Consider the following 43273-nt stretch of genomic DNA (forward strand, 5'->3'; position numbering starts at 1 on the left):
TTGCGTGGCGGGGTGTAGCCCCGCCCGCTATTTGTGCCAGTTGCGTAAGTCCTGACAAATTTAACCAATGTTGAAAATTTTAATTAAATAAAAACTTTTCAATACTTAACAAATCTTAAATATTAAATTATGTATTTTATCAATGATTTTTTGTAACCAAATAGTGCATAGGTGTAGACATCGCACAGTAGCAATAAACTTAATGATGAAGTTGTGTATCCGCCAAATTTTTGATTTAGATGGCTACGGAGTATTCCATCGAAACAAAAACTGCTATAAATTGTGAAGATTCAGCATAAGAGTCACAAATGTAGTAGAATTGCTGACCGCTGATATCAAATATATTACTGCCATGACCTGGTTTTCCTTGTCCGTGAAACGGTGGGGTCGGATTACACAATTCCTATCTTTGTTCTGTTTATGTTTATTTTTGGTTGTTAGTTGCGCTCCTCGTCCGCAGTCACCTACGCCGCCATCTGGTTCTGTAAATACCCCTACAGGTGATGGTCGTATTACTATCGGTACAACAGCGAAGCCGAGAACCCTCGATCCGGCTGATGCTTATGAGTTAGCATCTTTAGGTTTGGTGTTTAATATGAGCGATCGCCTCTATAACTACGAACCAGGAAGCACCGAAATTAAACCCCAACTAGCTACAGCATTACCCAAAGTCAGTCAAGACGGCTTAACTTATACCATCCCCTTACGTCAGGGAGTAGTTTTTCACGATGGAACTCCCTTCAACGCTGAAGCAATGGCCTTTAGCATCCAGCGCTTTATTGAAAATAAAGGAAAACCCTCATTCTTACTAGCTGATATAGTAGATTCGATAAAACCGACAAGCGAGTATGAGTTGACAATCAAGTTGAAAAAGTCCTTTGCAGCTTTTCCTTCACTGTTGGCTTTTCCTGGAATTTGTGCAGTTTCGCCAAAAGCTTACGAAGTCGGCGCTGGTAAATTCAAGCCGAATATTTTTGTGGGAACTGGCCCTTACAAATTAGGACAGTATGGTACTGATTCCATCCGATTTGATGTGTTTGATAAATATTGGGGAGAAAAACCAGCTAACAAAGGTGTTAATCTCCAAATTCAAACTAGTCCGGTTAATTTGTTTAATGCTTTTCGTACAGGTGCAGTGGATGTAGCTTATCTGTCACTACAACCAGATCAAAATCGGAGTTTAGAAGAAGGTGGTAAAAAAGGGGATTGGCAAGCGATCGCAGCTGAAGGTAGTGTAGTAAGTTATCTGGTATTAAACCGGAATCAAAAGCCTTTAGATAAATTAGAGGTAAGACAAGCGATCGCATCCATAATTGACCGTCCACTTTTAAACGAGCGAGTGTTACTTGGTCAAGCAGATCCGCTTTATAGCATGATTCCCACAACGTTTAAAGTTTCTGTGCCATTATTCAAAGATAAATATGGTGATGCTAACTTCGATCAAGCTAAAAAATTATTAACTACTGCTGGCTTCTCCAAAGAAAATCCTGCAAAAGTGCAAGTTTGGTATCCTTCTAGTTCACCTACTCGTAGTTTGGCAGCACAGACACTCAAATCTCTTGTGGATGTCAAAATGGATGGAATACTCCAATTTGAAGTTACCCAAGCGGAAGGGCCTGCCTTCTTTAAAGACATTGCCAAGGGTTTGTATCCAGCAGCTTTACTTGATTGGTATCCAGACTTTTTAGATCCAGATAATTACGTCCAGCCATTTTTGTCTTGTGACAAAGGTTCCGCGGCGAAAGGATGCGAAGATGGAGGCAGTCAAACTCAGGGTTCGTTCTACTATAACGAAGCCATAAATAAACTGATTGATGGGCAACGCAAAGAACAAAACCCCGAAGCGCGTCAGAAAATTTTTACCGAAATTCAAACGCAAGTAACTACTGATGTACCTTACGTTCCCTTATGGCAAAACAAAGACTATGTATTTGCCCGAAATGGTGTTAATGGCGTGAAACTTAACCCTACCCAAATTTTGCTTTACCAGACACTTAAAAAATAATTCGTAGTTGATAATTCGTAATTCGTAATTTAGTTTTTTGAGATCCAAATTCCAACAGCTAAAAGCCACAAATTTGAAATTTGGTGTAGTGAAAAGCCCAAAAATTACGAATTACGAATCAAAAATTACGAATTACGAATTACGAATTACGAATTACTTATGTCTCGTTCTAAAGCTTTACAGTATTACATTGTTTCTAGGTTGCTTCTTGCGCCACTTCAGCTATTAACTATCATCACCATTGTATTTCTTTTACTAAGAGCAACACCAGGAGATCCAGCAGATGCAATTCTGGGTGGACGTGCGCCAGAAGCAGCTAAAGAAGAATTGCGAAAACAACTCGGTTTAAACCTGCCGCTGTGGCTACAGTACCTAAACTATGTGGGAAACATACTACGCTTTGACTTGGGAACCTCATTAATGAGTCGCGGACAAAATGTCTGGGACATAATTGGGCAATATTTCCCGGCGACAGTGGAGTTAGCAGTATGTAGTATGGCGGTTGCACTTATCGTCGGAATTGCGGTTGGGACTCTTTCGGCTTCCCGTCCTGGGACATATTTTGATGTCGGCGGGCGCTTGTTTGGTATCATCACCTACGCACTTCCGATGTTTTGGGCGGGAATGCTTTTGCAGTTGATTTTCTCAGTCCAATTGGGTTGGTTTCCTAATTCCAACCGCTTTCCGCCCAATTTGCCGGCTCCGGCTACTGTCACTGGATTGTATACAATTGATAGCTTACTCGGTGGAAATTTCACCCAGTTTTTCACTTCTTTGCACCATCTGGCGCTACCGAGTCTCACTTTAGGAATTTTGCTTAGTGGGATTTTTGAGCGAATTGTGCGAGTGAATTTAAAGCAAACCTTGCAAGCCGATTATGTAGAAGCCGCTAGAGCTAGAGGTATTGGTGAAAATAAGATTTTAGCCTCCCACGCTTTAAAGAATGCTTTGATTCCAGTAATTACAGTCTTGGGATTAACATTTGCATCTCTGTTGGGTGGGGCGATTTTGACAGAGGTAACATTTTCTTGGCCTGGTTTGGCTAATCGATTGTATCAAGCGATCGCCGATCGCGATTATCCCACAGTCCAGGGAGTACTAGTATTTTTTGGTGCGATCGTTGTGAGTGCCAGCATTTTAATTGATATTTTAAATGCTTATGTAGATCCGCGAATTCGGTATTAGCAAAAGTTTATTAACCATTTGTAATCAGTACACAAATCATTGAGGACAGCATAGAAAATCTATGTAGCATAGACTTGCATTTGTACGCCATTGGTGTCACCTACCCACAGACGTTTGCATAATTTCAAACTTCCAGTCTGAAGAGTAATCAGGCAACTCATAACCAACACTTTTAACATGAGCCAACATCACCTCATCTCGTTGATGCCAAACAGCAAATATTTTTTCTCTGCCATCATATAGTGTTTCTAAATCAATTTGATAAACCTCATTAACTCGTTTCAGCTTCAAACCCAACAAATTTAACAGTCGACCAAGTATTTTTATTGCTGAAACTTGCTCTTTTTCGCCGATTAAATTAATACCAAGCGCTCTTTTAATATGTTTACTATGTTGAAAAGCAATATTTTTCAGCAAGATTAAATCTGTATCGTTCTCAGTAAATTCGCGTTTGTCTTCGATAAACTGAAGCATTCCTAAAGCTCTCATAGCTTCAACTTTGAGCGTATAAGTTTTTAAATCTGGGAGAAAAACTTTCCCTTCACCCCAAGATAATTGCTGATGCCATTCTTGCTCATCTCTAACGTGAAAATACTCGCTTTCGTGAGTTAAATAATAGTGGATTAACAGTTGACGATAATATCCTTGTTCATCCTGTAATTTCAGCCAAGGAGTAATTTCTACACCATACCTTTGTCTAAGAACATATTTGTTAATTTGGTTGCGTTCTCCATCCGTTAGGGAATGCTTAACTAACATCTGCTCATATTCCACATAATCGATATCTTTAGCATTGGCAACAGCAGATGCTACTGATAGTTGATTTTGCTGCTTAATATCTTTAATTTTACGTTTAATTTCTTTAGCCTTTTGACGACTTTGTGCCCAATCTTTTTGAACTTTAACAATTTCTAAAATTAATCTTTTGCGGGTAGCTAAATCATCGGCATCGGTTGCCAAAAAGGCCAGACGTAAATCTCGAATAATATTATTGTGAACTGCATTACTCCGCACCTGAATTTGATGGCCATCAGCAATTAAACCATCTTGCATCGATTGTCGGTAAAGGCGAATAGAAGCATTTACTCTTGCAGATAACTTCGCCCAAGTTCGCAAATGAATCGGGTCATAAACTAAGGGTAAATCTACATCTATTTTATGTAGGGGACTCAGCAAAGCTAAGTTTTCTTTTTGATTTTCTTGATACCAATCAGACAACAAGCGATAATTTGTACTTCCACTACCAATTAGACCAATACCTCGTTTAGCACACCAGACAACACGCGGTACATCATCCCTGACTCTTGCTAACGCTTGTCTTGCTTCCGAATCAGGAATTACCCCTTGAAAAATGCCATAAACTCGATCGAAATGTTGAACATCAATACTAATTCCTGTACCAAGACTAGGAGTAACAAAAACCCCGTCATATTCAGATATTTTTTGATTAATCGCAGCTATAAAATCAACTGCTGCGTGACCAGGTGTATTTGTTGTGTGACTACTAACCACCAGCATTTGAGGAAATTGTCGCCGTAATTTTTGTAGCCGTTCTTTCAAATAACGTTCAATTGTTTCACAACTATAACGCCCAGCCCGACTATCGGTAGTAACATAACATTTACGTCCAGCAAGTAAATCCAATTCTAGTTGGTGAATTAACGGTGTTGGGTTTGGTGAATCATAAAAAGTCACATCCCAACCTTGTTGAGGCTTCCACTGATTGAGAACTACCCAAGGTGTTAATTTAATTCCTGCCAATCCTTGTAAATATTCTAGTGAAACATCAGATAAATCAGCATCTTGAGCAATTACTAACCCGCCACTTGTTAAAACTGTCGCAATGAGTTGCTGGAATAACTTTAATATTTTTACCCGCTTATGCTTACAAGTATTACTATTTAACAGATGCCATAAAGATTGCTCTACTTCATCTAAAATTACTATTGCTCCCCGCCAATGTTCTGGGTTAAGTTTCCAAATCGAATCAACGCACAAGCCGAGGGATTGCTGAGAAAAGAGAGAGCGCAGTATGGGAGGAGCGGGGGTAAGCGTTTTATTAATCCTTTTCTCCCCATCGTCTTTATGTGTTCCCCATTGAATACCAATTTTTTCACACAAGAATCGTCCAAGTAGAATTCTGTGAGTAATTAATAAAACTGGTTGTTTTCGACTTTTTGCTTGTTGAACAACGCCTTGTAGTGCTGTAGTTTTCCCCGTTCCTTTTGCTGATTTGACTCCTACTAAGCCAGAGGTGGGGAAAGGTATTTCACCTATATAAGGACGGTTGAAGATAAGTGCCGCAGGAATACTTAACTCGGTATGGGGTTTGGTTTGAGCAAGATAAATTTCTAAATCAACACTTTGGCGATAAACTTTATCGAAATTACTTGCACCCTTAGCAACAATAAACTCATCAACCCCTTTTTCTATTCCTGGAAGTTCGATGACTTTTACAGGACAATTTTTTTGCTGAAATAAACAACCAAGCTGAGAAATAGCATTATTTACAGCAGCAATTGTCTTGGGTTGAGTTTCAAAATCAAAGCAAATGTAAAAGCTGCGCTTTGTAATCGCAAACGCGGCTAAATCAGGAATTAGCTGACGACGGGTAACTTTACCAAATTCATCTTTCACAACCCGATAACCACTGGTAATTCCAGGAATGGCAATGGCTATATATCCTTGCGTCAACAACGTGGCTGCTTTCTTTACACCCTCGCAGATGATGAGGGGAATGTTCTGTTGCATCACCCATTGCCAAAAGCCTCCAGCTTCGCCATCAGGAGTAATGGTGATATTTTCAGGCATGACCAGATTGTAACGCCCAGCGACTTGCTGCCACACTTGCAACGTTACCCGCAAACAAAACACTCGCGTTGGCGTGCTGGGGGGATGCTCGTACTTGATTGACTTGCCATTGTGATTTTGTCGGGGTTGGTTTGGCTTAAAGCATCCCCATTCCATCATTTGCCAATTATTCAGAGGGTCTAGTCCCGAACACCACCAACCGCCTTCAGTGATGTGAGCGTAACGCTGTAACCATCCGGCTTTCACCATTCCAGTATTGGTGCGGGGAAGTAGCTCAGAAATCAACAGGTACTCATAAGCTGTTACACCTTGGAGCGACCTAAAATTGAGATGCACTAAGTGTAAGTCTATACCACTACTCTTGACTAATTCTTCAAGGTGTTGGGGGTGTAAATAGTGCAGATGCATAGGGAAAGGCGCGAAGGGAAGACAATGAGATTAAAACAGTAACATGCATCTGCTTTTTTTTAATACGCGAGATTGCGAGGCTTTTGTGATGCTTTTTTTACTTCGTTGCCGGAGACACATCGGTTATAACTGTAGTGGGTTATTCTGCCTATTAGATCCCCGAAGTAATAATTTTGTATTGTGATATTTGTTAGCTTTTAATTTTTATTTATCAGTAAATTTCTGCGTTAAGGAATGCGATCGCTATATGACATCGCTATGAGATAATATCTTCCTATACTTCAGCAAAGGCTTTACACTGAGTATCCACTCCATACCACGCTTGTAACCTCTCTGAATGAATAAAGACAAAAACCCTCACTCTACATAACCCTTGAACTCCGCTCCAAAGGTTTGAGATAGTCTTGAGTATTAATTTTTCTTTGCGATCGCAGCTAATACAGATAACTTGACGTAAAACTTTTACCCTAGTAGCACGGTAACTTCTCAAGCTGATTGGAGGTAAAATAAACAACAACTTTTAAAATAAGTTCAATCTGCTTTATAAACCCTTTGCTTTTAGTTGCGAATGTAGGAAATATGGCTTTGTACTTTTTCATTTTTCCGTGTGTTTGTTTCATCATTGGCTATTTTTTATTCAAAAATAGAAATAATGAAATCTCACATTTAGTGACTGTATTTGCAGCTATCAGCCTGATTTTGGGTTTAATGTTAGCTCCTTGGCAGATTTTAGTTCTATTATTAATTCTTATTCTTATCAGTACAAGCTACGAGTATTATACAAGCAAAGTAGTCAGCAGGGAAACACAATATACACAACAGTCGATTCCCAAATCGGAACCAGATTATCACTTAATCTACCGTGGGGCTTGCTATCGTCATGACCTCAATAGCAAATTAGATGGGGAAACCACACCATTAGTAACCCATAAGTTGAGCTTTCGGGGATGTACTTATTTTGTTGGCGCCGATCCTAATACCCAATCGACTGGAATCATTACACCACAAGCAACTCATAAGTTGAGCTTTCGGGGAAGCACCTATTCTATAAATAGAACTACACACAGAGATATTAAAGAGCAAGGTAGTTAGAAACTTGGTACAAGTCTCTGAAAGTTTACATTTTATTGGCTCATACGCTCCAAATCCAAGAGGCGATGTCTACAATGGGCTATGACGATCGCTAACACTACACTACTGATGAGGTAGTAGTACTATTTATGCCAAATTATGCTATAGCACTTACAATTTAATGTCATTTATAGACCTTATGCCCAGCAATATGCGATACCAGTGGAAAGCCTAGCAGCGATCGCACATCCTCGACTATTTCCTACTGAACTCAATGCTGTTTGATTATGCGATCGCTATAAATCATAACCATTTTAAGAAATATCTAATACATATACTTTGAGAAATGGTATTAATATATGGCTTTGTCAAGATTCCTAGACGGACAAATAATGTTAAAAAATAAGAAAATATTCTGGAAACTACTGTTGACAAAGTTTATTTTTTATATAAGTGGAGTGGAACTTCCTTGCTAAAAGAGATATCTAGTTAGTTTGATTCTTAACTATTCACTCCTTGGGGAGGCGGTTAGTCTCCAAAAATAGACAACATATTTTTAAGCTGTAAAATTATGTGGAAATCAAAGTTAATATTTAGACTTATACTGTCGGCTGCGGCGATCGCCACTAGCGTGCAGCTAAATTCAGCGAGTGACTATGCTATTGCTCAAAGTGCATCTTCCAATCCGACTGTTGAATCTGGGCAACAAAATCAAGCTTTAGAAGATGGCAAGGTTGCTATGGCAGGGGTTGGCATAGGAGCCATTGCAGGCTTACTAATTTCTGGTTTATGGTATCAGAAACGTCGTTACCACAAAATCCAGTCACGTGCCAAAATAAACCGCTTTCGCGAAGAGTTTCTCTGTGGTTCTTTAGCAGATTATTACTTATCTAATTCTAAAGCAAATTCTTCACCTACAAATTCTCGGAAAACTTTACCAACACCTACTAAAGAAGAATCCCCTACTTCTGAGGAAACTTTAGTAACACCAACTAAAGAAGAAATATCCGATCCCTCTACTTCTGAAATAAATAATCTAGCAGCAGAACCTACGCCAGCCGCACTATCTGATTCCTTATCTGACTGCTACCACAAGTTAATCGAGGAAATTGTTAATACAGCCCTCAACGGTCAAATCAGTTCTAAAGAGTATATATATTGCCAATTAGTAGAAAATGTGAGCAGTGGTAATGGTGAAATCTTTGAACGCTGTTTGAGCGATCGCTTTCATTCCACCCAATCTGAACTACATAAAGTAATAAATTCTCCGAGTTTATTCCAAAAAGAGACTCCTGAGTTAAAGAAAGCCCGTTTAAATCGCACCTTGAAGGCATTACAAAGTATTCAAGAGGAATGGGAACAAATACAAAAACAAAAGCGAGATTAAGCCGTAGGTTGGAGGCGCGATCGCTCTTTGAGCAATGTAATAAAAATAACTAAAATTATCTGTTAAGTCATACCTAATTCAAAGCTGACAAAAAAGCCTATTCTGAAAAGTAGGGGCTATTGAGTTACAATGTTCAGTCTAACTAAAGTACTTAGAATAATGTTATTCCTGCTGCAATCAGATTTATAAGTGCTGTGACAAACTCAACAGCACCAGCACTCTTACTCAATAAGTTTTTAGCGTTTTCTATTGCCTTCAAAACTAAATTTTTATTAGGTGTAGCTTTTTTAGCCTCCTGTATTGCAGTAGCTATTTCGTAATCTGCATCAGTAACTATTTCAGCATCAATGATTTGAGCCTTTCCAGCTTTCGATAGTTCACTTTTTACTTTTTGTAGTTCACTAATAAAATCATTAGTATTTTGAATAGTCCTGATATTGATATCACCTTTGATATTAATATCGCGTGCTGCATTATTTTGGTTTTGTACTTGCTGTTCACGTTGGTCAAAAGTTGCCACGTTTCCTCCTTGTGCGTTGTTATAAATTGTTAATGATACAAGCCGTTCAATTTGGTCGCTTAATAATGATGAATCCTTTGGCATTTTCCAAGGAAGATCACTAAGTTCGAGGACAAAATCTTGCAAACGACTGCGAACTGTTAATAGTATTTGAGCAAAGACGCTATAAGATACTGGTCTTTTTACTTCATAGCATTGATGTCCACTAGATCCAGATGGATTATAGTAGTTCCAAACGGCTATTTGTTCCGCATTCCAGGCAAAGGTAATACTATTCTGACTTATAGCATACTCTTCAACAGTTTTAATACCGGGACAGAAATGGATTTTATTAGCTGTTTCCTGAAACCAATCAGGCGTTTTATTCAGAGGAATGGGTATGTTCTTGTACCCATTATAACCATTAAATATATATCCAAGTAATGGTGTGTAAATAATACGATACTCGGGTACTTTCTCCAGATGCGGATAACCATCTAACTCATAGTTAACCCATCGTTTCAAACGGTGATTTTTAAGTTGATGAGCCAAGACCTTTGCTTTAAGTAGAATCGTGTTCAGTCCTACTTCTGGACGAAGAATATCTTCTTGGATACTTTTTACAATGTCATCCATATATCTATTAGCAATTATGCAGAGTTCTGATAATAAAGACAGACGCTACATAGTTATTTTTAAATACGTTTGTGCAATTATAGCTCAGGCAAAAGTATATTTGTACTATAACGAATAAAGGAAAGTAAAGAATTAAGGTAGTAATAACCGTACTTTGGCTTAGAAAAGATATAGAATTATATATTCAGCTAGCCTTGAATCTAAATAAAGTCTCAAAACAAGGTGCGTCTAAGTATAAAATGTAGCAAAAACTGAAGAGTGAGTAGTGAAGAGTAAACTTACTTCTCACTACCCACTCTTCTGAAATAATTGCTAAACTAAGCGCCTACAGCTTCCTTAGCGGCGTACAATACCTCAGCGTTGATTTCTTTGAAACCGCGATCGCGGACAGGTTTCTTGGTGCTGTAATAGTTTTATATTCTGTTAACTGAATAGCACATAAAACTTATAATTCACATTTTACAAATAGTTGCGATTATTTCCAAGCTAGACAAAGACTTTCTTCTACTTGCTATACCTGCATATAATGGGATTATTGAGCATCCGTAACTGGTGAATAAAATGGCTAAAACATTAACAATACAGTTGTCAGATGAATTAGAAAGTAAATTAACTGCTCAGGCGCAAAAACTAAATCTATCTTTAGAAGATTTAATTCTGCAATCATTATCTCAATCATCTAAACAGGAAAACATCTCCGAATTCGATCCAATTTTACCTTTACTAGGAACATTGAAATTTGATAATTCTGATTTAGGAGAAAACCACGATCGATATCTCCAGCAAAGTTTGCAGCAGGAGTGAAAAATTGGCGAATACAGTCTTTATAGATACATCGGGGTGGGCTAATTTATTTATTGCAACTGAGTCTTACCATGAACAAGCAAAGCAGTGGTTTCAACATAAACGTCAGCAAAATCAAGCAATGGTAACAACTAATTATGTTGTTCTTGAACTGGTGGCTTTGCTGAATAGTCCTTTACGTGTACCTCGTCCGCAGTTATTTAAATACGTAGAAGCTGTCAGAACTGCTCCTTATATCAACTTGATTTATATTGAACCAACAATAGATTCAGCAGCTTGGGAACTACTCAAAACTAGAGACGATAAAGCTTGGTCTTTGGTGGATAGCACTTCTTTTATAGTCATGCAACAGCTTGGCATTAAAGAGGCATTAACCACAGATCGCCACTTTGAACAAGCTGGCTTTATTCGTCTGCTGAAGTCAGAATAAATAATAAAAGGCATATCTTAAGATATGCCCTTTATTATTAAAAATCTCTAACCCGTTAACCTACGCCCCGACAGCTTCTTTCGCAGCGTACAACACCTCAGCGTTGATTTCTTTGAAACCGCGATCGCGCGCAAATTTTTCAGTATTACGCTTCACTTTGCCGCGAACAAATCCCGGAATCTTATTCAATTCTGCTTGACCATCTTTTGTCCAATTCAAATCAGAATCAGCAGAAATTCCTCTAGTAATAACTTCTTTGGTATCATGACCACCGAAGATTTCTAATAGGTGATCTTCCATTCCCAAAGTGAAGGAATTGTAGATCAAATCTGTAATCTGATTAGTGCCTTCGTAACCCATAAATGGTTTGTAACCAATGGGGAAGTTTTGGACGTGGATTGGTGCAGCAATTACGCCGCAGGGAATATCCAAGCGCTTACCAACGTGGCGTTCCATTTGCGTGCCGAAAATCGCAGAGGGTTCGACACGAGCGATCGCATCCCCAATTTCACCATGATCTTCGGAAATTAGCACTTCATCGCAATACTCGCTAACCTGTTCGCGGAACCAATCTGCATCATATTTACAGTAGGTTCCAGCCCAAACAACATGAATCCCCATTTCTCGCGCCAGAATCTTGGTAATGGCGGCGGCGTGGGTGTTGTCACCAAAGACCACAGCTTTTTTGCCAGTCAAGTTTTGACAGTCAATTGAACGGGAGAACCAAGCAGCCTGAGATACATGGAGGGTTTGCTCATTGATGAAGTTTTCGTAGTCAACTTCTGCACCTTGAGCGTTAATTACCTGCTGAATCTTGCGAATACAACGGGCAGTTTCCACTACACCCATTGGAGTAATGTCTATATAAGGTGTGCCAAATTGTTGTTCCAGGTAACGAGCTGTAGTCAAACCAAGTTCGCGGTAAGGTATCAGGTTAAACCAGGCTTGGGACATCTTTTTCAAGTCATTCACCGAAGCACCTTCAGGAATTAAGGTATTTACCTCAATTCCCAAATCAGCCATCAGCCGTTTGAGTTCGGTGCAGTCGTGATTGTTGTGGAAACCGAGGGTGGTAGTACCGATGATGTTAACTGAGGGTTTTGCTGTTTTGCCCTCAGCCAATTCGCCCCGTTTCCGCGCTTTTTCAATGTAGTATTGGACGATTTGATCCAAAGTGCGATCGGCGGCTTGCAGTTCGTTGTAGCGGTAGTGGTTTACATCCGCCAACATTACGTCTCCTTTTGCTTCCAACTGCGCCCGTTCGACAAAGTTGTGTAGATCCTCTTGCAAGATGCTGGAGGTGCAGGTGGGAGTTAACACAATCAAATCTGGGTGTTCCTCGGCATCCTTGCGGACGATGTTATCTACCACCTTCTCTTGGGAGCCGCGTGCCAAAACGTTGCGATCGACGACACTGGTTGTCACCGGAGTAAAATCCCTCTCCCGCGATAGCATGGAGCGCATGACGTTAAAGTAGTCATCGCCAATGGGAGCGTGCATAATCGCATGAACATTTTTAAAAGAACTAGCGATTCGCAGAGTTCCGATGTGGGCTGGGCCAGCATACATCCAGTAAGCCAATTTCATGTTTGTGTCTCCCTTTTAAACTCAAAATAACTAAGTAAGTGGGCGTAAAAAATATAAGATAGAGCTTACCACCAACCCCTTCAGTGCGTAGTTTACCGCTGTAGGCATTGCCCAGCGTGTCCTTGGTAGAGAAGGGAAAAGGTTTGGAGAGAGGTATTATCTTTAATTCAGCCCATTTACTTATAAGTGCTTAATTTATTAAATCGTTTCTGATCTTCTCAAACCTGCTGGCTGAAAAAAAATAAGGTTTGTTGCGGGTTTTCTGGGAGGCGATATGGCTGAAATCTATTTACTGCCTGGGATACAGCTATCAATTTCAACAACATTACTGGTGATTTTGTAAAAAAATCTTAATGTTCAAACAGAATTCAGGAGTCAGGAGTCAGAATTCAGAATGAATCCTGTACTCTCCCCGCTATCAGTGGCGAGTCTGAATCCCCACAAAGAGTGATTCTGATTCCTGAATTCTGACTTCTGAATTCTTCTTCAAGAATCTCTCATTCCGTGGTCGGTTGCGTTTTTACCTAATTCGCTAAGATGTACACAAGCTCATTTTCACAACAATTATGGTGAAAACACCCTCCCAGCTTTGGACAATTCCTCCTTTGGAAAATGGCGACAAACTCACCCGCTACGAATTTGAGCGTCGCTACAATGCCACCCCTAACCTGAAAAAAGCTGAATTAACCGAAGGAATTGTCTATATTATGCCTGCTGTGCGTTTCCGAAGTCACGGTCAACCGCATGGCTGGATTTTGACATGGCTTGGTACTTACGAAGCTGCGACTTCTGGTGTAGCATTGGGAGTTGAACCTACCGTCCGCTTAGACTTAGATAACGAACCTCAACCCGATGCTGTTCTGTTAATTGTACCGGAAGCAGGTGGTCAAACGCGGCTGAGTGAGGATGATTATATTGAAGGTGCGCCAGAGTTAGTTGTAGAAATTGCTGCTAGTAGTGCGGCTATCGATCTTCATGGCAAAAAACAGGCTTATCGTCGCAACGGTGTCAAGGAATATATTGTTTGGCAAGTTTTAGACCAAAAATTGACTTGGTTTTCTCTGGAACAGGGTGAATATCTGGAATTAGTACCTGACAATGAAGGCATTTTGCGAAGTCGGGTATTTCCAGGGTTGTGGTTAGCGGCGACGGAGTTATTAGCAGGTAATATGCAGGGTGTGTTGAAGGTTTTACAAGCAGGTTTGCAGTCGCCTGAACATGGGGATTTTATCCAGAAATTGGGTAGTGATTAACCCTTTTTAAATACGGAAAATATCTTAACCAATTATGTTTGCACACCAAATTTTTCTACTTTAGTATGTATAGTTAATTCAGCAGATATTTTAGGATTTTTGGCAGCCGTCATAATAATTAATGGCTTTCGTTGTTACATCATAGTGTGATAGGAAGACTTAATTCCTGATTTTGTTTGCGTAGCATCTCGTTAGAGAGGACTAAAGTCCTCACTACAAACCATGAAGATTTTGATGGTAATTATATTATTTGAATCATCCACTTTTTCAAGAGAAAAAATGCTGCTTCACCACATCTAAGCGTGAACAGTTCCAATAATCGATATGGGAAATAATCAAACCATCAGAGTTCAGACCTAATTCACTCCAACCAGGAATAGAGATCCGTGGCTTCCAGGGAAGAGGAGTATTCCAACTGAGTGTCCACTCAGTTTTGATTGTGTCTCCTAAACGTTGAATATTATGTAAGTCCATTTTGGGATTTAAAAACCAAGTTTCGATAAAATTAATCATTTGTTTGTAGCGTTTAACACCACGAAACTTATTCATCGGGTCTTGAAAATAAACCTCTGGGGCATAAATGCTGTAAGTTTGATTGACTGGGAATCTTTGATAGTCTTCTTTGAGGATTTCAACGAGATCCATGATAGATAAATATATCTGTAAATTGGTTGAAAATGAAAACTGAAAAACTGAAATTAACCCTCATTCCATAAACGTTCTAACTGACGCCGCCAAGCAGTTAAAACTTCTTCTCGCCCTTGTGAAGTTTGATTGATTTCGCCCATCATTCCTTCGGCGTAAAAACGTTCTAAGCTTTGCATCGTAGCTTGCAGAGATTGTCCTTGCTGTTTTGCTGCCTGAATAATTTGCCGGATGCGGCTTTCAATTAGTCGATTAAAGACATTATCTAATCTAGCCTGATGGAGAGATAAAAGTCGGTTGATTGCATTGGATAAATCTGCACTCACTAAAGTTTCACTATTATGTTGAAATACCCCCCAAATTACTCTTTCATATAAAGCGTAACGTACTTCTTGAGTGTCATCAAAGTTGGCTTCTAGGAACTGTTCTAAAAATGGTTGGGCTTCTTGGATGGGCAGAATAGGCAGTAAAACTCGCAGCCAAGTATTATCTTCGGAAAGCAGCACCAACAGCCGAAAATTAGGAGTGTCTACTTGCCACGATCCAAGAGCAGTCGTAGCAACAGCAGATGTGTCAAATAATTCTGTGAGCGTACCCGCAATTTCTTCAGGTGTCATAACTTTTTATTTATATATAGCTTCTAGATTAGCGCAGAGGTGCATCAACTTATTCACTAGAACGCTTGCCCAGTCTGAAAACGCAGTGGGGGCGCACAGCTAGGTGTACGCCCCCACGAATGAATGTATTCCACTGAATTGAAATATCTGATTTAAATAAGCGAATTGCTCAAAAACACGATACCGATCGCACACAAAGCGAAACCAGCAAGGCTGATTTTCCAGGGTAAAGTTCGGTTTATTTCTCCCATACCCATCCCAACACCAATTTCTCTAGCACTCATGGCAACGGCAAACAGAGTTAAGGCAATACCTAGTATATAGGCAACTATTGATATTGTTCCTGCACTAACAATAGATTCAGCATTAGCGTAACCCTGAAATAAACCAGCACTGATGCCCACTAAAGCAAGCACCAGAAAGTTTAGTTGATTTGGCATCATCAGCATAGTACCAAAAACGATGGTAGAAATGGCAATGGCTATTTCTGTGCCTGGTAAATCTAACTGAAATATATGAATTACAATGCCTAAAACTGTTGCCAAGACAAAACATCCAGCGATCGCAGCGCCACGAACAAACACAGATGAGAGTAAGCCAATCGCAACAATACCAACTAAACAATTCAAGCTAATTACTGGATCTGCTAATCCCCAGACAAAGGCTTCCCAGGCGTTAGAGATGGTATGGTCAAATGGTGTTCCACTCAATGAACTCAGTAAGCTAATTAAAATTAAAGCTGCGATCGCCCCAATATGGCGATCCATGAACTTTGAGGGATTAAGTTCCCCCGCAGTACGGGATTCTGATAATTGAGTCTTGAACATCGCTATATACCAAATTAGTTTTTAGGTAATTTATACTACCCACCTACCCCAAAAAACTAACGTGGTAATTACGCTAGATCGTACTAGCTTCAGAAAGTTATGTAAAGCCGCAGTAGTAGAAAAAGTTCTCTCATAAGCAAGTAGGATCGGGCTATTGATATTGAGATTGAAGATGCGATCGCTAATCAAGCAATAAAGAAGTTGGCAAGTGGAATCTAACCTTGCTAGATTTTGGAGCGATGCTTTGCAAGGCAAAAAATCCTCTTTGTAATGATTGCCCTCTTTCAGCAAAGTGCAATTATGCCCAAACACAACGTAACTTAGAGAGTCTTAATAAAACATAGCATCGAGTTTATCAGAACCTAAAATTATCAAGGCTTTTTTGTTTTTTTCTGTCGCTCAACCCAACCTACTATTCTAAATTTATTTATATGTAGCAATGTTTTTGCTTTTTAATTTTTGTTAATTGATTCTGACTCCTGAATACTGACTTCTGAATTCTGAATTCTTTTTCACGATATACTCAACTAATTGTTGAATCATTTCGGCATCTGTTTCACTTAAACTTTCCAACTCAATTCTGTTGTTTTCTTGTGGCGTACTATCATTACTACTATATATACGACGACTCAAGCCTACAGGACTATTACCGTAAAGTGTTGTATAGAATACACACGCTGCTACATACGATCCAATCGGACTAGGGTGGCTTTTATCGGAACTGTAAAGGTTTAATTTCAGATTCGCTTCTTGAATTTTTTGCCAAGCTATTCCCACAGGTGCAACTTTAGCTTTCAGTTCTTGAGCAATGTTCATATAAGCATCAGTCAATATCTGTTGCGTTTCTGGTTGATTTTGCTTTGCCCAAGTCAAGTAAAACACTGTTTGGGAATTCACTCGCTTAATCTCAGCATCAAACAGAGTAGCGTACTTGTACATTTCCTGGAGATTGGTAATTGGTAAAGTACTTTGCTCTTGCAGTACTACATAATCCCAGCGTTTTGCTTTCAAAAGTCTGAGTGCTTTACCACGTTTCCAGTGGTTTTGAAGTGTCGCTCCACCAATCACAACCATTTCAGTTTCTAACTTTTTAGGTTCTTTTGCCGAGGCAGCTAACTGTTGTGTCAACCAAGGAAGATCGTTGAAATATGTATAGCTGTTGCCAATAAATAAAACTCTGATTGCTTGCTGTTCGGCTACTGGGAAAGAATTTGCCTGAATATGCCTTTTTAGCATTTGAAACAAGGCAATCATCATCAAGAGGAATAAACATACATATACGATTTTGGTGTTGCTCATCATCCCTGAAATTTTTGCAGTATAACTTATTCTTAGACAATATTTTTTTGGAAATAGTTCTGGCTATTGATTAGTGTACGAAAGTTTTTCCCAAGAGATTGCAAATTTTACCCAACCTAAAACTTTTCTTAACTGAACTGTATTAAGAAGATGCTACAGTATTAAGCCGACAGGAAACCCAGGATACAAAGTTTCTTACAAAAAAAGGGTGTAGAAAAGAAGAAATAAAAAACCTATTGTTGCTGAGTTCAAAGCTCAGTTTAAAAAAGAATTGTATCGAGACGCGTAGCGCAACTTGCATTGCGTCCAAGTTTTCAATCTCACGTTTTTAAACGTGGGTTCCCTACACCCTCTGAAATCACTTCTCTGATGCCATTCCCACAATTAGCATTACATCAAATACAAGAGGGAAGATGGTTAAAGGCTCCCACTTTCACGACTTTTCAGTATATTGGCGCAGCCAAAGACGAGATGAGTTCACCTACAGATGAGCAAATAGCACTGATTCGACTAACGCTCGAAGATAGGAAAATGAGTTACCCCGATAGATTTGAACAGGAAAAGCTGTTGAATTTGCACAAAGCTAAGATGCTTGTTGAGCCAGTAAACAGCCCCGATCGCAATTTTTAGGTAATTAAACTGTAGTGTAGGGTAGCACAGTTATGCTGCCCTACGGGAGATTGAAACAAAATCCCTCAATACTTTAGAGTTAATAATAAACTCAACTCCAAAGCGCGATCGCAATGACTGATAAAGAACTCAAACATCTAATTGAGAGTAATGCTAAAACAGTCCAAGCTATGTTAGATGAAATGGCGGAAGCACGTCAGGAACGCCAAGAACTCCGAGAAGGAATGCTCCAAATCCAGAGTGCAGTCGCACAATTAACGAATATACAAGAGAGAATAACCAATTTACTAATTTCTATTGATGGCGATCGCCCCACAATTCTTAAAAAACTCTCAGCACTGGAAACTAAGCTGGATCGGTTATTGCAACAAAACCCAACAGATGAGTTAGGGTAAACACTCATAATAATGCCTAGACGTGTTGAAACAACATTTATTTTCCTTAAACAGTCGATAATGTAAATAAATGTAAAAAAATCTCAGGCAGGATAAAAGCATCTATGCGTGTAATTTTAATGACTGGTAAAGGCGGCGTGGGCAAAACTTCCGTCGCAGCTGCAACTGGACTGCGTTGTGCGGAACTAGGCTATCAGACGTTGGTTTTAAGTACAGATCCCGCCCACTCCCTTGCAGACAGTTTTGATATGGAACTGGGACACGCACCCCAAAAAATTCGTCCAAATCTCTGGGGTGCTGAACTGGATGCGCTGCAAGAACTAGAGGGAAACTGGGGTGCTGTGAAACGTTATATTACCCAAGTTTTACAGGCAAGGGGTTTAGACGGCATACAGGCGGAGGAATTGGCAATTTTACCAGGCATGGATGAGATTTTTGGCTTGGTAAGGATGAAACGCCATTACGATGAAGGTGAGTTTGATGTGTTAATTATCGACTCAGCCCCCACTGGTACAGCACTGCGCTTGCTGAGTTTACCTGAAGTCGGTGGCTGGTATATGCGCCGTTTCTACAAACCATTTCAAAACATCTCGGTGGCACTTCGACCTCTGGTTGAACCTTTGTTTAGACCAATTGCTGGTTTTTCGCTACCTGATAAAGAAGTAATGGATGCACCTTTTGAGTTTTACGAACAAATTGAAGCTCTGGAAAAAGTATTAACAGATAATACTCAAACCTCAGTGCGTCTAGTAACAAATCCCGAAAAAATGGTGATTAAAGAGTCTCTCCGTGCTCATGCTTATCTAAGTTTATATAACGTTGCAACAGATTTAGTCGTGGCGAATCGGATTATACCAAGCGAAGTCCAAGACCCATTTTTCCAACGTTGGAAGGAAAGTCAGGAGCAATATCGTCGAGAAATTCATGATGATTTTCACCCTCTACCTGTGAAAGAAGTTCCCCTATTTTCTGAGGAAATGTGTGGATTGGCTTCATTAGAACGCCTGAAAGAAACTCTTTATAAAGATGAAGATCCTACTCAGGTTTATTACAAAGAAACAACTCTTAGAGTAGTGCAAGAGGAAAACCAATACAGCTTAGAACTTTACTTACCGGGTATTCCCAAAGACCAAGTTCAACTCAGTAAAACCGGAGACGAATTAAACATTACTATTGGCAACCATCGTCGTAACTTAGTTTTGCCACAAGCCTTAGCAGCACTACAACCAGCCGGAGCAAAGATGGAAAATGACTATCTAAAAATCCGCTTTGCTGACAGCACAAAAGTTTAATTTTGTTGAACGTTACTCTGTCAACAAAAAGTTAAAACTGAAAAGCAAGAATTTCCTCTTGTAGCTAGTACAGACGCAATCTTTTTAGCGTCTGTTTTTATGATGTTTTGGTGAATTTTAATAAAAGCCAAAAAAATATTTTTATTAATGATTTGACCGTAGTTTTACTGAAGACAAAATGATCGAATAAATTTCACAATGTCTTTAGATTTAATTATGCCAGTTTTCAAATATTAATTTATTTTGCTATAAACAATGACCTCTAATCCCGAACAAGATTTGCCTTTATGTAGCGATGAAGAAAGTTTATTGCGCCGTATTACAAACCGTATCCGACGCAGCTTAGAGTTAGAAGAAATTATCACAGTGACAACAGCAGAAGTGCGATCGCTATTAAAAACAGATCGAGTGATGATTTACAAATTTCATCCTGATGGTAGTGGTCAAGTGATTGCTGAATCGATTAATAAAAATTGTTTGCCGTCGCTACTAGGGTTAAATTTTCCCTCCGATGACATCCCATGCTATGCCCGCGAACTATTTATCAAATCGCGGGTGCGTTCTGTTGTGAATGTTGAGACTAAAGAGATTGGTCAAATTCACCTACGTGACTTGGATAATGGAGATATCTCACAGGAGATCCGTTACCGCCCTGTAGACCCCTGCCATATTGAATATTTGACGGCAATGGGGGTAAAATCCTCTGTAGTAGCGCCTATTCTCTATCAAGATCAACTTTGGGGGCTGCTGGTTTCTCATAATACTGAAGCGCGTTCGATTTCAGAATATGAGCTAGAAGCAATACAAATGGTAGTCGAGCAGCTGTCAATGGCGATCGCTCAAAGTACCCTTCACACTCAAGTTCGCAAAACAGCCGAACGAGAAGCGATCGTTAATCGCATTGCTACCCTATTACATTCACTGCCGACAATTGTCTTACAGCCAGCCCTAGAAGCGGCTGTTGCTGCCTTTAATGGCGTTGGTGGCAGGCTTTGCATTAGAAATGAAGCTTTTGATTTCCACAATGGCAACGTGACCAGCTTAACAGAATGCTTAATACCAGGAAATACTTGTATCAAGCTTTATATCTGTGGAGAGCAACCTGTAATGCCAGAACAAACTATATATCCACTAATCGAGCAGTATAGTATCTGGCAGGAACACTACAAATTTACTAACTACGACGTTTGGGCGATTTCAGATATATATAACACTCCTGGCTTGCGAAGTTTGCAACTTGCTTTTCAACCAACTAAAATTCGCAGCGTGTTGATGATCCCACTCCAGTATCGTCAGCATTTGTTGGGCTACTTAAGTATTTTCCGCAATGAAATAGACACAGAAACTTTATGGGCGGGGCAGCATGAGGGCGATCGCAGACAACTCTACCCCCGACGATCCTTTGAGGCTTGGCGCGAATCTAAAACAGCACAAGCTCAAAAATGGACAATTGAAGAGATTGAACTGGCTAGAAACCTCAGTAAACACTTTGCTTCCGCAGTTCAGCAGTATGAACTACACCAACAAGTACAAGTCTTCAATGAAAATTTAGAAAAACAAGTTAGAAGACGCACCGTTGAGTTACAACGCACAGCTGAACAAGAACAGGCTGTGTTTAAAGTTATTGCAGAGATTCGAGAATCTTTGGACACAAATACGATTTTTCAAACCACAACTAAAGAAGTTTGTCAATTAATCAAAGCCGATCGCGTTTCTGTTTATCGTTTCGATGCTAACTGGGGTGGTGAATTTGTCGGAGATTTCGAGGCTGCTAGTCCATACTGGTCGAATGAGTCGGAACTAGGTATTAATACAATTTGGAATGATACCTATTTACAAGATACAGAGGGAGGACGTTACCGCCACAATGAAACATTTGCAGTCGATGACATCTACAAGATGGGGTTTACTCAGTGTCATATCGACAATCTAGAGCAGTTTCAAATTTACGCTTTTGTGCTTGCGCCGATTTTTGTTGGACAAAAACTTTGGGGTTTGTTGGCAACTTATCAACATACCGGCCCTCGGCAATGGAAAACTTCTGAAGTTAACTTTCTCAGTCAGATTGCCGCCCAAATGGGCGTAGCACTCCAGCAAGCTGACTTACTATCTCAGACACAACAGCAGACATTAGATTTGCAACAAGCAGCAGAACAACAACGGGTATTGTTTGAAGTTGTGGCGAAAGTTAGAGAATCTCTCGATCTAAATGCGATTTTTCAGACAACGACTCAAGAAATTTGTAAATCACTACAAGCGGATCGAGTTGCAGTCTACCGCTTCGAGCCTGATTGGAGTGGTGAATATATCGCCGAGTTTGTGGGTGATAACTGGTTAAAGTTAGTAGGTTCAGATACTAAGACAGTTTGGCAAGATAGCTATTTACAGGAAACCCAAGGTGGGCGATATCGTCACAATGAAAGCTTTGCAGTTGATGATATCTATGAAGTTGGCCACTCTCAATGCCACATTGCAGTTCTAGAGCAAATTCAGGCAAGAGCTTATGCGATCGCACCTATATTTATCGGGCAACAGCTATGGGGCTTGTTAGCAGCTTACCAGAATTCTGCACCCCGCCATTGGGAAGCCTCGGAAATTAAATTTATTACTCAAATTGCCAATCAGCTTGGGGTTGCACTCCAACAAGCGCAATTACATAATCAAACCAAAGAGCAGACTCAAAAGCTGGCTCAAGCTTTGCATGATTTACAACAAACTCAAACCCAACTGATCCAAACTGAGAAAATGTCTTCACTAGGGCAACTGGTAGCTGGTGTTGCTCACGAAATTAATAACCCTGTGAACTTCATTTATGGCAACATCAATCATGTCAACGACTACACTCAAGATTTACTCAGTATCCTAGAACTTTATTTACAAAATACCCCCAACCCTAGCTCTGAGATTAGCGATCGCGCACTCGATATCGACTTAGAATTTATCATTGAGGATTTGCCCAAAACTCTATCTTCCATGAAAATTGGGGTCGATCGCATTCGGCAGATTGTCTTGGGTTTACGGAATTTCTCTCGCCTTGACGAAGCAGAAAAAAAACCAGTTGATATTCATGAAGGCATTGATAGCACCTTGCTAATTTTGCAGCATCGCTTGAAAGCAAAACCAGAAAGTCCAGCGATTCAATTAGTCAAAGAATATACTAATCTTCCTTTAGTGGAGTGCTATGCCGGGCCGCTAAATCAGGTATTTATGAATGTTTTAAGCAATGCGATCGATGCTTTGGAAGATTACACGCAATCTCAATCAAATTCCTATAGCAGTCAAATTACTATCCGTACTGCTTTTGGAGAACTTGAAGGCAATATCAAGAGTGTAGTAGTTCGCATTGCAGACAATGGGCCAGGAATACCCGAAGCTATGAAGGCAAGAATTTGCGATCCATTTTTCACAACTAAGCCAGTAGGAAAAGGCACTGGCTTAGGTTTATCAATTAGTTACCAGATTATTGTAGATAAACATGGTGGTGTGTTGAAATGTGATTCTCAGCCAGGGTTAGGTACAGAATTCTGGATTGAAATTCCGATTAAACAAATTAGCAAATAGCACCATCAACTCCCGTAGTTTGGGTTGAACAAAGCCAAACTCAACAAATTCAGGCTTTTGCAAGTCCCTTATTGAGGATTACTATATGTTAAGGAATAAGATGCGTTCTCCCTGATTCTTAATCCCTTCGTTGATCGTGGCAATTATAATCATTGCTTACACCCATTTGTTAAGCCGATACAAATTTTTTATCACAGGAAACGATCAGAATTTATTGTACTATGTCGTACTACTGTATAGATGGTACAGCGTTGTCACGCTGGCCGATTATTATTGCGGCGTAACCTATTTACGGAGGAATCACATGACACGATTTAGCAAGTTTGCGAGTTTAACCATTCGGGCTGTTCTGTGCTTGGCTTTGAGTCTGACCCTGGCTTTGAGTCTGGCACCCGCAGTGGTGCTAGCTGGGAGCGGCCCGTCCTACTGTTGGGACGAGGCCAACAACCCTGGCGGATCGAACAGGTGCTCCAACAACCAGCAGTGCGACGGGGCGCGGACTTGCAGCAGCTCCGGTTTTTGCCAGGGAACGGCGCGGGAGCCCAATCCTGGTCCCAAGGGACCGACCTACTGCTGGAACGAGGCCAACAACCCCGGCGGATCGAACAGATGCTCCAACGACAACCAGTGCGACGGGGCACGAACCTGTAGCAGCTCGGGTTTTTGCCAGGGCGAAGCCGGTCATGCTCCTAACTAGCGCTCTTTTAGGACTCTCTGAGGATTCTTAGAGAATCTAAACTCTAGCTCTCTTATAGAGTATGCATTCAATCGATCGCGTGCCTAACAGAGACTACAATGATACCAATTTAGTATGAAGTTGCATAGGATAGGAGCCATAAAATGCACCACTTAGACACCCCTCTATCCTATGTAACTTCACATAAAATTGACATTGCACCGAGATGCCTGTATAAACCTGCAAGATGCTCTCAAAAGGCTTGATTTTGCGTTGTAAATAACGACTTTTTGACTCTAAATATAGCATTTTTACAACCTAGACAGGATAGGGTTTTCAAACCATCTTGTAGGAAAAAACACATATTTATTTCGGCTGAATGCCGGACTGTTGCTTAACTTTAGATATCAGATCGGTGCTCGAAAAATTCAGAAATTGACCACTGATATTGTCTTTTACAGCGATTTTGAGGGAAATGAACCACATTGTTTTTATCGAACAGAATTCAGGAGTCAGGAGTCAGAATTCATTCTGAATTCTGTACGACACTTCGACAAGCTCAGTGCATCGCTGGCGGATGAATAATCGGCATTTTTGCACCCTCACTAAATTGAAAATTTATTGGTTAACAAGAAAGTCGCGGGTCTGAATCCCCGACTGATTGATTCTGACTCCCGAATTCTGACTTCTGAATTCTTCTTCAACTCACGCAAAGGGGCAAAGGATGAAACAAGATTGTGGTTTAAATACATGAAAATTGCTGTAAATCACCTAAATTAAACTCTTAAGTGGTTACACAAAATATTTATACATTTTAATATTATCAGAAAAATAAGATGCCGATAAAAGGGTGCTGATATGCGTTTTATTAAAAGCTTAAGCAAAGATACCATCAAGATGCTAGAAAGAATTTATAAACATAGTAAATATCATCAAGTAAGACAAAGAGCGCAAGCTGTGGAATATATATTTAATAATTTTGGAGAAGAATATATAATTAATTTTGCGTAACTACTTACCACTATTCAGTGTTCAGAATTGATGATAGATTGAACTGTTACCATTATTCAGTGTTCAGAATTGATGAATATGATAAATATGCAGTGCGAGTTAAGGAACTTCCAAATAAAAAAATACCCAAATTATTTGTTGTGGGCTTCCAGCCCACAACATAAAATTGGAGAATTTTTTTGCAAGTCCCTAAGTCGTTGCTTGAGGCGCTCAGTCCGGTTAGCAGGAGTTTTATTCATTTGCGTTACATTGGTTATTTGGTCAACGCCTGTGCAAGCCGATACCATTGTCAATCAAACAGACAATAATAATCTGATTAATCCAAAGTTAGAAACTGAAGTTTTGCAGATTATTCGCAGTCATCCAGAAGTAGTTAGGGAAGCTTTACAAGCTGAATATCTGCAAAAACAACAGCAGCAGCAACAAGCTCAACACGACATCAAGCAGCAAATTAGAGAAAATCCCAGCAGTGTAATTGGTGAATCTCCTGTGACTGGTGCAACAGAGCAAAAGATTGTGTTGATCGAGTTCTCAGATTTTCAATGTCCTTACTGTGCCAATGCTCATCAAACATTGAAGCAGTTCATGGCTCGTCATCAAGATGAAGTTACATTAGTGTACAAGCATTATCCCTTAACCTCAATTCATCCTGAAGCTATACCTGCTGCCAAAGCTGCTTGGGCTGCTAATAAACAAGGAAAGTTTTGGCAATATCAAGATGCTTTATTTGCCCAGCAAGACAAATTGGGTGAGAAACTATATGTTGCACTTGCTAAAAAACTCAAACTAGATTTGTTAGAGTTTAATCAACAACGTAATTCAGAGGAAGTAAGTGCTGTGATTGAAAAAGATCAACAGATAGCTGAAAAGTTGGGAATTAAAGGTACTCCTTTCTTTTTCATCAATGGTGAGACTTTTGCTGGTGCTGTGCCGTTATCAGAAATGGAAAGTGTACTGTCTCGTGTCAAAGCCTATTATAAAACAGTGTTAGGCAATCCGAACGACACAAATTAATCGATATCATGACGATTGCCGTCTGTGCTGTGATTTGTGGAGCTGATGGTTGCTAACGCTGCGCTATCCGTTGGGGCAGCCCAACCCAGGAATACAAACTTCGGTGACTTAGCACTCAGCACCCCTGAACGACTTCAAGCATTGCTGAATTCTGAATTCTGAATTCTGACTTCTCTTTTAACTTCTAAGTTGCACAGGCATAGCTAAATAGGTCATTTTTAAACCACCCAATGGTGTAAAAATTACTGGAGTTAGGCTTTGATTCAGATGCATTTGAATTTCGGAAGATGGTAACTCTTTCAAGCCTTCCATCAAATATTTAATGTTAAAGGCAATCTCGATGTTTTCACCAGAAATTTGTGCTGGCATCGACTCTCTACCACTGCCCACATCTTGAGCTTCACAAGATAAGGTAATTTCTTGGGCTTCGCTATCAATACTGAGCTTGACAATATTATTTTTTTGATCGGCTAACACAGCAATCCGTTCCAAAGTGCTGACAAATTGTCGCCGTTCAATTGTCACTTGTCGCTCAAATTGGCGCGGAATTAATTGTCGATAAGCAGGATATTGTCCTTCTAATGTGCGACTAGTCAAGCGTTGATTTTGCCATGCAAACACAACTTGACCTTGATCGAAATATAAAGCTACGGGTTCATCTGATGAAGCACTATGAGCTAGCATTCTTTGGAGTTCGCGTAATGCTCTCGCTGGTACTGTCACTTCTAGTTGACTAGTTCCGCCTAGAGGACGCTCGTTGCTAGTTTCTACGACTGCTAGGCGATGTCCATCGGTAGCTGCAAATTCTAGGGTGTCTTGTTTAACTGTTAAATGCACACCCGTAAGTACTTGCTTGGTTTCATCAGCACTGGTAGCAAACAATGAACCGCGTAATCCCTCAATTAATGCGGTGGTGGTGAGATGGATTACTTCGGTATTTTCAATTACAGGTAGTTCGGGAAATTCTTCTGGCCCCATTGCTCGGACTTGATAATGTCCACTCTTGGGTGTGAGTGTGACTATTAACCCTTCTCCACCGGATGTTGCACCTGTCAGGGCTGATTCATCGTCTAGAGTGATTTCGCCTTCTGGAAGACGAGAGGTGATATCTACAAGTAACTTAGCAGGAAGTGCGATCGCACCACTTTGCCATACCTCTGCGTTAAAACTGGTGCGGATTCCCAAACTGAGATCGAAGGCCGTTAAGCTTACTTGGTTAGTTTCAGCATCCGCTTGTAACAGCACATTGGCAAGTACCGGATGAGTTGGCCGTGAAGGGACTGCACGACTAACGAGTGAGAGGTTTGTACTGAGATCGCTTTGGGAGCAAACTAATTTCATAAGTCAGATGCAGCTAGTGAAAGATATCCTAACATCCTTATGTTTATAGGCGATCGTCTAACACTTCTTCCACTAGAGAATCTGAGACTTGCTCAATTTCCTGAATAAGTAGTTGGTCTCTGGCTGTCATAAATCATCTGCCTTAATACCAACAGGACTTCATCGATCGCGTTAACAGGGTTCAAGGGAAGATTCTATTGTTAGACAACAAAGAAATAGCAACCGATTTCGTTCAGCCTTCTTTTGTCAATGGATCTATGAATGGGGTGTCGGGTGCGATCGTTAGTTAGCTAAAATCCAATAGGGAACGGTACTAAGTTAAGCTGAACCGACATAAAATAACTAGTTGCTGGCGGCAGAGCCGCAATTGAAGTGCATTTCCAGCCCAGAGGCTGGAAACGAGATTTGAAAAGGCTTTCAGCTTAAGTTGACACCAATGAACATATTGTGCCCCTACCTGTGTACTTCATTTACCTGAAATACGCTGTATATAGCAAGAAAGCGGTTGTGAATAGAAGCTCTACCAATTGCGCCATCCACCTTTGGGTGCAACTTCATTATTAGTAGACTTCAGTCCGTGACTTTGCAACAGAGTTTGATATTCTATGCTGCTTGCCCAACGGTCAATTTCTCGCGCCCGTAGCACTGGCACTGGATGGGTTAATTGGGCTGTACGGGCAGCTTTGACCATTTCACCCAGTTCTGTCTTGCTAATATCATCGTAAGCGCGGGCTTGGGCAACAAAGGCATCGAGATTCAGTTGGGGCGCTAAGGTGGGAGAACCACCAGCCAACTTCATCAACACGGACATGACCACTTTCGGGTCTTGGGTTGCTAGTAATGCGGCGCGATCGCAGGTAAACTCAGCACAACGTACCCATTCCAAAAGTTGCGCCTGTATGGCTTGGGCAACGAAAGTACCGACATTGGGTACAATCGCCGCAGCTAATATTAGTAAATTTACAGGAGTCAAGTAAACGCTATGGTCACACTTGAGATGCCCTAACTCATGGGCGATTACTGCCTGTATTTCTTCTGCTGTGAGAATATCAATCAGGGAAGTATGTAGCACCACAAAAGGCTGCTTACCCCGTACAGCAAAAGTATAGGCGTTGGGAGCCGGATGTTGTCGGACGTACAACTGGGGAGGATCTATATCCAGGATTTTACAGGCATCTAACAACAGCTTGTATAAATCGGGTAGTTGCTTTTCACCCACCAGAATGCTAGAGGCAATATTTTCCACATAGAAAACCTGCTCTGCCATTGGCCCGAGCCAATTTCGCACCAACATATCTATGCCTGGTATCTGCTTGAGCGCTCTAGTAGCTTCCAGGTCTAATGGATGACGAAATGAGTCAGCTTTTAAACCAATCAGCGGGGTTTTGAAGAAGGACATAGTGTAACAAGCTATAAAAAAATACAACTATGGAATCTGGCTGGATAGATAAACAGCCTCCCACAGTTAGTATAACGATTTCAATTGGGGGTTTCCTTTCTTGCATACTCGTAACTTTCGGTATCGCTGCTCATTTCACTCCTTTGCTGCATACGCCACCGGACAAACCCTGTGCTTTAGTGTTTGTTGCAGTTAATCTTGATTGGACACACTAATTCACACTCGGAGAATTGAATGCGCTTTGGTTTTTTTACTTTATGTGTTCTCGCACTAGCAACAACAAGTGGGCACGCCGCTCAGTCTCCCAAGATTCCAGCACTGGTGATGACCAGCCCGGATTCAGCTGATGCCAACTACGAAGATAAATGCAGCAACGGCAACAACCTTGACAAGGTAAATCGCGATAAGTTTCTTAAACTTATGCTTGCTAATAAAAAATCAAAGCTATCTCAACTGAAAGTAGCTCTCCTCAATGAAATTAAACAAAGTGGTGATGAGCCACGAGGTGAGGGTGTCCATATTGGTGAATGGAATCAAACCTTTCATGACCGGAGTGGTTGTGGCACAAACACTAACAGTTACTCAGCATTTGTTGTCACCGTGACTGGTGGAAATGCAAACCATACGGTAGTGAAATACCTGGTAACAATTGATGACGACGATAACGCAGGTAAAAGAACCCTCAAGCTCCGCGACATCCGTCCAATCAACCTACGAAATGATAACTGACCAAGCCACTTCTCCTCGCTTCCTAGTTCACCTGCATTTTCAAACTGTGTACCGTATCCGCGAACAGTAAAAAAAGGGGTGAAATGAGCAGATGTGCAGAAAGTTACGCGCTTTGACTTGATGAGCCATTTTGGCCGCCTTGTTAATGCGTCAGCTTGCATTGTGTGCAGTGCCCGCCTTGTTAATAGGTTCAGCTTGCATTAAAAACGCTACGCTTTTACGCAAAACTGTACTAAGCATGAAGCTAGAATTAGTGACACGATCAAAGGAGATCGTTTTTTCTGTTGTCACTATGAAGATATTAGTACTGAATGCCGGATCGAGTAGCCAAAAGAGTTGTCTGTATGAAATTGTAGATGAAACTCTTCCTACCCAAGCACCCCAACCCCTTTGGGAAGGGAAAATCAACTGGACTCAAGATCGGAGTGTGGCAGAAATTGAGGTGAAAACTGCTACGGGTGAAACGCTGCAAAAATCAATCTCTGGTGATTCCCCACAGGCGCACCTCATTTATATGCTCAATACACTCGATCGTGATGCTACCAAGGTAATCGATCGCTTGTCAGAAATCGATGTGGTGGGGCATCGAATAGTACATGGTGGAGAGGATTATCGAGATAGTGTGGTAATTACGGAGGATGTCAAAAAGGCGATCGCCGATCTGTCTAACCTGGCTCCAGGGCATAATCCAGTGGGTTTGGAAGGCATAAAAGCAATTGAACAAATTTTAGGAGATGTCACCCAAGTTGCAGCCTTTGATACTGGATTTCATGCCACTTTACCCGATGCAGCAGCAATCTATCCCGGCCCATATCAGTGGGTAGAGCAAGGTATTCGCCGCTATGGGTTTCATGGCATCAGTCATCAATACTGTTCTCAACGTGCTGTCCAAATTCTCGGTCGAGATGTTGCATCTGAGCGGTTAATTATCTGCCATCTGGGCAATGGTTGCTCTTTAGCGGCAATTAAAAACGGTCGCAGTATTGATACTACTATGGGATTCACGCCCGTAGAAGGATTGATGATGGGTAGTCGTTCTGGTTCAGTCGATCCGGGGATTCTAATTTACCTGTTGCGGCACTGCAATTACTCTGTAGAAAAGTTGGATGAGTTATTAAATAAAGCTTCTGGGTTAAAGGGAATTTCTGGTGTATCTAGTGATATGCGTGAAGTGAGAGAAGCGATGTCTACGACGGGCTACGCCTACGCTCAAGGTAATTCCCGCGCTCAACTGGCATGGGATATCTACGTGCATCGCTTGCGTTCTGGTATCGGCGCGATGCTTGCTAGTTTGGGCGGATTAGATACTTTAGTGTTTACAGCAGGTGTGGGCGAACACTCTCCAGAAATTCGCCAAGCCGCCTGTGAAGCCTTTGGATTTATCGGACTAAAACTTGACCTTGAGAAAAATCAACAGCAACCTGTGGATGAGGATATTGCTACATCTGATTCAGCAGTACGGGTATTAGTTATTCATACTCAAGAAGATTGGGCGATCGCCGGGCAGTGTTGGCAGTTGCTAAAACATAATTAGAAAGTTTGATTTAATTTGAGTAACATTGTTTGAATATTTCAGCTAACCTAATCTTTTTCTTAAAACAGTCTTTCACGAAAAAATATCTTTTGCAATGCCTCACACCCAATTTTCAAGGTAGTAACCAACGCATAAAGACTTTACCAATTTGCCCTACTATAAAACTAAAAATCCCTTGTAATAACGGCCCAATTAGTGACAAAAGTAGCAAAATTAAGAAATTAGTGGGAGTAAAAATAAAAATACTAGAAGTGACACAACTTAGTCCCCATGCCAGCCAATTTCGATATTGAGAACTAATATAAGTCAACCTTGGAAGCTGATTAACCAGCCAATAGCGAATAGTAGCAAATACAACAGATGTTACTAACCCAGCAAGTATTGATAATGAAAATGCTAAGTTTAATCTCCATACAAAAAAAGTAGCAGGGAATAACGAAGCTAATTCCCAAGAGAATAAATTTAATTTAGTCCGAAGACAGCTTAGTATTTGTTCAATAAGCCAATAATGCAAATAAACAATATTTAAGCATTCAGGATTTTTGATAAAATCACTCTTGATTTTGTGAATTATGTCACCATAAAATAAAACATTACTTTGTAAAACAATATCTTGTTCTTTCCAGAGATATAAATCTGATGTATCTTCTTTATAATAAGAATTAAAAGTAAGTCCATACTGTAACATTGACTGTTTTTGTAAGAATTGACTCCAGAATAATTTGATAAGACTTACTATAAAAGGATCGTTAAATATTTTAAAGTTTTTTTTAGTAATTACTAATTTATTGTCTGGTCTAGCCTTCTTGTTAAAACAAATATTATCGCTAAAACAGTTGTAGTACCAAATATAAGCTAGTAATTTTGGCGGAATGTATAAAGAGCAGCCTATTTCTCGCGCTTCCTCAATTTGTTTTAAAAGAGTCTTATTTAGATAAAAGGTATACTGTCCTGACTCAACCTTAATTTGAAGCTCAATAGGAGTACCTTGAGGTATTTGCACAAAGAAAGAGAGTTGAACATCAGCTTCACAATCTGTGTGTGTTTTATCAGCTTTCATTGTCGGGATAATTTTGCGATATTTTGTACAATACCAATCAGAAAATTTAGTGTTCCACGCCACTGTTTCTCTCCAGCAATTACCCCTTCATTATGTATTTTGAGGATTAAATCTCTATCTACTTCAGATAATTGAAATAGCTTTTTATGATAACGGCTGATAATATCTCCATCTAACTGCATAACAGTTTGAGCATAAATAATATCGATATCTACGCTGGTAATATTACCGCTATTAAGTGCAGCTTTAAGCTCAGACATTTTCCGCAGTGTACGAATAAATTTGTCATTATTCAAAAGTTCTTCAATCTCTTTCCATCTTTGCTGCAAACTTTTTATACTATTTTCTTCTCGATCTGCAATAGGAGTTGGAGCCGGCAATATTGGTCGAGCTAACTTTATGTATATCTCATCAGTTGGAACAATATTTGCTTTATGTTCCACCTGATATTTAAGACGCTCTTGATAGTGTATTATTCTGGAGTCTGGCTCACTAGTCTCATTACTTTGTTCAAGGAGAATGTAAAAATATTCTCTTTCAAGTTGTGAAAAAAGACTCGTATAACGCTTACGTAGCTCTTGAGCTTGAGTTTTTTCTGGTTCTGATAAATCGTCTGGATTTGGAATTCCTTTGCTATCAAAGTAGTCTTTATCATTTATTGAATAAATCTCTTCATATGCTTGCCAAGCATTAAACTTTGCGCCAGTAATTTGATCCACAACCATTGTATTGACTTCTAAAGCTGTAATATCATCAACTAATTCATGTACAGATGAGACTACTTTTTCTAGTAAATCTTTGGCTTGTTCTTGAATTTTATTAGGCATAGTCATCATTTCCTTGATTTCTCTAAATCAAAAATACCTACAAGTTTGAATAAGCTCATATCCTGTAGGTATTTTTGGGTTAATATCAATTCATAAATATCAATTACTGGGGACGGGATAGCGATTGTTGCGAAGTTTTACGAGATTTCATAATTTCTATAAAAAATCCATACAACTTCTGCAAACTTTCTATATTTTTTTGCATAATCTCCCGACTTTCTTTGATTTGAGTTAGATGAAATTCGCGAAGTTCTGTATATGGCCCGCCACCAACAAATTGACTACCAACTTCATTAGTGATATCACCATCAATTAAATTGATTATGGTGTGCATTCTATTACCTGTTTGAGCAACTTGCTGCCCTTGTGATTGTTCTAACTGAGTAGATGAGTCTGGAACCCAAGTAGTAATTTCTAGCTCTACAACTTCCATTATCGCTGTTTGAATAGCATCAATAATCTCATCAATATTCAATCCTTCTCCCTGACTATTCAGCTTCTTAACTTTTCTTTTAAATTCACTACTTGGTTTGCTAAATTGACTATTATTTTCCATGTTTTCGATGGCTTGACTATGAATTTTTGTGTTTTCGTTAAGAGTATCATTCACCATGAAATTTAGAGGTTGCAGATAGATTTCAATATAAACAAAATACAATTTTATGTTATGTCAAATTTGGGAAGGCTTTTACTACAAAAAAGTAACTAAAGTCAAAACAACTTAATATTTTAAGAAATTTTTACTAAAAAAATTATGATTTCCAAGAGTCAAATTTATCTTAGAAAAAGAATAATACCATTTTAGATATTTGAGGTACTGCATTGCAGTGAATCCATCACTGCGGTAAGGGTTCCCGTTGTCCTAAGTGGCGTGATTCTGAAAGAATTATCTAATTAGCTTTTGGGTGTTTCGTTCCAGTCGCTATAAATTAGAGAGTATTTTGTATAAAAAAGCACTAAAAATACTCAAGCAATAAAAGAGGACTAAAGTATAAATAGGCATTAAGTAATCGAATTAGTTTATTTGAGTCAACTTTTTTATCTTACCTAGCAAAGCATAGACTCACAAATAGGGCTGACTTTTCTTATACCACTATGTATACAATGATATGACTATAATAATAAAGCCAAAGAAAATATGTTGTTATCTCGTCAAGCTTTTGCTACACCTTTTGTAATTTCTATGTGTATTTTAGGAGTTGGCTTGATTCAATTCCCCCAATTGCAAAAACTAATAAATAGAAAACAATCTGCCTCTTTAGAAACTTTAAAAAAAGAAATAAAAACTGAAAATATCCGTCTGAATTTTCTCGAAAAAACGCCTAGCTTTGGTTATGATAACTTGGTTGCAGATTTGGTGTATCTCAATTTTCTCCAATATTTTGGAGATGATGAAATTCGGGATAAAACAGGTTACAGTTTAAGTCCAGAATATTTTGAAGTTATTCTAGAACGCGATCCGCGATTTTTAGCAGCGTATCGCAGTCTTTCGATAAGTACTTCATTATATGCTGGTATGCCTGAACGTGCGATCGCAATATCAGAGAAAGGCTTAAAATCACTATCTCCCTCAGTTCCCGAAAAGTCTTATTATATATGGCGTTTTAAAGGAGTTGATGAGTTATTATTTTTAGGCAACGCTAAAGCTGCCCAACAATCTTTTGCAACAGCGGCAAACTGGGCGAGTAAATTTTCAGATGCAGAAAGTCAGCTTGTAGCTAATACTTCTCAAAGAACTGCGGAATTTTTGAGTCGAAATCCTAACAGTAAATATGCTCAAATTTCTACATGGTCAATGGTTTTAAATAATCATGCTGATGAGAGAACCCAGAAACGCGCAATTAAGGAAATCGAAGCTTTGGGCGGAAAAATAGTTACAACTCCTGAAGGTACTCATAAAATTATATTTCCTCCAAAGGATTAAAATAATTCGTAATTCGTAATTCGTAATTCGTAATTCGTAATTTTTATGAGCAATACTAGTGTCAATACAATTAGCAGAATCTGACTTTCAAATATTAGGATGTTTTCCTGTTATTTCCCAGTTGCGCCCTCACCTTGAGCAGGATAATTTTGTAGAACAAGTTCGATATCAAATGAAAGAAGGTTATCAACTTGCATTCTTAGAGGTAGAAAAGCAAGCTGTAGCCATCGCTGGATTTCGCATTTCTAATTGTTTAGCATCGGGGAAGTTTTTATACATTGATGATTTAGTTGTTGATGAGTTGAAACGGTCACACAGCTACGGTCAACAATTATTTCAGTGGCTAATTGAATATGCCAGAAATCATGAGTGTAAACACCTGAGTCTGGATTCTGGTGTTCAACGATTTGCAGCCCATAGATTTTATCTCATGCAGCGTATGAGCATTACAAGTCATCACTTTTCAATGGAGTTGTAGCGATAAGCAATTTGGTTGTGACAAATAATATTTTTTGGTATGACGGCAAATTAATTCACTCCCAAACTCTAGAATTAAACATTAACGATCCGGGTTTACTTTATGGAGCAACTGTTTTTACAACATTGCGGATTTATCATAACTCCCTAGATAGTAATTTAACTAATTGGCAAGCACACTGCGATCGCTTACTTTTCTCAATCCAAACTTTTGGCTGGCAGCAACCCGATTGGAACCGTTTGCGTCAAGGCGCTCAAATTCTTCTCCCACACTTCCCCGTTCTCAGAGTTACCCTTTTTTCTGATGGACGAGAGTGGATAACTGGCAGATTATTACCCCTAGATTTGACAGAAAAACAAAAAAATGGTATTTCATGCGCTGTTGCCAGTTCAGAATTTTCTCGCTCTCTCCCCTCTCATAAAACTGGAAATTATTTGAGTGCTTGGTTGGCAAAAACTAGCTCAGATGCTCAAGAAGCAATATTAGTCGATGCTCAAGGAAATTGGCTAGAAACCAGTACAGGCAACCTTTGGGGATGGTGCGATCGCAGTTGGTACACGCCACCAATAAAGGCCGGAATTTTGCCGGGAATAGTGCGATCGCAACTTGTAAACTGGTTGCAAAACCACCACCAGCCAGCGCGAGAAGAAACTTGGAGCGTCGAGTTAGTCCAGAGATTTGAAGCGATCGCCTACACTAATAGTGTGGTAGAAGTTATTCCCATTCATACCGTTCATCAGCCTTCAGGGTCGCTACAATATAATCCCTACCATCACAGTTTTCAGCTAATAAGGGAGCTTTTTTTAGCATGACAACCACGCCAAATTTGTTATATCTTAAGATAAGTTAACATAATTCTTAATAATCACCTTTCCGAGCAGAGAAGCTAGGCGATTGCGCGAAAAATACCGGAGGATAGACCTTAGTGAATAAAAGATGGAGAAATGCAGGGCTGTACGCGCTGCTGTTTATTGTCGTAATTGCGCTGGGAACAGCATTTTTTGACAAACAACCCCAAAGCAGAGAGACATGGCGATACAGTCGCTTTATTCAAGAAGTTCAGCAAGGCAGAGTAGAAAAAGTCAGTTTGAGTGCAGACCGCTCTACAGCACTGGTTACACCCAAATATGACCCAGCTAAACGGATTGTTACCTTAGTCAACGATCCAGACTTGATCAACACTCTGACTTCTAAAGGCGTTGATATTTCTGTATTGCCCCAAACCGACGAAGGATTTTGGTTTAAGGCACTGAGCAGCTTATTTTTCCCTGTATTGCTTTTGGTTGGCTTATTCTTCTTGCTACGTCGCGCTCAAAGTGGCCCGGGCAGCCAAGCGATGAACTTTGGCAAATCCAAAGCCAGAGTGCAAATGGAACCACAAACTCAGGTGACATTTGGCGATGTCGCTGGTATTGACCAAGCCAAGTTGGAATTAAACGAAGTTGTAGACTTCCTGAAAAACGCCGATCGTTTTACTGCCGTTGGTGCAAAAATTCCTAAAGGTGTACTGTTAGTTGGGCCTCCTGGTACAGGTAAAACCCTCCTAGCTCGTGCCGTAGCTGGTGAAGCAGGTGTACCCTTCTTCTCAATCTCCGGTTCAGAATTTGTAGAAATGTTCGTCGGTGTGGGTGCATCCCGCGTCCGTGATTTATTTGAACAAGCTAAGACCAATGCTCCTTGTATCGTCTTCATCGATGAAATTGACGCCGTAGGTCGTCAGCGGGGCGCAGGTTTAGGTGGTGGTAACGATGAGCGGGAACAAACCCTCAACCAGTTGCTCACCGAAATGGATGGTTTTGAAGGTAACACTGGCATCATCATTATTGCTGCTACCAACCGTCCTGATGTCCTAGATGCAGCCTTGTTGCGTCCTGGTCGCTTTGACCGTCAAGTTGTGGTAGACCGTCCCGATTATGCCGGACGCAGCGAAATCCTCAAGGTACACGCCCGTGGCAAGACCTTGGCGAAAGATGTGGACTTGGATAAAATCGCTCGTCGTACCCCTGGATTTACTGGCGCAGATTTATCCAACCTGTTGAATGAAGCCGCAATTTTGGCAGCACGCCGGAATTTGACTGAGATTTCGATGGATGAAATCAACGATGCGATCGATCGTGTATTAGCTGGGCCAGAGAAGAAAGACCGAGTAATGAGCGAAAAGCGTAAAACCTTGGTAGCTTATCACGAAGCTGGTCACGCTTTAGTTGGTGCTTTGATGCCAGATTATGACCCAGTACAAAAGATTAGCATCATTCCTCGCGGTCGCGCAGGTGGTTTAACTTGGTTTACCCCCAGCGAAGACCGGATGGACACTGGTTTATACAGCCGCGCTTATCTGGAAAATCAGATGGCTGTAGCTTTGGGTGGTCGGATTGCTGAAGAATTAATCTTTGGTGAAGAAGAAGTTACCACTGGTGCTTCCAACGACTTACAACAAGTAGCCCGTGTTGCGCGTCAGATGATTACTCGATTTGGGATGAGCGATCGCTTAGGCCCTGTTGCTCTTGGTCGTCAACAAGGTAACATGTTCCTCGGACGCGATATCATGTCAGAGCGTGATTTCTCTGAAGAAACCGCTGCTGCCATTGATGAAGAAGTCCGTAAACTTGTAGATGTAGCCTACACACGCGCTAAAGAAGTATTGGTGCGTAACCGCCACATTCTAGATGAGATAGCGCAAATGCTGGTTGATAAAGAAACAGTAGACGCTGAAGAGTTGCAAGAAATTCTATCGAATAACGATGTCACAACCGCTGCGTTTGCCTAATTTAATGAGTAGTTAGGAGTTAGGAGTTAGAAGTTAGAAGTTAGGAGTTAGGAGTTAGGAGTTAGGAGTTAAGAACAATCCGTAACTTTTAAAATTTGGGGTAATTCTGGTATTTTCCAGAGTTACCCCAATTCTTTTATTTCTTGGCAAAAGCCCGGCCATGAAGACCGGGCTTTTAATCCGTAATGGGGTTATATTCCCCGGAGGTTCGTTATAGAGTTTCAGTATAAATCGCTAATCTGATGATAATGACTACCACATGAGCATAATCAGTTCCGGAAAATTAGAAAAATTTTTTTAGATACACCAAAATCAAATTACTAACGCCGCCAGAACTTGCCCAAATGCTGGCACAGTGGTTGCGCGAACTTGGTATATATGCTGATTCTCTTTCGTAAGAACTCGAAATCAGGGTAACTCGAAGATTTTACGAATTACCTTGATTGCGATCGATACAAAATAATTTATGCATTCTGTCGCACACCCCTTATGGCATCAAATAGATAACTTTCTAAATCTCAATCGGACTAGTGCCAAAAGTGACTGGATACTAATCAGTTGGTTAACTTACACTCTGGATGTCGGTTTCAAAAATAGCCACGCTACAAAGAATGTAGCCGCCGTAAATAGTTGCGTCAAATCCAAAGCAGATAGATAACCATCTGCAAATGAAGCAATACTGCGATCGGTAATGCCAAATACCCAGGATGACAGGCCAAATAGCCAAATCCCATTCTTGAGATTTCCGACGAATTCTTTAGAGTCGGATCGTTTTTGATCTTTCATAATCTTCTGTTCCGTTGGTGAACAATCTGGTGATTGATGCTCAATACCTGCCATTAGGAATTTTTTCGGATTCCTGACGCTGAATTTACATTTACTATCTATTAACAATATTAATAAATATTTCACCTACTTGACATCCCTGCCTAAAGGTACATCTCCTAATGATGACATTCCTCTTTTGGTTCTGTTACCTCCGATAGACGGCAATACATTGAGTTCTCAGGTTTACAGCGTCAGGTTTGAATACTGAAATCACATGATTTTTAAATAACTATATAAATATTTATTTATGCTTTGTATAAAATACCTCATAGGATAGATGCGTTTCCAAGATATCTTTATATTTCAATTGCGTAGAGACTTCGTAGGGGCGCACAGCTAGCTATACGCCCCTACAAGGAAATGAAATACTTATTTTGGAGTAGATTAATCCCTTCACCCTACTCTTCATCTCACCAACTGCGCGGCGGAATTAAAAAATTGACGACACAACCCCTTTGTGACTAAAACTGTTGTCAACAAGTTAGCAAAAGCAACCATAAACATAATCAAAATTTCGTAGGATACAGCATCCAGAGGTTTGACACCAGCTAATAACTGTCCGGTGGTAATTCCTGGTATTGCGACCATACCTATGAGTATCATTTGATTGAGAGTAGGAATTAATCCGGCTTTGATGGCGTCTTTGCGATACTGGCTAACAGCTTGCTCTGGAGTTGCACCTAAGCTTAAATGGGTTTCTATTTCGAGATGGCTGGAATTAATGGTGCTGACAAGGCGATCGCCTGCGATCGCAGCTGCATTGGTAGCGTTACCTAAGACTATCCCTGCAAGGGGAATTATATACTGTGGTTCGTACCATCTCTCTGGTTGAACGATCAAGAAGTTGATGTAAAACACTGTCACGGCGGTACTAATTAAAATTGCACCCCACACCAAAGGCAACACATGAGGAATTTTTTGGCTGATGCGATTTCGTGCGACAATCGCCGTAATTGTCAGCATTATTGCTAATAGCGCCAAAACTGCCCAAGCATTGTCTAAAGCCAAGATGAAATCTAAAATGTATCCCAATACAAGAAGTTGTAAGATGGTTCTCCCAGTAGCAAGGGCTAAGTTCAACTCTAATCCTAATTTTTCCCAGGCAGATAAACCAATGGCGATCGCCATCAATCCCACACCAATAGCTAAATCCACAAAATCCAGCTCGATCAGATCCTGCATGGGTTCTCTATCTCCTGGTATTTTCCTCTCAAAGCAGCACACACTCCTGGAACTTTGACCAGATGTGTTGGATCTTGGTTGATATATATCACTTTCATCAATTCAAAATGGTACGACCTTAACATGGCAAACACCTAGTATGCCTACTATCTGTAAATTAAATGTGCAGTGGTTTCCCGCACCACAATTTAAGTAAAAACCCTAATAGATGCGTATCTTGGGCGATAGTCTTTTAGTAGCTCCTCTTTGATTCACAATTCAATCAGCAAAAATTGACTGTCGAAGTGCATCCTTTGTATCTCCCGATAAAATGAGAACTCATGATCCAAAGTGTAAATCCCATCCCTGTCTTTGATATCAAGCAGCAATACACCACCATTGAAGCAGAAGTAAGTGCAGCCGTCTTAGAGGTTTTAGCTTCCGGCCGCTATATTGGCGGCCCCTTAGTCGAAGGCTTTGAACAACAATTTGCCGCTTATAATACCGTTACTGAATGTGTGGCTTGTAATTCTGGTACTGATGCGCTCTACTTAGCGTTACGAGTCTTGGACATTGGTGCAGGCGATGAAGTGATTACAACGCCTTTTACCTTTATTGCGACATCTGAAGTAATTAGCGCCGTCGGTGCAAAGCCTGTTTTCGTTGATATTGACGCGACTACGTTTAATTTAGACGTGGAGAAAGTCGCGGCGGCGATTACACCCAGAACTAAAGCGATTATCCCGGTTCACCTCTTTGGACAACCTGTGGATATGACATCATTAATGGCGATCGCTAAGTCTCACAATTTGTCAATAATTGAAGATTGCGCTCAGTCTACAGGCGCGATTTGGGCGGGTGAAAAAGTCGGAAGTATTGGACATATTGGTTGCTTTAGTTTCTACCCCACCAAAAATCTTGGTGGTTGCGGCGATGGTGGAGCAATAACGACTAACGATCCAGCGATCGCTACTAAACTGCGAATACTACGAGATCATGGTAGTAAGATTCGATATTTACACGAGGAAATCGGTGTAAATAGCCGCTTGGATGCTCTACAAGCAGCCATTTTGCAGATTAAGCTACGTTATTTAGATATTTGGAACGATCGCCGCCGAGATATTGCCAACTATTACTATCAGTCCCTTAGTCAAGTTCCGGGGATTGTCCCGCCCCAAGAATTACCTGGGGGTATCGGGGTATGGAATCAATACACTATTCGCATATCCGGCGAAGGACGCAATGGTTCTAGCGCCAAATATCGAGATTGGGTGCGTAGTCAATTGCAAGAACAGGGCGTGAGTTCAATGATTTACTACCCCCACCCTTTACATTTGCAGCCAGTTTATCAAAGTCTGGGCTATGAAATTGGAGACTTACCAATAGCAGAGCAAGCTTGCCATGAGGTTATATCCTTGCCTATGTTCCCAGAACTGACACAACAGCAGCAAGATCAGGTGATTTATGCGTTGAAAGAAGTTATGAGTTAGAAGTTAAAAGTTAGGAGTTGGAAGTTAGAAGTTAGGAGTTGGAAGTTAAAAGTTTTGAATAAATAAGTTTCTTCAACTCATAACTCATCACTCTTAACTCCTAACTCATCACTCTTAACTCATTACTACATTTGCAGTCGCTAAGGCTTCAACTAAGCCACGCACGGCGGCAATCATTGCAACTTCGCTATTGAGTTGGTTGATGGCAGAACCAACACCAACGCCAGCAGCACCAGCAGCGATCGCTAATGGTGCGGTAACGTTAGAAATGCCGGAAGCACACAATACTGGCACTGAAACTACACGGGAAATCTCAAAAGTTGCTGCCAAGGTGGGAGCAGCTTTTTCAATTAATCCTAGAGTTCCGGGGTGAACTGGGTTACTGCTAGTACCGCCTTCGGTTTGGATAATATCGGCTCCAGCTTTCACCAATTCTTCTGCTAGCTGTACTTGTCGATCTAGTTCCAAGATGTGGGGAACGGTGACAGATAGGGTGATTTCCGGGAGGAGAGCGCGGGTTTGCTTAGTCAGCGCTAGCACTTCTAGAGCTTCAAAACGGCGTCCTTGAGCATAGAAGGAATCGAAATTCCCGATTTCAATTAAATCAGCACCAGCTGCTACAGCTTGCACGAATTTCTCTGGCTCTACTGCTGAAACACAAATAGGTAAATTTGTCAAACTTTTAGCTAGTTGAACTAAAGCTGGATCGGCGGCAATATCGACAAAAGTAGCACCGCCAAATTCAGCAGCTTTGACTGTAGCAGCGACGCTAGCGGCGTCGAAGTTATTTAAACCGCTGATCACTTTTAAAACGCGGCGGTTAGTAAATGCACGTTGGAGTGTGGAATGCATCGTCATAGTTTGGCTTTTGAAGCTACGAAAATTAGGTATATTCTACCGTCCCTCAGTTGATCGGGGACTAAATCACTATGCTAGTTGCCAAATATTGATAATTTTATCCTTACTACCGATCAAAGTTTTGCCATCTGTACTGAAAGCGATCGCACAAACTTCTAATCCGATCTATCTACGTCTGTAGGGTTTTTACCAATATTCTTGGAGACAACAGACCTCTCTAGGTGCGATCGCCCCATAAATTCCCCTGACTTTTCACGGTATGTGAAAAAGGCAGATTGGTTTTGCTAAGTGAATTTTCCTAATTATTTTCCGCGTTTACGATCAAACTTTATTTCCTACGACTATGACTTTAAATACCAAAACCATTTTTGATACTCTGGCTGAAGGGTCTGCCATCGACTGGAACCGACTGCTTACCGAAATCCTGGTCGCTTTCGACTGCTCTACAGGTAGCATCCATACCCTAGATAAAGACAGCCAGTTATTGCACGTAAAGGCTTACCAGGGCATTCCAGAATTACTTTTGCCTAAAATGACGATAATTCCTATTGGTAAAGGAATGGCTGGTGTCGCCGCCGAACGCAAGCGACCCGTACAGATTTGCAACCTGCAAACCGACGAATCAGGAGTGGCTAGACCCTCAGCAAAAGAAACGAAGGTAGAAGGTTCCATCGCAGTACCGCTGATGCTGAATGGCCGATTGCATGGTACTTTGGGCATTGCCAAGCCAGTTCCCTACGAATTTACTGCCGAAGAAGAAGAGACATTGATGGAGATTGGAGACTGGAGTTTAGACTAAGCCATACAAAATGACCCAGCAGGGCTGAGTTAATC

At 40.5% G+C, this 43273-nt stretch carries 36 protein-coding genes; 21 read left to right on the forward strand and 15 right to left on the reverse strand.

What is annotated here, in order from left to right:
- Window positions 1-352: 352 nt before the first annotated feature.
- The gene (locus ACM0OX_RS22970; protein WP_414517302.1) at window positions 353-2005 is read left to right on the forward strand and encodes an ABC transporter substrate-binding protein; all 1653 of its coding nucleotides are present in this window, start codon (window positions 353-355) and stop codon (window positions 2003-2005) included.
- A 159-nt stretch (window positions 2006-2164) separates the two neighbouring features.
- Complete coding sequence (locus ACM0OX_RS22975; RefSeq protein ID WP_414517304.1) at window positions 2165-3190, forward strand: ABC transporter permease; 1026 nt, start codon at window positions 2165-2167, stop codon at window positions 3188-3190.
- A 96-nt stretch (window positions 3191-3286) separates the two neighbouring features.
- Here ACM0OX_RS22975 and ACM0OX_RS22980 read toward each other — a convergent pair whose 3' ends face one another.
- The gene (locus ACM0OX_RS22980) at window positions 3287-6409 is read right to left on the reverse strand and encodes a plasmid replication protein, CyRepA1 family (RefSeq protein ID WP_414517305.1); all 3123 of its coding nucleotides are present in this window, start codon (window positions 6407-6409) and stop codon (window positions 3287-3289) included.
- Window positions 6410-7078: 669 nt separating this feature from the next.
- Here ACM0OX_RS22980 and ACM0OX_RS22985 point away from each other — a divergent pair.
- Window positions 7079-7501, forward strand: coding sequence for a hypothetical protein (locus ACM0OX_RS22985; RefSeq protein ID WP_414517306.1), 423 nt, complete (start codon window positions 7079-7081; stop codon window positions 7499-7501).
- Between the two features lie 550 nt (window positions 7502-8051).
- Window positions 8052-8867, forward strand: coding sequence for a hypothetical protein (locus ACM0OX_RS22990; RefSeq protein ID WP_414517307.1), 816 nt, complete (start codon window positions 8052-8054; stop codon window positions 8865-8867).
- 151 nt (window positions 8868-9018) lie between these two features.
- Here ACM0OX_RS22990 and ACM0OX_RS22995 read toward each other — a convergent pair whose 3' ends face one another.
- The gene (locus ACM0OX_RS22995; protein WP_414517308.1) at window positions 9019-10002 is read right to left on the reverse strand and encodes a hypothetical protein; all 984 of its coding nucleotides are present in this window, start codon (window positions 10000-10002) and stop codon (window positions 9019-9021) included.
- Between the two features lie 561 nt (window positions 10003-10563).
- On the opposite strand from ACM0OX_RS22995, the gene ACM0OX_RS23000 reads away from it, so the two are divergent.
- Both ACM0OX_RS23000 and ACM0OX_RS23005 read left to right on the forward strand, forming a co-directional pair.
- A complete protein-coding gene (locus tag ACM0OX_RS23000) occupies window positions 10564-10806 on the forward strand; it encodes a hypothetical protein (RefSeq protein ID WP_414517309.1) in 243 nt (80 codons plus the stop codon).
- A 4-nt stretch (window positions 10807-10810) separates the two neighbouring features.
- Window positions 10811-11236, forward strand: coding sequence for a type II toxin-antitoxin system VapC family toxin (locus ACM0OX_RS23005; protein WP_414517310.1), 426 nt, complete (start codon window positions 10811-10813; stop codon window positions 11234-11236).
- 60 nt (window positions 11237-11296) lie between these two features.
- On the opposite strand, the gene bchB is transcribed toward ACM0OX_RS23005, so the two are convergent.
- A complete protein-coding gene (gene bchB, locus ACM0OX_RS23010) occupies window positions 11297-12823 on the reverse strand; it encodes a ferredoxin:protochlorophyllide reductase (ATP-dependent) subunit B (RefSeq protein ID WP_414517311.1) in 1527 nt (508 codons plus the stop codon).
- A 566-nt stretch (window positions 12824-13389) separates the two neighbouring features.
- Between bchB and ACM0OX_RS23015 the strand changes: the two genes are divergently transcribed.
- Window positions 13390-14076, forward strand: coding sequence for a Uma2 family endonuclease (locus ACM0OX_RS23015; RefSeq protein WP_414517312.1), 687 nt, complete (start codon window positions 13390-13392; stop codon window positions 14074-14076).
- Between the two features lie 267 nt (window positions 14077-14343).
- Here the strand turns inward: ACM0OX_RS23015 and ACM0OX_RS23020 are convergent, their stop codons facing one another.
- From ACM0OX_RS23020 to ACM0OX_RS23035, 4 genes are all read right to left on the reverse strand, one after another.
- Window positions 14344-14721, reverse strand: a complete 378-nt coding sequence (locus tag ACM0OX_RS23020) for a DUF2358 domain-containing protein (RefSeq protein WP_414517313.1) — start codon at window positions 14719-14721, stop codon at window positions 14344-14346.
- A gap of 53 nt (window positions 14722-14774) precedes the next feature.
- Window positions 14775-15338, reverse strand: a complete 564-nt coding sequence (locus ACM0OX_RS23025; protein WP_414517314.1) for a hypothetical protein — start codon at window positions 15336-15338, stop codon at window positions 14775-14777.
- A gap of 152 nt (window positions 15339-15490) precedes the next feature.
- Window positions 15491-16165 (reverse strand): HupE/UreJ family protein, encoded by a 675-nt coding sequence (locus ACM0OX_RS23030; RefSeq protein ID WP_414517315.1) that lies wholly within the window; start codon window positions 16163-16165, stop codon window positions 15491-15493.
- Between the two features lie 462 nt (window positions 16166-16627).
- Window positions 16628-17467, reverse strand: a complete 840-nt coding sequence (locus ACM0OX_RS23035; RefSeq protein ID WP_414517316.1) for an SGNH/GDSL hydrolase family protein — start codon at window positions 17465-17467, stop codon at window positions 16628-16630.
- A 366-nt stretch (window positions 17468-17833) separates the two neighbouring features.
- Here ACM0OX_RS23035 and ACM0OX_RS23040 point away from each other — a divergent pair, with 366 nt between their 5' ends.
- From ACM0OX_RS23040 to ACM0OX_RS23065, 6 genes are all read left to right on the forward strand, one after another.
- On the forward strand, window positions 17834-18094 hold the full coding sequence (locus ACM0OX_RS23040; RefSeq protein WP_414517317.1) for a hypothetical protein: 261 nt from the start codon (window positions 17834-17836) through the stop codon (window positions 18092-18094).
- 113 nt (window positions 18095-18207) lie between these two features.
- The gene (locus ACM0OX_RS23045) at window positions 18208-18489 is read left to right on the forward strand and encodes a hypothetical protein (protein ID WP_334840683.1); all 282 of its coding nucleotides are present in this window, start codon (window positions 18208-18210) and stop codon (window positions 18487-18489) included.
- Between the two features lie 104 nt (window positions 18490-18593).
- Complete coding sequence (locus ACM0OX_RS23050; RefSeq protein WP_414517318.1) at window positions 18594-19781, forward strand: TRC40/GET3/ArsA family transport-energizing ATPase; 1188 nt, start codon at window positions 18594-18596, stop codon at window positions 19779-19781.
- A 255-nt stretch (window positions 19782-20036) separates the two neighbouring features.
- On the forward strand, window positions 20037-23342 hold the full coding sequence (locus tag ACM0OX_RS23055; RefSeq protein ID WP_414517319.1) for a GAF domain-containing protein: 3306 nt from the start codon (window positions 20037-20039) through the stop codon (window positions 23340-23342).
- Window positions 23343-23646: 304 nt separating this feature from the next.
- The gene (locus ACM0OX_RS23060) at window positions 23647-24039 is read left to right on the forward strand and encodes a hypothetical protein (RefSeq protein WP_414517320.1); all 393 of its coding nucleotides are present in this window, start codon (window positions 23647-23649) and stop codon (window positions 24037-24039) included.
- 1260 nt (window positions 24040-25299) lie between these two features.
- Window positions 25300-26043, forward strand: coding sequence for a DsbA family protein (locus ACM0OX_RS23065; RefSeq protein ID WP_414517321.1), 744 nt, complete (start codon window positions 25300-25302; stop codon window positions 26041-26043).
- A gap of 177 nt (window positions 26044-26220) precedes the next feature.
- Here ACM0OX_RS23065 and dnaN read toward each other — a convergent pair whose 3' ends face one another.
- Both dnaN and ACM0OX_RS23075 read right to left on the reverse strand, forming a co-directional pair.
- A complete protein-coding gene (gene dnaN / locus ACM0OX_RS23070) occupies window positions 26221-27384 on the reverse strand; it encodes a DNA polymerase III subunit beta (RefSeq protein ID WP_414517322.1) in 1164 nt (387 codons plus the stop codon).
- Between the two features lie 520 nt (window positions 27385-27904).
- Window positions 27905-28783, reverse strand: a complete 879-nt coding sequence (locus ACM0OX_RS23075; RefSeq protein ID WP_414517323.1) for a M48 family metallopeptidase — start codon at window positions 28781-28783, stop codon at window positions 27905-27907.
- A 234-nt stretch (window positions 28784-29017) separates the two neighbouring features.
- On the opposite strand from ACM0OX_RS23075, the gene ACM0OX_RS23080 reads away from it, so the two are divergent.
- Together ACM0OX_RS23080 and ACM0OX_RS23085 are read left to right on the forward strand one after the other, a co-directional pair.
- Window positions 29018-29512 (forward strand): hypothetical protein, encoded by a 495-nt coding sequence (locus ACM0OX_RS23080; protein WP_414517324.1) that lies wholly within the window; start codon window positions 29018-29020, stop codon window positions 29510-29512.
- A 292-nt stretch (window positions 29513-29804) separates the two neighbouring features.
- Window positions 29805-31046, forward strand: a complete 1242-nt coding sequence (locus ACM0OX_RS23085) for an acetate kinase (RefSeq protein ID WP_414517325.1) — start codon at window positions 29805-29807, stop codon at window positions 31044-31046.
- Window positions 31047-31158: 112 nt separating this feature from the next.
- On the opposite strand, the gene ACM0OX_RS23090 is transcribed toward ACM0OX_RS23085, so the two are convergent.
- From ACM0OX_RS23090 to ACM0OX_RS23100, 3 genes are all read right to left on the reverse strand, one after another.
- Window positions 31159-32106 (reverse strand): hypothetical protein, encoded by a 948-nt coding sequence (locus ACM0OX_RS23090; RefSeq protein ID WP_414517326.1) that lies wholly within the window; start codon window positions 32104-32106, stop codon window positions 31159-31161.
- A complete protein-coding gene (locus ACM0OX_RS23095; protein WP_414517328.1) occupies window positions 32103-32933 on the reverse strand; it encodes a hypothetical protein in 831 nt (276 codons plus the stop codon). Before ACM0OX_RS23095 ends, ACM0OX_RS23090 begins: the two co-directional genes overlap by 4 nt.
- Window positions 32934-33036: 103 nt before the next feature.
- Complete coding sequence (locus tag ACM0OX_RS23100) at window positions 33037-33546, reverse strand: hypothetical protein (protein ID WP_414517329.1); 510 nt, start codon at window positions 33544-33546, stop codon at window positions 33037-33039.
- A 525-nt stretch (window positions 33547-34071) separates the two neighbouring features.
- On the opposite strand from ACM0OX_RS23100, the gene ACM0OX_RS23105 reads away from it, so the two are divergent.
- From ACM0OX_RS23105 to ftsH3, 4 genes are all read left to right on the forward strand, one after another.
- On the forward strand, window positions 34072-34857 hold the full coding sequence (locus ACM0OX_RS23105) for a hypothetical protein (protein WP_414517330.1): 786 nt from the start codon (window positions 34072-34074) through the stop codon (window positions 34855-34857).
- A gap of 58 nt (window positions 34858-34915) precedes the next feature.
- On the forward strand, window positions 34916-35335 hold the full coding sequence (locus tag ACM0OX_RS23110; protein ID WP_414517331.1) for a GNAT family N-acetyltransferase: 420 nt from the start codon (window positions 34916-34918) through the stop codon (window positions 35333-35335).
- Window positions 35336-35352: 17 nt separating this feature from the next.
- On the forward strand, window positions 35353-36147 hold the full coding sequence (locus ACM0OX_RS23115; protein ID WP_414517332.1) for an aminotransferase class IV: 795 nt from the start codon (window positions 35353-35355) through the stop codon (window positions 36145-36147).
- 113 nt (window positions 36148-36260) lie between these two features.
- On the forward strand, window positions 36261-38102 hold the full coding sequence (gene ftsH3 / locus ACM0OX_RS23120) for an ATP-dependent zinc metalloprotease FtsH3 (RefSeq protein WP_292741628.1): 1842 nt from the start codon (window positions 36261-36263) through the stop codon (window positions 38100-38102).
- Between the two features lie 567 nt (window positions 38103-38669).
- Here the strand turns inward: ftsH3 and ACM0OX_RS23125 are convergent.
- Both ACM0OX_RS23125 and ACM0OX_RS23130 read right to left on the reverse strand, forming a co-directional pair.
- A complete protein-coding gene (locus tag ACM0OX_RS23125) occupies window positions 38670-38888 on the reverse strand; it encodes a hypothetical protein (RefSeq protein WP_094350008.1) in 219 nt (72 codons plus the stop codon).
- A 447-nt stretch (window positions 38889-39335) separates the two neighbouring features.
- Window positions 39336-40112, reverse strand: a complete 777-nt coding sequence (locus ACM0OX_RS23130) for an ABC transporter permease (protein WP_334716535.1) — start codon at window positions 40110-40112, stop codon at window positions 39336-39338.
- Between the two features lie 320 nt (window positions 40113-40432).
- Between ACM0OX_RS23130 and ACM0OX_RS23135 the strand changes: the two genes are divergently transcribed.
- Entirely contained in the window at window positions 40433-41581 is a 1149-nt protein-coding gene (locus ACM0OX_RS23135; protein WP_414517333.1) for a DegT/DnrJ/EryC1/StrS family aminotransferase, read from the forward strand.
- Between the two features lie 114 nt (window positions 41582-41695).
- On the opposite strand, the gene ACM0OX_RS23140 is transcribed toward ACM0OX_RS23135, so the two are convergent.
- Window positions 41696-42439, reverse strand: coding sequence for a DUF561 domain-containing protein (locus ACM0OX_RS23140; RefSeq protein ID WP_414517334.1), 744 nt, complete (start codon window positions 42437-42439; stop codon window positions 41696-41698).
- A gap of 343 nt (window positions 42440-42782) precedes the next feature.
- Between ACM0OX_RS23140 and ACM0OX_RS23145 the strand changes: the two genes are divergently transcribed.
- Window positions 42783-43238, forward strand: coding sequence for a GAF domain-containing protein (locus tag ACM0OX_RS23145; RefSeq protein WP_414517335.1), 456 nt, complete (start codon window positions 42783-42785; stop codon window positions 43236-43238).
- Window positions 43239-43273: the final 35 nt, after the last annotated feature.

Origin of the sequence: Nostoc sp. PCC 9305 (assembly GCF_963920915.1) — a bacterium.
Classification (GTDB): domain Bacteria; phylum Cyanobacteriota; class Cyanobacteriia; order Cyanobacteriales; family Nostocaceae; genus Nostoc.

Coding starts and splice junctions, on each gene's coding strand:
- ACM0OX_RS22970 (WP_414517302.1), top strand. CDS start 353: ATGACCTGGTTTTCCTTGTCCGTGAAACGGTGGGGTCGGATTACACAA.
- ACM0OX_RS22975 (WP_414517304.1), top strand. CDS start 2,165: ATGTCTCGTTCTAAAGCTTTACAGTATTACATTGTTTCTAGGTTGCTT.
- ACM0OX_RS22980 (WP_414517305.1), bottom strand. CDS start 6,409: ATGCATCTGCACTATTTACACCCCCAACACCTTGAAGAATTAGTCAAG.
- ACM0OX_RS22990 (WP_414517307.1), top strand. CDS start 8,052: ATGTGGAAATCAAAGTTAATATTTAGACTTATACTGTCGGCTGCGGCG.
- ACM0OX_RS22995 (WP_414517308.1), bottom strand. CDS start 10,002: ATGGATGACATTGTAAAAAGTATCCAAGAAGATATTCTTCGTCCAGAA.
- ACM0OX_RS23000 (WP_414517309.1), top strand. CDS start 10,564: ATGGCTAAAACATTAACAATACAGTTGTCAGATGAATTAGAAAGTAAA.
- bchB (WP_414517311.1), bottom strand. CDS start 12,823: ATGAAATTGGCTTACTGGATGTATGCTGGCCCAGCCCACATCGGAACT.
- ACM0OX_RS23015 (WP_414517312.1), top strand. CDS start 13,390: ATGGTGAAAACACCCTCCCAGCTTTGGACAATTCCTCCTTTGGAAAAT.
- ACM0OX_RS23020 (WP_414517313.1), bottom strand. CDS start 14,721: ATGGATCTCGTTGAAATCCTCAAAGAAGACTATCAAAGATTCCCAGTC.
- ACM0OX_RS23025 (WP_414517314.1), bottom strand. CDS start 15,338: ATGACACCTGAAGAAATTGCGGGTACGCTCACAGAATTATTTGACACA.
- ACM0OX_RS23030 (WP_414517315.1), bottom strand. CDS start 16,165: ATGTTCAAGACTCAATTATCAGAATCCCGTACTGCGGGGGAACTTAAT.
- ACM0OX_RS23035 (WP_414517316.1), bottom strand. CDS start 17,467: ATGATGAGCAACACCAAAATCGTATATGTATGTTTATTCCTCTTGATG.
- ACM0OX_RS23040 (WP_414517317.1), top strand. CDS start 17,834: ATGCCATTCCCACAATTAGCATTACATCAAATACAAGAGGGAAGATGG.
- ACM0OX_RS23045 (WP_334840683.1), top strand. CDS start 18,208: ATGACTGATAAAGAACTCAAACATCTAATTGAGAGTAATGCTAAAACA.
- ACM0OX_RS23050 (WP_414517318.1), top strand. CDS start 18,594: ATGCGTGTAATTTTAATGACTGGTAAAGGCGGCGTGGGCAAAACTTCC.
- ACM0OX_RS23055 (WP_414517319.1), top strand. CDS start 20,037: ATGACCTCTAATCCCGAACAAGATTTGCCTTTATGTAGCGATGAAGAA.
- ACM0OX_RS23060 (WP_414517320.1), top strand. CDS start 23,647: ATGACACGATTTAGCAAGTTTGCGAGTTTAACCATTCGGGCTGTTCTG.
- dnaN (WP_414517322.1), bottom strand. CDS start 27,384: ATGAAATTAGTTTGCTCCCAAAGCGATCTCAGTACAAACCTCTCACTC.
- ACM0OX_RS23075 (WP_414517323.1), bottom strand. CDS start 28,783: ATGTCCTTCTTCAAAACCCCGCTGATTGGTTTAAAAGCTGACTCATTT.
- ACM0OX_RS23080 (WP_414517324.1), top strand. CDS start 29,018: ATGCGCTTTGGTTTTTTTACTTTATGTGTTCTCGCACTAGCAACAACA.
- ACM0OX_RS23085 (WP_414517325.1), top strand. CDS start 29,805: ATGAAGATATTAGTACTGAATGCCGGATCGAGTAGCCAAAAGAGTTGT.
- ACM0OX_RS23090 (WP_414517326.1), bottom strand. CDS start 32,106: ATGAAAGCTGATAAAACACACACAGATTGTGAAGCTGATGTTCAACTC.
- ACM0OX_RS23095 (WP_414517328.1), bottom strand. CDS start 32,933: ATGCCTAATAAAATTCAAGAACAAGCCAAAGATTTACTAGAAAAAGTA.
- ACM0OX_RS23100 (WP_414517329.1), bottom strand. CDS start 33,546: ATGGTGAATGATACTCTTAACGAAAACACAAAAATTCATAGTCAAGCC.
- ACM0OX_RS23105 (WP_414517330.1), top strand. CDS start 34,072: ATGTTGTTATCTCGTCAAGCTTTTGCTACACCTTTTGTAATTTCTATG.
- ACM0OX_RS23125 (WP_094350008.1), bottom strand. CDS start 38,888: ATGAAAGATCAAAAACGATCCGACTCTAAAGAATTCGTCGGAAATCTC.
- ACM0OX_RS23130 (WP_334716535.1), bottom strand. CDS start 40,112: ATGCAGGATCTGATCGAGCTGGATTTTGTGGATTTAGCTATTGGTGTG.
- ACM0OX_RS23135 (WP_414517333.1), top strand. CDS start 40,433: ATGATCCAAAGTGTAAATCCCATCCCTGTCTTTGATATCAAGCAGCAA.
- ACM0OX_RS23140 (WP_414517334.1), bottom strand. CDS start 42,439: ATGACGATGCATTCCACACTCCAACGTGCATTTACTAACCGCCGCGTT.
- ACM0OX_RS23145 (WP_414517335.1), top strand. CDS start 42,783: ATGACTTTAAATACCAAAACCATTTTTGATACTCTGGCTGAAGGGTCT.